Origin of the sequence: Streptomyces sp. BBFR25, assembly GCF_044590125.1 — a bacterium.
Classification (GTDB): domain Bacteria; phylum Actinomycetota; class Actinomycetes; order Streptomycetales; family Streptomycetaceae; genus Streptomyces; species Streptomyces canus_D.
This window is the reverse complement of sequence record NZ_CP172447.1, coordinates 2225069-2282739: the sequence shown is the minus strand read 5'-3', so window position 1 is coordinate 2282739 and position 57671 is coordinate 2225069. Positions and strand designations below refer to the sequence as shown.

Annotated in this window: 51 protein-coding genes (2 of these 51 running past the window's edge); 30 read left to right on the top strand and 21 right to left on the bottom strand. The window is 71.4% G+C overall.

Annotation, left to right across the window (positions count from 1 at the left end; all coding sequences use genetic code 11):
* Positions 1-373: the 5' portion of a DUF1772 domain-containing protein gene (locus ACGH52_RS10370; RefSeq protein ID WP_399938709.1), read on the bottom strand. Its footprint begins 107 nt before the window's first position; the window shows 373 of its 480 coding nt (coding positions 1-373); the start codon lies at positions 371-373; the stop codon falls past the left edge of the window.
* 245 nt (positions 374-618) lie between these two features.
* Between ACGH52_RS10370 and ACGH52_RS10365 the strand changes: the two genes are divergently transcribed.
* A complete protein-coding gene (locus ACGH52_RS10365) occupies positions 619-1251 on the top strand; it encodes a uridine kinase (RefSeq protein WP_210975567.1) in 633 nt (210 codons plus the stop codon).
* Between the two features lie 65 nt (positions 1252-1316).
* Here ACGH52_RS10365 and ACGH52_RS10360 read toward each other — a convergent pair whose 3' ends face one another.
* Positions 1317-2444 carry a magnesium and cobalt transport protein CorA gene (locus ACGH52_RS10360; protein WP_399938707.1) on the bottom strand — a complete coding sequence of 376 codons (1128 nt, stop codon included), beginning with the start codon at positions 2442-2444 and terminating at the stop codon, positions 1317-1319.
* 244 nt (positions 2445-2688) lie between these two features.
* On the opposite strand from ACGH52_RS10360, the gene ACGH52_RS10355 reads away from it, so the two are divergent.
* The gene (locus ACGH52_RS10355; RefSeq protein WP_210975569.1) at positions 2689-3483 is read left to right on the top strand and encodes a methyltransferase domain-containing protein; all 795 of its coding nucleotides are present in this window, start codon (positions 2689-2691) and stop codon (positions 3481-3483) included.
* A 6-nt stretch (positions 3484-3489) separates the two neighbouring features.
* Here ACGH52_RS10355 and ACGH52_RS10350 read toward each other — a convergent pair whose 3' ends face one another.
* Both ACGH52_RS10350 and ACGH52_RS10345 read right to left on the bottom strand, forming a co-directional pair.
* The gene (locus ACGH52_RS10350) at positions 3490-4425 is read right to left on the bottom strand and encodes a carbohydrate kinase family protein (RefSeq protein WP_121700744.1); all 936 of its coding nucleotides are present in this window, start codon (positions 4423-4425) and stop codon (positions 3490-3492) included.
* Complete coding sequence (locus tag ACGH52_RS10345) at positions 4422-5327, bottom strand: pseudouridine-5'-phosphate glycosidase (RefSeq protein WP_399946701.1); 906 nt, start codon at positions 5325-5327, stop codon at positions 4422-4424. The genes ACGH52_RS10350 and ACGH52_RS10345 overlap by 4 nt, the downstream gene beginning before the upstream one ends.
* A 139-nt stretch (positions 5328-5466) precedes the next feature.
* On the opposite strand from ACGH52_RS10345, the gene ACGH52_RS10340 reads away from it, so the two are divergent.
* The gene (locus ACGH52_RS10340; protein ID WP_076973829.1) at positions 5467-5895 is read left to right on the top strand and encodes a VOC family protein; all 429 of its coding nucleotides are present in this window, start codon (positions 5467-5469) and stop codon (positions 5893-5895) included.
* Positions 5896-5919: 24 nt separating this feature from the next.
* Here ACGH52_RS10340 and ACGH52_RS10335 read toward each other — a convergent pair whose 3' ends face one another.
* Entirely contained in the window at positions 5920-6474 is a 555-nt protein-coding gene (locus tag ACGH52_RS10335; protein WP_076973828.1) for a methylated-DNA--[protein]-cysteine S-methyltransferase, read from the bottom strand.
* Positions 6475-6510: 36 nt separating this feature from the next.
* Complete coding sequence (locus ACGH52_RS10330; RefSeq protein WP_121700740.1) at positions 6511-7380, bottom strand: glycerophosphodiester phosphodiesterase family protein; 870 nt, start codon at positions 7378-7380, stop codon at positions 6511-6513.
* Between the two features lie 290 nt (positions 7381-7670).
* On the opposite strand from ACGH52_RS10330, the gene ACGH52_RS10325 reads away from it, so the two are divergent.
* The 7 genes from ACGH52_RS10325 (at position 7671) to aroQ (ending at position 16665) form a co-directional block, all read left to right on the top strand.
* Complete coding sequence (locus ACGH52_RS10325) at positions 7671-8549, top strand: MHYT domain-containing protein (protein ID WP_399938704.1); 879 nt, start codon at positions 7671-7673, stop codon at positions 8547-8549.
* A gap of 40 nt (positions 8550-8589) precedes the next feature.
* Complete coding sequence (gene uvrB, locus ACGH52_RS10320; RefSeq protein ID WP_121700588.1) at positions 8590-10728, top strand: excinuclease ABC subunit UvrB; 2139 nt, start codon at positions 8590-8592, stop codon at positions 10726-10728.
* A gap of 142 nt (positions 10729-10870) precedes the next feature.
* Positions 10871-11449, top strand: coding sequence for a TerD family protein (locus tag ACGH52_RS10315; protein WP_059300246.1), 579 nt, complete (start codon positions 10871-10873; stop codon positions 11447-11449).
* A gap of 131 nt (positions 11450-11580) precedes the next feature.
* Entirely contained in the window at positions 11581-13605 is a 2025-nt protein-coding gene (locus ACGH52_RS10310) for a TerD family protein (protein WP_399938702.1), read from the top strand.
* Between the two features lie 252 nt (positions 13606-13857).
* Positions 13858-14859 (top strand): TerC/Alx family metal homeostasis membrane protein, encoded by a 1002-nt coding sequence (locus tag ACGH52_RS10305; RefSeq protein ID WP_076973823.1) that lies wholly within the window; start codon positions 13858-13860, stop codon positions 14857-14859.
* 147 nt (positions 14860-15006) lie between these two features.
* Positions 15007-16107: a calcium:proton antiporter gene (locus ACGH52_RS10300; protein WP_121704171.1), complete on the top strand. Its 1101-nt coding sequence runs from the start codon at positions 15007-15009 to the stop codon at positions 16105-16107.
* 84 nt (positions 16108-16191) lie between these two features.
* Positions 16192-16665: a type II 3-dehydroquinate dehydratase gene (gene aroQ, locus ACGH52_RS10295; RefSeq protein WP_121704172.1), complete on the top strand. Its 474-nt coding sequence runs from the start codon at positions 16192-16194 to the stop codon at positions 16663-16665.
* 210 nt (positions 16666-16875) lie between these two features.
* On the opposite strand, the gene ACGH52_RS10290 is transcribed toward aroQ, so the two are convergent.
* Together ACGH52_RS10290 and ACGH52_RS10285 are read right to left on the bottom strand one after the other, a co-directional pair.
* Positions 16876-17532, bottom strand: a complete 657-nt coding sequence (locus tag ACGH52_RS10290) for an MBL fold metallo-hydrolase (RefSeq protein WP_059300241.1) — start codon at positions 17530-17532, stop codon at positions 16876-16878.
* A gap of 50 nt (positions 17533-17582) precedes the next feature.
* A complete protein-coding gene (locus tag ACGH52_RS10285; protein WP_399938699.1) occupies positions 17583-18269 on the bottom strand; it encodes a maleylpyruvate isomerase family mycothiol-dependent enzyme in 687 nt (228 codons plus the stop codon).
* 223 nt (positions 18270-18492) lie between these two features.
* Between ACGH52_RS10285 and uvrA the strand changes: the two genes are divergently transcribed.
* Positions 18493-21555, top strand: a complete 3063-nt coding sequence (gene uvrA, locus ACGH52_RS10280; RefSeq protein WP_399938697.1) for an excinuclease ABC subunit UvrA — start codon at positions 18493-18495, stop codon at positions 21553-21555.
* Positions 21556-21620: 65 nt separating this feature from the next.
* Here the strand turns inward: uvrA and ACGH52_RS10275 are convergent, their stop codons facing one another.
* Positions 21621-22181, bottom strand: coding sequence for a YceI family protein (locus ACGH52_RS10275; protein WP_399938696.1), 561 nt, complete (start codon positions 22179-22181; stop codon positions 21621-21623).
* A gap of 102 nt (positions 22182-22283) precedes the next feature.
* Here ACGH52_RS10275 and ACGH52_RS10270 point away from each other — a divergent pair, with 102 nt between their 5' ends.
* Positions 22284-23147 carry a helix-turn-helix domain-containing protein gene (locus ACGH52_RS10270; protein WP_399938694.1) on the top strand — a complete coding sequence of 288 codons (864 nt, stop codon included), beginning with the start codon at positions 22284-22286 and terminating at the stop codon, positions 23145-23147.
* A 61-nt stretch (positions 23148-23208) separates the two neighbouring features.
* Here the strand turns inward: ACGH52_RS10270 and ACGH52_RS10265 are convergent, their stop codons facing one another.
* Together ACGH52_RS10265 and ACGH52_RS10260 are read right to left on the bottom strand one after the other, a co-directional pair.
* Positions 23209-24117 carry a carbohydrate kinase gene (locus ACGH52_RS10265; RefSeq protein ID WP_121704176.1) on the bottom strand — a complete coding sequence of 303 codons (909 nt, stop codon included), beginning with the start codon at positions 24115-24117 and terminating at the stop codon, positions 23209-23211.
* Complete coding sequence (locus tag ACGH52_RS10260) at positions 24114-25202, bottom strand: LacI family DNA-binding transcriptional regulator (RefSeq protein ID WP_399938692.1); 1089 nt, start codon at positions 25200-25202, stop codon at positions 24114-24116. Before ACGH52_RS10260 ends, ACGH52_RS10265 begins: the two co-directional genes overlap by 4 nt.
* Positions 25203-25441: 239 nt before the next feature.
* On the opposite strand from ACGH52_RS10260, the gene ACGH52_RS10255 reads away from it, so the two are divergent.
* Complete coding sequence (locus ACGH52_RS10255; protein ID WP_399938690.1) at positions 25442-25867, top strand: Rieske 2Fe-2S domain-containing protein; 426 nt, start codon at positions 25442-25444, stop codon at positions 25865-25867.
* Between the two features lie 42 nt (positions 25868-25909).
* Here ACGH52_RS10255 and ACGH52_RS10250 read toward each other — a convergent pair whose 3' ends face one another.
* Positions 25910-26860, bottom strand: a complete 951-nt coding sequence (locus ACGH52_RS10250) for a hypothetical protein (RefSeq protein WP_059300234.1) — start codon at positions 26858-26860, stop codon at positions 25910-25912.
* 351 nt (positions 26861-27211) lie between these two features.
* Here ACGH52_RS10250 and uvrC point away from each other — a divergent pair, with 351 nt between their 5' ends.
* The 11 genes from uvrC to pgi all read left to right on the top strand — a co-directional run bounded on the left by uvrC (position 27212) and on the right by pgi (position 41650).
* Complete coding sequence (gene uvrC / locus ACGH52_RS10245) at positions 27212-29344, top strand: excinuclease ABC subunit UvrC (protein WP_399938688.1); 2133 nt, start codon at positions 27212-27214, stop codon at positions 29342-29344.
* Positions 29341-30369, top strand: a complete 1029-nt coding sequence (rapZ, locus tag ACGH52_RS10240) for an RNase adapter RapZ (RefSeq protein WP_210975579.1) — start codon at positions 29341-29343, stop codon at positions 30367-30369. The genes uvrC and rapZ overlap by 4 nt, the downstream gene beginning before the upstream one ends.
* A 7-nt stretch (positions 30370-30376) precedes the next feature.
* Positions 30377-31468, top strand: a complete 1092-nt coding sequence (yvcK, locus tag ACGH52_RS10235) for a uridine diphosphate-N-acetylglucosamine-binding protein YvcK (protein ID WP_059300231.1) — start codon at positions 30377-30379, stop codon at positions 31466-31468.
* Complete coding sequence (whiA, locus tag ACGH52_RS10230; RefSeq protein WP_399938686.1) at positions 31459-32451, top strand: DNA-binding protein WhiA; 993 nt, start codon at positions 31459-31461, stop codon at positions 32449-32451. The genes yvcK and whiA overlap by 10 nt, the downstream gene beginning before the upstream one ends.
* A gap of 175 nt (positions 32452-32626) precedes the next feature.
* On the top strand, positions 32627-35599 hold the full coding sequence (locus ACGH52_RS10225; RefSeq protein WP_399938684.1) for a M14 family zinc carboxypeptidase: 2973 nt from the start codon (positions 32627-32629) through the stop codon (positions 35597-35599).
* A gap of 227 nt (positions 35600-35826) precedes the next feature.
* Complete coding sequence (gene gap, locus ACGH52_RS10220; RefSeq protein WP_076973809.1) at positions 35827-36837, top strand: type I glyceraldehyde-3-phosphate dehydrogenase; 1011 nt, start codon at positions 35827-35829, stop codon at positions 36835-36837.
* A gap of 134 nt (positions 36838-36971) precedes the next feature.
* The gene (locus tag ACGH52_RS10215) at positions 36972-38183 is read left to right on the top strand and encodes a phosphoglycerate kinase (protein WP_076973808.1); all 1212 of its coding nucleotides are present in this window, start codon (positions 36972-36974) and stop codon (positions 38181-38183) included.
* A gap of 5 nt (positions 38184-38188) precedes the next feature.
* Positions 38189-38965: a triose-phosphate isomerase gene (gene tpiA / locus ACGH52_RS10210; protein ID WP_076973807.1), complete on the top strand. Its 777-nt coding sequence runs from the start codon at positions 38189-38191 to the stop codon at positions 38963-38965.
* Positions 38966-39100: 135 nt separating this feature from the next.
* The gene (secG, locus tag ACGH52_RS10205) at positions 39101-39337 is read left to right on the top strand and encodes a preprotein translocase subunit SecG (protein WP_016325957.1); all 237 of its coding nucleotides are present in this window, start codon (positions 39101-39103) and stop codon (positions 39335-39337) included.
* Between the two features lie 224 nt (positions 39338-39561).
* Positions 39562-39897 carry an RNA polymerase-binding protein RbpA gene (locus ACGH52_RS10200; RefSeq protein WP_003976875.1) on the top strand — a complete coding sequence of 112 codons (336 nt, stop codon included), beginning with the start codon at positions 39562-39564 and terminating at the stop codon, positions 39895-39897.
* A 100-nt stretch (positions 39898-39997) separates the two neighbouring features.
* The gene (gene pgi / locus ACGH52_RS10195) at positions 39998-41650 is read left to right on the top strand and encodes a glucose-6-phosphate isomerase (RefSeq protein ID WP_399938682.1); all 1653 of its coding nucleotides are present in this window, start codon (positions 39998-40000) and stop codon (positions 41648-41650) included.
* A gap of 129 nt (positions 41651-41779) precedes the next feature.
* Here pgi and pgl read toward each other — a convergent pair whose 3' ends face one another.
* Genes pgl through tkt form a run of 5 tightly spaced genes read right to left on the bottom strand, consistent with a single transcriptional unit; the run spans position 41780 to position 48396 of the window.
* Positions 41780-42565: a 6-phosphogluconolactonase gene (gene pgl / locus ACGH52_RS10190; RefSeq protein WP_076973805.1), complete on the bottom strand. Its 786-nt coding sequence runs from the start codon at positions 42563-42565 to the stop codon at positions 41780-41782.
* On the bottom strand, positions 42562-43617 hold the full coding sequence (opcA, locus tag ACGH52_RS10185; protein WP_076973804.1) for a glucose-6-phosphate dehydrogenase assembly protein OpcA: 1056 nt from the start codon (positions 43615-43617) through the stop codon (positions 42562-42564). Before opcA ends, pgl begins: the two co-directional genes overlap by 4 nt.
* Entirely contained in the window at positions 43614-45137 is a 1524-nt protein-coding gene (zwf, locus tag ACGH52_RS10180; RefSeq protein ID WP_059301786.1) for a glucose-6-phosphate dehydrogenase, read from the bottom strand. The genes opcA and zwf overlap by 4 nt, the downstream gene beginning before the upstream one ends.
* 3 nt (positions 45138-45140) lie before the next feature.
* On the bottom strand, positions 45141-46259 hold the full coding sequence (gene tal / locus ACGH52_RS10175) for a transaldolase (RefSeq protein ID WP_121704183.1): 1119 nt from the start codon (positions 46257-46259) through the stop codon (positions 45141-45143).
* Between the two features lie 34 nt (positions 46260-46293).
* Entirely contained in the window at positions 46294-48396 is a 2103-nt protein-coding gene (tkt, locus tag ACGH52_RS10170) for a transketolase (protein WP_361464323.1), read from the bottom strand.
* Positions 48397-48768: 372 nt separating this feature from the next.
* On the opposite strand from tkt, the gene ACGH52_RS10165 reads away from it, so the two are divergent.
* From ACGH52_RS10165 to ACGH52_RS10150, 4 genes are all read left to right on the top strand, one after another.
* Complete coding sequence (locus ACGH52_RS10165; RefSeq protein ID WP_193777861.1) at positions 48769-49722, top strand: heme o synthase; 954 nt, start codon at positions 48769-48771, stop codon at positions 49720-49722.
* An 86-nt stretch (positions 49723-49808) separates the two neighbouring features.
* Entirely contained in the window at positions 49809-50141 is a 333-nt protein-coding gene (locus ACGH52_RS10160) for a hypothetical protein (protein WP_059301790.1), read from the top strand.
* 66 nt (positions 50142-50207) lie between these two features.
* Positions 50208-51314 carry an amidohydrolase family protein gene (locus ACGH52_RS10155; protein WP_399938678.1) on the top strand — a complete coding sequence of 369 codons (1107 nt, stop codon included), beginning with the start codon at positions 50208-50210 and terminating at the stop codon, positions 51312-51314.
* Positions 51315-51353: 39 nt separating this feature from the next.
* Positions 51354-52097: a nucleotidyltransferase domain-containing protein gene (locus ACGH52_RS10150; protein ID WP_193777860.1), complete on the top strand. Its 744-nt coding sequence runs from the start codon at positions 51354-51356 to the stop codon at positions 52095-52097.
* Here ACGH52_RS10150 and ACGH52_RS10145 read toward each other — a convergent pair.
* From ACGH52_RS10145 to ACGH52_RS10130, 4 genes are all read right to left on the bottom strand, one after another.
* Positions 52052-53074, bottom strand: a complete 1023-nt coding sequence (locus ACGH52_RS10145; RefSeq protein ID WP_399938676.1) for a heme A synthase — start codon at positions 53072-53074, stop codon at positions 52052-52054. The two genes, ACGH52_RS10150 and ACGH52_RS10145, sit on opposite strands and share 46 nt — an antisense overlap.
* Positions 53075-53129: 55 nt before the next feature.
* Entirely contained in the window at positions 53130-53939 is an 810-nt protein-coding gene (locus tag ACGH52_RS10140; RefSeq protein ID WP_399938675.1) for an ABC transporter permease, read from the bottom strand.
* Positions 53936-54859, bottom strand: coding sequence for an ABC transporter ATP-binding protein (locus ACGH52_RS10135; RefSeq protein WP_076973795.1), 924 nt, complete (start codon positions 54857-54859; stop codon positions 53936-53938). Before ACGH52_RS10135 ends, ACGH52_RS10140 begins: the two co-directional genes overlap by 4 nt.
* A 76-nt stretch (positions 54860-54935) precedes the next feature.
* The gene (locus ACGH52_RS10130; protein ID WP_121704189.1) at positions 54936-55724 is read right to left on the bottom strand and encodes an aminoglycoside N(3)-acetyltransferase; all 789 of its coding nucleotides are present in this window, start codon (positions 55722-55724) and stop codon (positions 54936-54938) included.
* A gap of 171 nt (positions 55725-55895) precedes the next feature.
* Between ACGH52_RS10130 and ACGH52_RS10125 the strand changes: the two genes are divergently transcribed.
* Both ACGH52_RS10125 and sufB read left to right on the top strand, forming a co-directional pair.
* Positions 55896-56666, top strand: coding sequence for a metalloregulator ArsR/SmtB family transcription factor (locus ACGH52_RS10125; RefSeq protein ID WP_059301797.1), 771 nt, complete (start codon positions 55896-55898; stop codon positions 56664-56666).
* On the top strand, positions 56663-57671 hold the 5' portion of the coding sequence (sufB, locus tag ACGH52_RS10120; protein ID WP_003976894.1) for a Fe-S cluster assembly protein SufB. It continues 413 nt past the right edge of the window; 1009 of the gene's 1422 nt are visible here — the first part of the coding sequence; it begins with the start codon at positions 56663-56665; its stop codon lies beyond the right edge, outside the window. Before ACGH52_RS10125 ends, sufB begins: the two co-directional genes overlap by 4 nt.

Below are 57671 nucleotides of genomic sequence, written 5' to 3'. Positions count from 1 at the left end.
CCTCCGCGGAACCCGGCTCCAGCCGGAGCAGCGCGTCGTTGCGCGGCACGTTGGCCGCCGCTGTGACCCCGAACGATCCGACCAGGTACAGCCCGCTGCCCAGCAGCAGTTCCACCGCCGCGTCCTTCGGCCACACCGCCAACGTGACCGCGGCGATCACGACGGCCAGCAACGCCGTCCCGAGGAACACCGACATGAAGGCCGGGCCCACCGCGGCCCTGTTGATCGCGTTCATTGCGGCGACCCCCTGTGCGGGCGGCAGCGCGGCCAGCCCCCGCATGACGAAGGTGGAGAACGCGCAGAAGACACCGGCCATCACACCGGTCCCGAGCACCCCCAGCACCGCCAGGACGAAGTACGGTCCCTCGATCATGTTCTGTCAGCTCCCACCCGTCTCGACTCCCACCCGTCCCAGCCCCCACCCGTGGAGCAGCCCCCGGCCCGGTGCACGCCGTCCCGGCGCCACCGCCCGTCGGACACCCAAGTCAACCTCCGCGCCGGCACGGTGACCATGGCTGAGCCCCGCGGGTCCGTGCGCGAGCGTCCAGGAGGGCCTGGCGGCGAGCGGCGGGGCCGCCGCCGTGCCGACCGGCGCGGGAACTGACGCATCATGGGCGGGTGCGACTGGAAGCGATCACCTGGGACCGGCTCGGCGACCGGCTCGCCGAGCGACTGCTCGACCTGAAGCCCACCGACGGCGGCGCCTGGACGCGCGTCGCCCTCGACGGCGCCCCGGCGGCCCGCCCCGGCGACCTCGCCGAACGGGTCGGTGAGGCCCTGCGCGTCCGCGGCCGCCCCTCCCTCGTCGTCGGAACGGAGGGCTTCCTGCGACCCGCCTCGCTCCGCCTGGAGTACGGACACCAGGACGTCGAGACCTACTACAACGGCTGGTACGACACGGGCGCACTGTGGCGCGAGGTCTTCGACCCCCTCGGCCCCGGCGGCGACGGGCGGGTCCTGCCCGACCTGTGGGACCCGGTCACCGACCGGGCCACCCGCAGCCCCTACGTCCCGCTCCCTCCCGGCGGTGCGCTGCTGCTCCACGGTCCCTTTCTGCTCCGTCACTGGTTCCCCCTCGATCTGAGCGTCCATCTCGTCCTCACCCCGGGCGCCCTGCGTCGCCGCACCCCCGAGAGCGAGCAGTGGACCCTGCCCGCATTCGAACGCTACGACGAGGAGACCGACCCGTCGGGCACCGCCGACATCCTGGTGCGTGCCGACGACCCACGGCATCCCGCCTGGAGCGGCTGATCCGGAGAGCCGCTGACTCGGAGAGCCGCTGACCCGGAGCCGCCGACCCGGGACGCGGCCGGCTCTCAGAGCCAGCCGTTGCGCCTGAAGCCCCGGTGCAGCGCCAGGCAGGCGACGGCTATCACGCCTATGACCAGACCGTAGCCGTACCGCCAGCCCAGCTCCGGCATGTGGTCGAAATTCATGCCGTACACCCCGCAGACCATCGTGGGCACCGCGACGATGGCGGCCCATGCCGTGATCTTCCGCATGTCCTCGTTCTGCGCGACCGTCACCCGGGCGAGGTGTGCCTGGAGGATCGAGTTGAGGAGTTCGTCGAACGCCGCGATCTGTTCGGTGGCCCGCAGCAGGTGGTCGGCGACGTCGCGGAAGTAGGCCTGTATCTCCGGGTCGACCACACGGAACGGCCGCGTGGCCAGCTCCTCCAGCGGCCGGCCGAGCGGCACCACGGCCCGCCGCAGCTCCAGCAGTTCGCGCTTGAGCTGGTAGATGCGCCCCGGGTCCACCCGCGCGCCGTTCTCCGCGAAGACCTCCGTCTCGACGTGGTCGACGTCCTCCTGGACCGACTCGATGACGCTCAGGAAGTCGTCCACCACATGGTCCGCGACCGCGTGCAGCACCGCCGACGGTCCCTTGGCGAGCTGCGCCGGATCGGACTCCAGCCCTTCCCGCAACGGCCCCAGCGAGCCGTGCCGCCCGTGCCGCACGGTGATCACGAAGTCCTGCCCGGCGAACACCATGATCTCGCCGGTGCTCACCACCTCGCTGGTGGCGGTGAGCTCCTCGTGCTCCACGTAGCAGACCGTCTTGAACACGGCGAAGAGCGTCTCTCCGTACCGCTCCACCTTGGGCCGCTGGTGGGCCTCGATCGCGTCCTCGACCGCCAGCGGATGCAGCTCGAACAGCTCCGCGACCCCCGCGAACTCCTCGTCCGTAGGCTCGTGCAGGCCGAGCCAGACGAAGCCCGCCCCGCGTCTGCGCATCCGCGCCACGGCCTCGACCGGATCGCCGCCCTCGGGCGTGCGGACACCGTCCCGGTAGGTCACGCAGTTCACCACCGAGGAACCCAGCGGGGAACGGGCGTGGTGGCTCAGGTCCACCCGCGGCCGTCGGCGGGCCAGCCGTGCCACCTTCCGGAGGCCGCCGGTCCCTCCCAGCCCCGTGACCTTCCGCAGATTCCCCGCCATGGTCATCCGAATCTCCTCGCGTGGGTCCCCTCGCGCCGTGCTTCCCGCGCCTTGGCACGCCAGTCTGCCAGGCCGGCGGGTACGGCGAACGCGCCTGTGGAAACGGCGGGTTCCGCTTTGTTCCCGCCTGTGGACGGGCCGCGAGGGGGCTGCGCAGGCCCCGCCCCGGGGGCCCCGGCCGCCCGGAGGAGGCCCTGGTGCCGGAGCGTCGTCCCCTTCGCACAAGCGGGACAACTGGGATGATCGCCGCATGACGCGAACCGACGGATACCTCCTCGACAACGGCAGGTCCGAGGCGGCGGAGCGCTTCGACGCCTTCGCCACCCTCTTCGACCCCACGACGTTCCGGCACCTGGAGGCACTCGGCGTCGGCCCCGGCTGGCGCTGCTGGGAGGCCGGGGCCGGAGGCACCTCCGTGGTGTCGTGGCTGGCCAAGCGGGTCGGACCGACCGGCAGGGTCCTCGCGACGGACATCGACACCTCACGGGTCGTCCCGGCCGGCCGGCCGCCGGTCGAGGTGCGCGTGCACGACGTGGGCGCGGAGGAACCGCCGGGGGAGGGCTTCGACCTGGTGCACGCCCGGCTCGTCCTCGTCCATGTCCCCGACCGGGACCGGGCGTTGCGGTCGATGATCAGGGCCTTGCGCCCCGGTGGCCGCCTCCTCGTCGAGGACGCCGACCCGGCGCTCCAGCCCCTGCTCTGCCCCGACGAGCACGGACCCGAGCAGCAGCTGGCGAACAGGCTCCGCAACGGCTTCCGCCAACTGCTGTCCCACCGCGGTGCCGACCTCTCCTACGGCCGCCGGCTGCCCCGGCTGCTCCGGGAGGCGGGGCTGCGCCGAGTGGAGGCCGACGCCTACTTCCCGGTCACCTCTCCCGCGTGCGCCGCCCTGGAGTCCGCGACGGTACGACAGCTCCGCGACCAGCTGGTCGCCGCCGGGGTCGCCACCCACGACGACATCGACCGCCACCTCGCCAACGTCGCGTCCGGCGGGATGGACCTCGCGACCGCGCCGATGATCTCGGCGTGGGGGCGCAAGGCATAACCCCGGCTACCCGTCGGCCGCTCGCCGGTCGGCCGTTCGCGGCGGTCTCCCGCCCACTCGTTCGACCGCCCGTGCTCCGGCCCGGCACCCGGCGGCCGCCGCCTCCCCGGGCTCCGCGCCCCCGAGCAGCGCGGCGAGGAACGCGCCGGTGAAGGCGTCGCCGGCCCCCGTGCTGTCCCGGGGCGACGCCCTGACCGCGGCCACCCGTGCGCTCACGCTGCCGGACCGGGCCACCAGGGCACCTTCCGCGCCCTGCTTGACGATCACCAGCGGGACGTGCCGACTGAGCTTCGCGGCCGCGTCCCCCGCGTCGGGCAGGCCGGTGAGCAGACAGGCCTCGTCACGACTGGGCAGCAGCACGTCCACGCCCTCGACGAGGCCGAGGAAACGGTCGACGCCCAGCGCGGTGAGGAACCCGGCCGACGCCGGGTCCAGGCTGACCGGCACTCCACGCGCGCGGGCCGCCGACAGGGCGGCCGACACCAGCGCGCGGCTCGGCTCCGAGAACAGCAGGTAGCCCGAGAGGTGCAGCCGGTCCACGCCGTCGAGCAGCGCGTCCGACCAGTCGTCCGGCCCGAACCGCAGCGACGCCCCGCTGTCGGTGAGGAACGTCCGCTCGGCCGAGTCGGCGGTGTCGACCAGGCAGATCACCGTCCCCGTGGGCGCCGCCGCGTCGACGACGAGGAGCGGCCGCACCCCGCACGCCGCCAGCTCCCGTTCGTGCCATGCGCAGGCGTCGGCACCCACCCGGCCCAGCAGCCGTACCTCCGCGCACCCTTCGTGCGCGGCCCAGCAGGCCACGTTGGCACCCGCCCCGCCGGGCAGCCGCCGGACCGTGGCGGCGGTGTCCGTACCGGCGGCCAGTGGTCCCCGGTGCCGGGCGACGACGTCCGTGACCACGTCCCCGACGACCAGCAGCACACCGCCCGGCGCCACCGTCACGCCCCGGTCCAGGCCGCGGCGATCCGGGCCGCCAGCCGCACGTTCCCCCGTACCGCCGCCAGGTTGGCGCTCAGCGAGGCGCCGTCGGTGAGCCGTACCAGGCGCTCCAGGAGGAACGGCGTGACCGCCTGGCCCGTGACCCCCTCCGCCTCGCAGGCGTGCAGCGCGTCGGCGAGCACGCGCGCGTGGAGCGCCGGATCGAGCTGCTCCTCCTCGGGCACGGGGTTGGCGACCACGAGCGCGGACCGCGGCCCGCCCAGCGCGCCCTGCGCCCGCATGACCGCCGCCACCTGCTCCGGATCGTCCAGCGTCCAGTCCACCGGATGTCCCGAGTCGGACAGGTAGAAGCCGGGGAAGCGGTCCGTCCCGTACCCGGCCACGGCGACCCCCAGCGTCTCCAGCCGCTGCAGGGTCGCCGGTACGTCCAGGATGGACTTCACGCCCGCGCAGACCACCGTGATCCGGGTGCGGGCCAGCAGGCCCAGGTCGGCCGACTCGTCCTGCGTCACCGTCCACTCCCGGTGGACGCCGCCCAGCCCTCCGGTCGCGAACACCCGCACGCCCGCGAGAGCGGCGAGCAGGGCGGTCGCCGACACGGTGGTCGCCCCGCTCGCGCCGCAGGCCACCGCGAGCGGCAGGTCCCGGTGCCCCAGCTTGCGGATGCCGTCCTCGTTGGCGACCCGCTCCAGCTGCTCCTTGTCCAGACCGACGTGCGGCCGCCCGTCCAGGACGGCGATCGTCGCCGGTACGGCGCCCTCCTGCCGTACCGCCTCCTCCAGCTCCCGCGCCACCAGCAGATTGCGCGGGCGCGGCAAGCCGTGCGCGATGATCGTGGACTCCAGGGCCACCACGGGGCGACGGGTGTCCAACGCCTCCCGTACCTCTTGCGACACCACCAGCATCACGAGCCTGCCTCCTGCCGACGGTTCTCCCTCAGCTCCGGTCTCTCTCATCCCTGGCGGGCGCGGGACCGCGCCAAACCCCGCCAGTGCACCGACGGACCCCTTGCGGCGCCGGGGACCGGCCACGAGCCTGGGAGCCATGACGGACAACACGACACGCCTCGACCACGTCGTCCTCTGGGTGCGCGACCCGGTCGCCGCGGCCGCTTTCTACGAGAAGAACCTGGGCTTCGAACCGCTGCGGGTCACCGAGTACGCCGCGGGGACCGTGAGCTTCCCCTCCGTGCGTATCAACGACGAGACCATCCTCGACCTCGCACCGCACGCCATGGCGGAGCGCATGCGCGTGGTCCCCGGCGCCGACGCCGGCGCCGGGCACCCCGTCAACCACATCTGCGTGTCCCTGCCCGCACCCGACTTCGACGCCCTGCGCACCCGCCTGCAGGAGCAGTCCGTCCCCGTCTCGGACCTCTCGCACGACTCCTACGGCGCCCGCGGCATGGCCAGGCGAAGCTTCTACTTCGGCGACCCGGACGGCAACATCATCGAGGCCCGGCACTACGAGTAGCCCCACCCGGCCGCTGCCCGCCCTTCAGAACAACGGTTCGGGCAGCACGCCCTCCAGCGCGAGCAGCCGCCGCTTGGTGTCCACACCGCCGCCGAACCCGCCGATGCCGCCGTCGCTCTCCACGACCCGGTGGCACGGCACGACGACCGGCAGCGGATTGGCGCCCATGGCCATGCCCACCGCCTGCGCGGCGCCCGGCTGCCCCACCCGGCCGGCCAGGTCGCCGTACCCGACGACCTGGCCGTAGGGGACGCCGGACGCCAGCTCGCGCAGCACCTGCCGGTTGAAGCCCGAGATCAGCGACCAGTCCAACGGCACGTCGAAGTCACGCCTCCTGCCCGCGAAGTACGCCTCCACCTGGCGTATCGCCTCGGCCAGCAGCGGGGAACCGGGCGCCTCGACCGGCTCCGTGCCCAGCCGGGCCGCGAGCCTTTCGAGCGCCCGGTCGCGCGTGGCGTCGGTGGCGTGGAACACCACGTTGACCAGACCGTCGCGGGTGGCGGCCAGCAGCAGCGGACCGATGCCGGTCCCGACGACGGTCCACACGACCTGCTGTTCGTACTGCCCAGGGCTGTCCATGCGGCCACGGTACGGCCCGCCACTGACAACGCCGGGTCAGTCCACCGCGTCCCGCACCACGTCGGGCTTGTTGGTGATGATGCCGTCGACGTCGTACCCGGCGACCCGGCGCGCGGTGTCCGCGTCGTCCACCGTCCAGGTGAGTACCTCCAGCGGCCTGCCGTGCGGCCCGGTGAACGCGTGGACCGCTGACACGTAGCTCATGGAGAGCGAGCCGTGCGACGGGTTGATCTGGTCGGCGAACTCCGCGTACGCCGGCAGCTCCGAGACGGCCGGGGTGCCGAGGAACCCGGTCTTGACGGCGGGCTTGAGATCGTGGACCGTCCGGATGCTGTCGGCGTCGAAGCTCTGCACGACCAGCCGCCCGGCCACGTGCCGCCGGTCGAGCCAGCCCTCGTTGGCGAGGACCTTGAGGGTCTGCCGCTCGATGCCCGGGTACTGCCCGGGGCTCTTCAGCTCCAGCAGCAGCTTCTGGTGGTTGCGCTCCACCCGGTTCACGTACTGCTCCAGCGTCGGCACGCGCGCGCCCGCGTACGCGGGGCCGAACCAGCTCCCCGCGTCCAGCCGCGCGATCTCGGCGGCCGTGAAGTCCTTCACCTTCCAGGGCGACCGGTCGGGGAAGACCTCCTCCACGTCGGTCGTACGGGCCAGGCTCTCGTCGTGCAGGACGACGAGCTCGCCGTCGCGGGTGCGCTGGACGTCGTTCTCCACCCAGCGGATGCCCAGCTCGGCCGCCCGGTCGACGGCGGCCAGCGTGTTCTCCGGCGCGTACCCCGAAGCGCCCCGGTGGGCGACGACCGTGGGCCCGTCGTCGCCCGCCCCGTCGGTCCGGGCGTGCGAGAGGGGAGCCGTGAGGGCGACTCCAAGAAGGGCGGTGGTCGTGACGGCTACTGCGCGCACGTGCATGCGTACTCCTCGCGTCGAACGATCACGGACAGCACCACTGTGACACCAGAGCGTCAACCAAAGAGAGGTGCGGAGTGGCCACAGGCTGAATGGAGTTGCTCAACTACGCTCACGGGGACGGCACAACTGGGGCGAGGCCGTGATTCTTTGCCGGAGAACCGTTCGACCATTCCGGTGGGCGTCATACTCTCTGCCTCGACCCTGATCGTTCGCGCGGTTCTGGGAGGGGGCGCACATCGCAAGGAACCGGGACACCACCGGGGCGTAAGAAGGCGGAAAGGCAGCCGCACATGCACAGCACGGTCGACGGATTCAGCTACGGACTCGTCACACCGCTGGTGGCCTACCTCATGGCCTGCCTCGGCGGCGCGCTCGGCCTGCGCTGCACCGCCAGGGCCGTGCTGGTCACCCGTTCCTGGCGCCCGGGATGGCTCGCCCTCGGCTCGGCGGCGATCGGCTCCGGCATCTGGACCATGCACTTCGTCGCGATGATGGGCTTCACGATCGAACACACGCCGATCCGCTACGACTGGCTGATGACCTTCGCCAGCCTGGCCGTCGCCATCGTCATGGTGGGGGTCGGGATCTTCATCGTCGGCTACCGGGGCGCGAGCGGGACGGCGCTGTTCACCGGCGGCACCATCACCGGCCTGGGCATCGCCTCGATGCACTACCTGGGAATGGCCGGGATGCACCTGGACGGACAGCTGACGTACAACACGTTCACCGTCGCCGTGTCCGTCGTCATAGCCATGGCCGCCGCCACCGCCGCCCTGTGGGCGGCCGGACAGGTCCGGGGCTTCCTGTGGAGCGTGGGCGCCGCACTGATCATGGGACTGGCCGTCACCGGCATGCACTACACGGGGATGGCCGCCGTCGAGGTCCATGTCAGCGGCACGGCCGAACCCTCCACAGGCGGCTCGCCCGCAGAACTGCTCGCTCCCATGCTGATCGGCCCCCTCGCATTCCTCCTCCTCGCCGGCGCCGTCGTCGTGCTCGACCCGCTGATGGTCATGGGGAAGCCCGCGGCGGCCCCCGTCGAGCGGAAGCCGGGCATCCCCGCCCACGCCGACGCCGCGCGCACGATCCGTCACCCGGCGCACCACCCCGCGCGCCGCGCCCGCCGCCCCCTCGTCCACCGGCGCCCCCGCACCCCGCAGAACCGCTGACCGGGACCCGTTGTCAGTGCGGGGTCGTACGGTGGAACCCATGCGGCCCGTTTCCCAGATCGAACGCACGGTGGCGCCCTTCGAGGTCGTCAGTCCCTACCAGCCCAACGGCGACCAGCCGGCGGCCATCGCCGAGCTGGCCCGGCGCGTCCAGGCAGGCGAGAAGGACGTCGTCCTGCTCGGCGCGACCGGCACCGGCAAGTCCGCCACCACCGCGTGGATGATCGAGAAGCTCCAGCGCCCCACCCTGGTGATGGCGCCGAACAAGACCCTGGCCGCCCAGCTGGCGAACGAGTTCCGCGAGCTGCTCCCCAACAACGCCGTCGAGTACTTCGTCTCGTACTACGACTACTACCAGCCCGAGGCCTACGTCCCCCAGTCGGACACCTACATCGAGAAGGACTCCTCGGTCAACGAGGAGGTGGAGCGGCTGCGCCACTCCGCCACGAACTCGCTGCTCACCCGACGCGACGTCATCGTGGTCGCCTCCGTGTCCTGCATCTACGGCCTCGGCACTCCGCAGGAGTACGTCGACCGCATGGTCCCGCTGCGGGTCGGCGAGGAGCACGACCGGGACGAGCTGCTGCGCCGCTTCGTCGACATCCAGTACACGCGCAACGACATGGCCTTCGCCCGCGGCACCTTCCGGGTGCGCGGCGACACCATCGAGATCTTCCCGGTCTACGAGGAGCTGGCCGTCCGCATCGAGATGTTCGGCGACGAGATCGAGGCCCTGTCCACGCTCCACCCGGTCACCGGCGAGATCATCAGCGACGACCAGCAGCTGTACGTCTTCCCGGCCTCCCACTACGTCGCCGGTCCCGAGCGCCTGGAGCGGGCGGTCAACGACATCGAGAAGGAGCTGGCCGAGCGCCTGACCGAGCTGGAGAAGCAGGGCAAGCTCCTGGAGGCCCAGCGGCTGCGGATGCGCACCACCTACGACATCGAGATGCTCCGCCAGATCGGCTCCTGCTCCGGCGTGGAGAACTACTCGATGCACTTCGACGGCCGCTCGCCCGGCTCCCCTCCGAACACGCTGCTGGACTACTTCCCGGACGACTTCCTGCTCGTCATCGACGAGTCGCACGTCACCGTCCCGCAGATCGGCGCCATGTACGAGGGCGACGCCTCCCGCAAGCGGACCCTGGTCGACCACGGCTTCCGGCTGCCCTCCGCGCTCGACAACCGCCCGCTGAAGTGGGAGGAGTTCCAGGAGCGCATCGGCCAGACCGTGTACCTGTCGGCCACCCCGGGCGCCTACGAGCTCTCCCGCTCGGACGGCGCCGTCGAGCAGATCATCCGCCCCACCGGTCTGGTCGACCCCGAGGTCGTCGTCAAGCCCACCGAGGGCCAGATCGACGACCTGGTGCACGAGATCCGCAAGCGCACCGAGAAGGACGAGCGCGTCCTGGTCACCACCCTCACCAAGAAGATGGCCGAGGACCTCACCGACTACTTCCTGGAGCTCGGCATCCAGGTCCGCTACCTCCACAGCGACGTCGACACGCTGCGCCGCGTCGAGCTGCTGCGCGAGCTGCGCGCCGGCGAGTACGACGTCCTGGTCGGCATCAACCTGCTGCGTGAGGGCCTCGACCTGCCCGAGGTGTCCCTGGTGGCGATCCTCGACGCCGACAAGGAGGGCTTCCTGCGCTCCGGCACCTCCCTGATCCAGACCATCGGCCGCGCGGCGCGCAACGTCTCCGGCCAGGTCCACATGTACGCGGACAAGATCACGCCGGCGATGGAGAAGGCCATCGACGAGACCAACCGCCGGCGCGAGAAGCAGGTCGCCTTCAACAAGGCGAACGGCATCGACCCGCAGCCCCTCCGCAAGAAGATCAACGACATCGTCGCGCAGATCGCCCGCGAGGACGTCGACACCGAACAGCTCCTCGGCTCGGGCTACCGCCAGACGAAGGAGGGCAAGGGCGCCAAGGCCCCCGTGCCCGCGCTGGGCGGCCAGGCGACGGGCGGAGCCAAGGCGGCCAAGGGCAGGGCCAAGGAGACGCCGGTGACCGACCGCCCCGCGGCGGAGCTGGCCGAGCAGATCGAGGACCTCACCACCCGGATGCGGGCGGCCGCGGCCGACCTCCAGTTCGAGATCGCGGCCCGGCTGCGCGACGAGGTCTCCGAGATGAAGAAGGAACTGCGCCAGATGAAGGAGGCGGGCCTGGCCTGACGGCACGTCCGGGGCACGCGCTGTGTTGCAAGACCGACACAAAGCGCGGACCGGGGTGGGGCACTGTCAGTGCCCCTGCGTAGGGTTCTGGTCAACCGCGGAGACCGCGGCAACAGGGGACAGTTCGAGAGGGGATCAGCGCGTGACCGTCAACATGACCAAGGGTCAGGCCATCAGTCTGCAGAAGAGCGACGGCGGCAGCCTGACGTCGGTGCGCATGGGTCTCGGCTGGCAGGCGGCTCCCCGGCGCGGCCTGTTCGGTTCGCGCACCCGGGAGATCGACCTGGACGCCTCCGCGGTCCTCTTCGCGGACAAGCAGCCGGTCGACGTCGTCTTCTTCCGCCACCTGGTGAGCGACGACGGCTCGGTGCGCCACACCGGGGACAACCTCGTCGGCGGTGTCGGCCAGGGCGGCGACGACGAGGCGGTCCTCGTCGACCTGCAGCGCGTTCCGGTCCACATCGACCAGATCGTCTTCACGGTGAACTCCTTCACCGGCCAGACCTTCCAGGAGGTGCAGAACGCCTTCTGCCGCCTGGTCGACGAGACCAACGGCCAGGAACTCGCCCGCTACACGCTGGCGGGCGGCGGAGCGTTCACGGCCCAGATCATGGCCAAGGTGCACCGCGCGGGCCAGGGCTGGGCGATGACCGCCATCGGCACCCCGGCCAACGGCCGCACCTTCCAGGACCTGATGCCGGCGATCCTGCCGGTCCTGTAGCGGCCGAAGCAGCCGGCCTGCGGGAGTCCGGCCCGTAGCAGTCCGACATGAACGGCCGGTCCCGCTCGCGGGACCGGCCGGCCCGCATGACGTCTCGCGGGTGCCACACGAATGACACAGGGGGAAAGGCGATGACGGCCGAGCTGACGCGGGGACAGAACCACCCGCTGCCCCGGGCTCGTCTCGAGATCCGGGTCTCGGCCGGCACGCCGGTCGTGGCCGGGGCCACGCTCGGCGACGAGAACGGCACCATCCACGGCGTCGAACGGGTGGCCCACCCGGGCGCGCCCACCCTGCCGGGCCTCGAAGTCTCCCGGCAGGCCGCCGCCGACCACCGCCTCGCGGTGGACCTGGACGCCGTGTCCGACGCGGTGCACCGCGTCAGTGTGCTGCTCGCCCTGCCCGTCGGCGGGAACGGTCCGGCCCGGTTCGGTGCCGTCGCCGCCCCCTTCATCGCCGTCACGGACCTCGACGGCGGCGAGGTCGCCAGCTACACCGTCACCGGCCTGGAGGCCGAAACCGCCGTCGTCGCCCTGGAGCTCTACCGGCGCCAGGGCGCCTGGAAGGTCCGCGCCGTCGGCCAGGGCTACGCGGGCGGACTCGCCGAGCTTCTCGCCGACCAGAAGCTGTCCCAGGCCCACCAGCTCGCGGCGAGCATCCACGAGGCGGTATCGAGCGGGCTGGCCCGTTCGATACCGGCCCCTCCGGCCACCGCCCCGGCGCACCGCCCGGACCACGGGACCGCGCCCCGGACCGGCCCCGGCGCTCCCGTACCGCCGCCGACGTCTCCGTACGACCCCCAGGGCGCTTCCGCCCCCGGCCCGCAGACGCCCGGGGCGGCCGGACGGTCCGGGGCTCCGCAGCCGTACCCGGGCGGGCCGGGGGAGCCCGCCACCACCGGCCAGCCGTCCGCGTCCGCCCCCGCCGGAGGCGGGCCGATCGACTACAGCCACCCGCGTCGGCAGAACGCGGCGCCGCCCCCGCCCCCGCCGGCCGCGCCCCCTGCCGAACCCGGCCAGTCCGCCCGGCCCGTCGCGGGCGACGCCACCGGCTGGTCCATGGAGGAGCGGCTCTACAACCAGGTGTGGGGCATGTTCGAGGACCTGGCCCGCACCACGGCCGCCTACCGCAGCGCCGTCGACTTCGCCGAATCCCGCATGGAGAAGGAACTCGACCAGGTGCTGTCCGATCCCCGCAGCCGGATCGGCGGACAGGGTGACGCCGCCCGCGAGGCGGCCCGCTCGCGGCACGGCCAGCTGGTGTCCCAGGCCCGGGAGGTCCTGGACCGGGACGTCGCCCAGCTCGTCGCCGAGGCCGAGGTCGTCGAGCCCGCCCTGCCGGCGGCCTTCGCACGCTGGGACAACCCCGTCTGGCACGCCTACCGCGTCCCCATGGAGATCCCGATGGCCCTGAGGCTGGGCGATCTCCATCTGCCGGAGGCCGACCGGATACGCGTCCCGATGCTGATCCGGCTGCCGCTGGAGCGCGGCCTGTGGATCGACAGCGGACGCTCCCCTTCGCTCGACGGTTCGTTCGCCGACTCCCACGAGATGCGGCGCCTAGGCCTGGAGGCGGCCGTCGCCCACGCGGCCCGGCTGCTCGCCATCTACCCGGCGGGCGAGTTCACCGTGCACGTCATCGACCCGGCCGGATCCGGGGCGCAGGCACTGGCGCCGCTGGTGCAGAGCGGAGTGCTCGCCGCGCCGCCCGCCCAGGGAGCGGTGGGGACGGCGGACGTGCTGGCCCGTCTCACCCAGCGCGTCGACCTGGTCCAGATGGCGTTGCGCGCAGGTGCCCCGGACGCGCTCCCGCCCGGCCTCGACACCTCGCAGCAGCTGCTGATCGTCAACGACTTCCCGCACGGTTTCGACGACCGGGCCGTCAACCAGCTGCGCTACCTCGCCGACGAGGGTCCGGCCGTCGGCGTTCATCTGATGATGGTCGCCGACCGCGAGGAGTCCGCCGGGTTCGGACCGCTGCTCGACCCCCTGTGGCGCTCGCTGCTCCGGCTGACTCCGGTGGCCGACGACCACCTCGCCGACCCGTGGGTCGGGCATGCCTGGACCTACGAGCCCCCACTCGTGCCGCCCGGCAGCCAGGTGCTCCGACAGGTGCTCTCCCAGGTCGCCGCCGCCCGTCGGTCATGGGGCCGGTGACCACCTCCGAGCTGGGCTTTTGAGCTTTATTTGCAAATCTCTTTACCTTCCCTTGGGGATTGGGGTACTGTCGTCCGTACGGAGGGGAGTACTCCCTGTCTGTGCGGCGTACCCGTCAATACGGATCAGGCCAGATCCCGGGGCGTCGGCCCGTGGTTCCGGGCGCATCGCGCGTCCCGGACTCCTGGGTGGAAGAGACCTCCGGCAGCGACGACGCTGACATTTGCCGTGTGACGTACTGCCGGAGGCGTAGTGGAAGTTTCGGTGACCCTGTGGGTCCTGACCATCGTGGGCCTTGCCGCCCTCATCGCGGTCGATTTCTTCATCGGCCGCAAACCGCACGACGTATCGATCAAGGAAGCCGGTATCTGGACCGGCGTCTGGATCGCCTTGGCGGGCCTCTTCGGGCTCGGCCTGCTCCTCTTCGGAGGCGGTGAACCCGCCGGCGAGTTCTTCGCGGGCTTCATCACCGAGAAGTCGCTGAGCGTGGACAACCTCTTCGTCTTCGTCCTGATCATGGCGAAGTTCGCGGTTCCCTCGCAGTACCAGCAGCGGGTTCTGCTCATCGGTGTCCTCATAGCCCTGGTCCTGAGGGCCATCTTCATCGCCGCGGGCGCCGCGATCCTCGCCAGCTTCGCCTGGGTCTTCTACATCTTCGGTGCCTTCCTCATCTACACCGCCTGGAAGCTCATCCAGGAGGCCAGGGCCGACGAGGAGGACGAGGAGTTCGAGGAGAACAAGCTCCTCAAGGCCGCCGAGCGACGCTTCGGGGTCGCCGACCGGTACCACGGCACCAAGCTGTGGATCGAGGAGAACGGCAAGCGGATCATGACCCCGATGCTGGTCGTGATGCTCGCCATCGGCACCACCGACGTGCTCTTCGCGCTCGACTCCATCCCGGCGATCTTCGGTCTGACGCAGGACCCGTACATCGTGTTCACGGCCAACGCGTTCGCCCTCATGGGCCTGCGACAGCTGTACTTCCTCATCGGTGGTCTGCTGAAGAAGCTGGTCCACCTCTCGTACGGTCTGTCCGTGATCCTGGGCTTCATCGGCGTCAAGCTGGTGCTGCACGCCCTGCACGAGTCCGGTGTCCACGTCCCCGAGATCAGCATCCCGGTCTCGCTCGGCGTGATCTGCTCCGTCCTGATCGTCACCACGATCACCAGCCTCCGTGCCTCGAAGAAGCAGGCCGAGGCGGAAGCGGCGGCCGCCGGAAGCGGCGAAGCAACGAAGGACAGCATCGAGGCCTGATCGACCCGGGCCCGGGAGCGGCGAACGGCGGTAAGCCCTTCGCCGCTCCCCGCATGCTCGACGTGCTCGTCGGGCCCGCGTGCTCGGTGAGTGAGGGCGCCGGAGATCCGGAATGCGGCGCCCGTCGCCCTCTGCGACGATCACCGCATGGTCACCGGTCCCAGGGCGCTCCTCGCACAGTGGACGACCGTCACGCCCGTGATCGCGGTCGTATTGCTGGCTTTCACCTGGGGCCGCCCATTGCCCGGCGCGGTCGTCGCGCTGCTCACGATCGTCCTGGCGGCGTCCGTCCTGGCCGCCGTGCACCATGCCGAGGTGGTCGCCCACCGGGTCGGCGAGCCCTTCGGCTCCCTGGTCCTCGCCATCGCGGTCACGGTCATCGAGGTCGCGCTCATCGTGACCCTGATGGCGGACGGCGGCGACAAGAGCGCCTCCCTGGCCCGGGACACGGTCTTCGCGGCCGTCATGATCACCTGCAACGGGGTCGTCGGCCTCAGCCTCCTGGTCGCCTCGCTGCGACACGGGATCGCGGTGTTCAACCCGGAGGGCACCGGTGCCGCCCTCGCGACGGTGGCGACCCTGGCCACCCTCAGCCTGGTGCTGCCGACCTTCACCACCAGCGCGCCCGGGCCGGAGTTCTCCACCGTGCAGCTGACCTTCGCCGCGCTGTCCTCGCTCGTCCTCTACGGCTTGTTCATCGCGACCCTGACCGTGCGGCACCGCGACTACTTCTTGCCGATCACCCGGCAGGGCGAAGTGATCACGGCCGAGGAACACGCCCACGCACCGTCCGCGCGCACGGCCCTGCTCAGCCTGGGAATGCTGGGCCTGGCCCTGATCGGGGTCGTCGGCCTCGCCAAGGGAGTGTCGCCGACCATCGAGGACGGGGTGGCGGCCGCCGGGCTCCACCACGCCGTGGTCGGCGTCATCATCGCCTTGCTGGTCCTGCTCCCCGAAACCATCGCCGCGGTGCGTTCCGCGCGCCGGGACCGGGTGCAGACCAGCCTGAACCTGGCGCTCGGTTCGGCCATGGCCAGCATCGGCCTGACCATCCCCGCCGTCGCCCTGGCCTCCGTGTGGCTCAGCGGGCCGCTGGTGCTCGGCCTCAGCTCCATCCACATGGTGCTGCTCGCCCTGACCGTGGTGGTGGCCTCCCTGACGGTCGTGCCGGGCCGGGCCACGCCCTTGCAGGGCGGCGTCCACCTGGTGCTGTTCGCGGCCTACCTGGAACTGGCCGTCAACCCGTAGGCCGGGGACGGGCATTCGGTGCACCGTGATAGACCGGGGACCGAGCGGCGATCGCGCCGCACCCCCTCACGGACCGGAGGAACCGTGCCCCGCACCCTGGCCAACGCCCCGATCATGATCCTGAACGGGCCCAACCTGAACCTGCTCGGCCGGCGCCAGCCGGAGATCTACGGCTCCGAGACCCTCGGCGACGTCGAGGCGCTGTGCGTGAAGGCGGCGGCCGCGCACGGCGGCACGGTGGACTTCCGGCAGTCCAACCACGAGGGCGAACTGGTCGACTGGATCCACGAAGCCCGGCTGAACCACTGCGGGATCGTGATCAACCCCGCCGCCTACTCGCACACGTCCGTCGCCATCCTGGACGCGCTCAACGCGTGCGACGGGCTGCCGGTGGTGGAGGTCCACATCTCCAACATCCACCAGCGTGAGGCGTTCCGGCACCACTCCTACGTGTCGCAGCGCGCCGACGGAGTCGTCGCGGGGTGCGGGGTGCAGGGGTACGTCTTCGGTGTGGAGCGGATCGCGGCCCTGGCCGGGGCGGGCTCGGCCAGAGCCTGAGGTGCCGGGGCCGCCGGCCGGGGGGCGGGGATCGGGAGGCCGGCGGCCCGTGCCGCCCAGGAGCCGTCGTTCCCGTGCGGGGCTGCCACCAGTCGACCGCGTGGCACCGGTGCGCGGGAGCGCGCGCGGACCGCGGGTGTGTGCGAACGCTTCACACGGGGCGCGTACGGAGGCGCGAGAGCGCGGGCCCGGGGCCGACGCGCCCGGCCGTCACCAGCCGCGGGCCCGCCATTCCGGCAGGTGCGGCCGCTCCGCGCCGAGCGTCGTGTCGTTGCCGTGCCCGGGGTAGACCCACGTCTCGTCCGGGAGCGCGGCGAAGACCTTGGTCTCCACGTCGTGGAGGAGACTGGCGAACGCCTTCGGATCCTTGTGGGTGTTGCCCACACCGCCTGGGAAGAGACAGTCCCCGGTGAACACATGAGGATGCCCGTGCGGGTCGTCGTAGACGAGGACGATGGAGCCCGGTGTGTGTCCGACGAGGTGGCGTGCGGTCAGCTCCACCTGCCCCACCCGGATCGTGTCGCCGTCGTCGACCAGGACGTCGGTCGGCACCGGGATGCCCTCGGCGTCGTGCCGGCCGGCGTGGGTGCGGGCGCCGGTGGCCGCGACGACCTCGGCGAGGGCCTGCCAGTGGTCGCCGTGCCGGTGGGTGGTGACGACGGACGCGATGCCTCCGTCACCGATCGTGCCGAGCAGCGAGTGCGCGTCGTTGGCGGCGTCGATCAGCAGTTGCTCGTCGGTGGCCCGGCAGCGCAGCAGATAGGCGTTGTTGTCCATCGGGCCGACCGCGACCTTGGTGATCATCAGGTCCTTGAGCTCGTGCACGTCGGCGGGGCCGCCGACCCGCACCTCTCCGCTGTACGTCATGACCGCCAGCCTAGCGCCGGGAGACCCTCCGCAGGACGCCTCCCGCCCGCCTACAGGGGAGGCAGCGCCGGCAGCGGACCGCCCTCCACCCGGAGCGCCGAGCCCTCACGGCGACCGGCGAGCCAGCCGAGCAGATCGGCCGGGGGACCGGTGACGGTCACCTCGGTGGTACCCGCCTCCCGTCCCGTGCGCCACGCGCGCGTGCCGTCCGTGAGCCGGGTCGGCGGCACCTCGGGGTGACCGGCGAACCGGGCGGCGAGGAAGTCGGTCTCCCGCTCGGTGAACTCCGCCGGAAGATCTTCCAGCTCGTAGCCGATGCCCAGGTCCACATGGTGCAGTTCCACCTCGACCCACCGCCGGAACGGCACCCTGGAGGCCGAGTCCGTGACCCCGTTGCGCAGCTCCACGGTGCGCGACCAGTCCGCGGGGACGGCCGAGACGTCCTGGAACCGGGCCGCGCTCTCGCGCACGTCCGCGAGCTGCGCGTCCAGGGGGCGTGGGGCGTCCCGCTCGATGTCGGCGTCCCGGGCCTCGCCGGAGACGTACATGGGGCGTCCTTCGAGGACGTTCACGAGAGCGTCCGCGTTGCGGGCGAGGTGGGCCAGGACATGGCCGCGACTCCAGCCGGGAAGCCGTGACGACTCCGTCACGGACGCGTTGTCCAGTTTCCCGACCGCGGTGAGCAGCCGATCGGTCGCGTCACGTACAGACGCCAGGTCATGAGCGTGATCCATCATGCTGCTGACCTTAGACCGAGCCACACCTTCGGGTGAAGGTTGTGGACGACCACCGTAATTCGAATGCACGTGCTATAAGGTCGACTGCGGCGTCGGGCATGCTGGGAAGTCGGGGTTTGTTGACAACCGGTGAATCCGACCGGCGTTGTCAGTGGCTCCCCCTAGTCTGAGAAAGACGGGGGCCTCGCCCCTGTCACTTCTCTCAAGAAAGGTGCGGACCGGCGTGGCCGACCGTCTCATCGTCCGTGGCGCGCGCGAGCACAACCTGAAGAACGTCTCGCTCGACCTGCCTCGCGACTCGCTCATCGTTTTCACGGGCCTGTCCGGGTCGGGCAAGTCCTCCCTGGCCTTCGACACGATCTTCGCCGAGGGCCAGCGGCGCTACGTGGAGTCGCTCTCCTCCTACGCCCGGCAGTTCCTCGGCCAGATGGACAAGCCGGACGTCGACTTCATCGAGGGCCTCTCCCCGGCGGTCTCCATCGACCAGAAGTCGACCTCGCGCAACCCGCGCTCCACGGTCGGCACCATCACCGAGGTCTACGACTACCTGCGCCTGCTCTTCGCCCGCATCGGCAAGCCGCACTGCCCCCAGTGCGGCCGCCCGATCTCGCGCCAGTCGCCGCAGGCCATCGTGGACAAGGTCCTGGAGCTGCCGGAGGGCAGCCGCTTCCAGGTGCTGTCGCCGCTGGTGCGCGAGCGCAAGGGCGAGTTCGTCGACCTCTTCGCCGACCTCCAGACCAAGGGCTACTCCCGCGCGCGAGTGGACGGCGAGACCGTCCAGCTGTCCAACCCGCCCACGCTGAAGAAGCAGGAGAAGCACACCATCGAGGTGGTCGTCGACCGCCTCACGGTCAAGGACACCGCCAAGCGGCGCCTCACCGACTCCGTGGAGACCGCCCTCGGCCTCTCCGGCGGCATGGTCGTGCTCGACTTCGTCGACCTCCCCGAGGACGACCCCGAGCGCGAGCGCATGTACTCGGAGCACCTGTACTGCCCGTACGACGACCTGTCCTTCGAGGAGCTGGAGCCCCGCTCCTTCTCCTTCAACTCGCCCTTCGGCGCCTGCCCCGACTGCTCCGGCATCGGCACCCGCATGGAGGTCGACCCGGAGCTGATCGTCCCCGACGAGGACAAGTCCCTCGACGAGGGCGCCATCCACCCCTGGTCGCACGGGCACACCAAGGACTACTTCGGCCGCCTGATCGGCGCCCTCGCGGACGCGCTCGGCTTCCGTACGGACATCCCCTTCGCGGGGCTGCCGGTGCGCGCCCGCAAGGCCCTGCTGTACGGCCACAAGACCCAGGTCGAGGTCCGCTACCGCAACCGGTACGGCCGCGAGCGCCGGTACACCACGGCCTTCGAGGGCGCGATCCCCTTCGTCAAGCGCCGGCACAGCGAGGCGGAGAGCGACGCCAGCCGCGAGCGCTTCGAGGGCTACATGCGCGAGGTGCCCTGCCCCACCTGTGAGGGCACGCGCCTCAAGCCCCTCGTCCTCGCGGTCACCGTCATGGGCAAGTCGATCGCCGAGGTCTCGGCGATGTCCATCAGCGACTGCGCGGACTTCCTGGGCGAGCTGACGCTCAACGCGCGGGACAAGAAGATCGCCGAGCGCGTGCTGAAGGAGGTCAACGAACGACTGCGGTTCCTGGTCGACGTCGGCCTGGACTACCTCTCGCTGAACCGCGCGGCGGGCACCCTCTCCGGCGGCGAGGCCCAGCGCATCCGGCTGGCCACCCAGATCGGCTCCGGACTCGTCGGCGTTCTGTACGTCCTCGACGAGCCGTCCATCGGCCTGCACCAGCGCGACAACCACCGGCTGATCGAGACCCTCGTCCGGCTGCGCGACATGGGCAACACGCTCATCGTCGTCGAGCACGACGAGGACACCATCAAGGTCGCCGACTGGATCGTCGACATCGGCCCCGGCGCCGGCGAGCACGGCGGCAAGGTGGTGCACAGCGGCTCCGTCAAGGAGCTGCTCGACAACGCCGAGTCGCAGACCGGGCTGTACCTGTCCGGGCGCAAGGCCATCCCGCTGCCCGACATCAGGCGCCCGCAGGACCCCTCCCGGCGGCTGACCGTGCACGGCGCGCGGGAGAACAACCTCCAGGACATCGACGTGTCCTTCCCGCTGGGCGTGTTCACGGCCGTCACCGGCGTCTCGGGCTCCGGCAAGTCGACGCTGGTCAACGACATCCTGTACACCCACCTGGCCCGCGAACTGAACGGCGCGCGGAACGTCCCGGGCAGGCACACGCGCGTGGACGGCGACGACCTCGTGGACAAGGTCGTCCACGTCGACCAGTCGCCCATCGGCCGCACCCCGCGGTCGAACCCGGCGACGTACACCGGCGTCTTCGACCACATCCGCAAGCTGTTCGCCGAGACGACGGAGGCGAAGGTGCGGGGCTACCTGCCCGGCCGCTTCTCCTTCAACGTCAAGGGCGGCCGCTGCGAGAACTGCGCGGGCGACGGCACGATCAAGATCGAGATGAACTTCCTCCCGGACGTCTACGTCCCGTGCGAGGTCTGCCACGGCGCCCGGTACAACCGGGAGACCCTGGAGGTCCACTACAAGGGCAAGTCCATCGCCGACGTCCTGAACATGCCGATCGAGGAGGCGACCGACTTCTTCGAGGCGGTCCCCGCCATCTCCCGGCACATGAAGACCCTGAAGGACGTCGGCCTCGGCTACGTCCGGCTCGGCCAGTCCGCGACCACCCTGTCCGGCGGCGAGGCCCAGCGCGTCAAGCTCGCCAGCGAGCTGCAGCGCCGCTCCACCGGGCGCACGGTCTACGTCCTGGACGAGCCGACCACCGGTCTGCACTTCGAGGACATCAGCAAGCTGCTGACGGTCCTCGGCGGCCTGGTCGACAAGGGCAACACGGTCATCGTCATCGAGCACAACCTCGACGTGATCAAGACCGCCGACTGGGTGGTCGACATGGGCCCCGAGGGTGGCGCCGGTGGTGGCCTGGTGGTCGCCGAGGGCACACCCGAGCAGGTCGCGGGCGTGCCCGCCAGCCACACCGGCAAGTTCCTGCGGGACGTCCTCGGCGCCGACCGGGTCAGCGACGCGTCCGCGGTGACCAGGCCGCGCAAGGCGGCGAAGACGATCGCGACCAAGGCCACCGCCAAGAAGACCGCCACGAAGACGGTCACGGGCACGGCCGCCAAGAAGGCCTCCGCCGGCAAGACGGCCAAGTCGGCCACGACGGCCAAGACGACGGCCAAGAAGGCCGCCAAGCCCGCCGCGAAGAAGACCACGCGGGCGAGCAAGGCCTGAGTCCCGACGGCGCCGGGCCCCACGGATGATCCGCGGGGCCCGGCGCCGTTCGCACAGCCCGGCGCTCAGGCGGCGGCCGGTTCCACGAACTGCATGTCGAGCTGGATCTTCACGACCTCGCCGAGCAGCCCCGGCGCGAAGTCCAGGCCGTACTCGCTGCGCCGGATCTCACCCGTCGCCTCGAACCCGGCGTGCCGGCCGGCGCCCTCCATCGGGACGTCCACCAGCCCGCCGAACTCCACGGCCAGCGTCACCGGACGGGTCACGTCGCCGATCGTCAGCTCACCGTCCATGGTCCAGTCCTCGCCCGCGCCCGAAACCCGGGTCGAACGGAAGGCCATCGTCGGCCGCTTCTCCACGTCGAGCAGGTCGGAGGCGCGTACGTGTGCGTCCCGGTCGGCGTTCCCGGTGTCGATGGAGGCCAGGTCGATCGTCGCGGACACCCGGGTCTCCTCGACCGTCCGGCCGACGTGCAGCTCGGTGTCGAACCCGGTGAAACGGCCCCGGACCTTCGCGATGCCGAGGTGGCGGATGGTGAAGTTCACCGAGGAGTGGAAGGGGTCGAGGGCCCACGTACCGGGAGCGATGGGCAGGGGAACGGCGGGGGTACGGGTGTCGTTCGTCATGCCGTCCACCGTGCGCGCCGAGCGCCTGCCTAGGGAGACCGGCCCGAGCGTGGTAGTGACAGGGCCACCCTTTCGCGCGTGCGCGTTGGTACGTTCCCTGACGTGAGCGACAACGAGTTGGGCGCCTACCTGCGCGGGATGCGGGAGTCCGTCACCCCGGCCGAGGTGGGGCTCCCCGCCGGTACCCGCCGCCGTACCCCGGGCCTGCGCCGCGCCGAACTGGCCACCCTCGCGGGCGTCAGCGTCGAGTACCTCACCCGGCTGGAACAGGGGCGCGACCGCAATCCGTCCGTCCAGGTGCTCGGGGCTCTCGCCGACGCGCTGAAGCTGTCCCTGCGGGAGCGGATGCTGCTGCGCCGCCTGACCAAGGAGGCCGACGGCGGCGACCCGCTGCTCTGCGCCGCGGCCCCGTCGCGCGACGGGGGCGTGCGGCCCACCGTGCGGGCCGTACTGGACCGGATGGAGCCCGCCCCGGCCGTCGTCCTCGACTGGATCGGCGACGTCCTCGCCCACACCGGCGGCTACGCGCGGCTGACCGGTCCGATCGGACTGCTGGACGGCGAGCGGCCCAACCTGCTGCGGTACCTGTTCACCGACGCGCGGGCGCGCCTCGCCTACCCCGACTGGGACCGGGTGGCCGACGACCTGGTCGCCCAGCTCCGGCACGAGGCCCCGCTGCGGGACCCGAACGTCAACGACCTGGCCGAGGAGCTGGCGCTGACGGCCGGGGCGGCCTTCAGCGACCGGTTCTCCGACCTCGGAGCGACGGCCCGGCGGGTCGGCAACCAGCTCATGGAGCACCCCGAGGCCGGGCCGCTGCGGCTGCTGCGCGAGACGCTGTCGCTGCCCGAGGAAGGCCTGCGGATCGTCGTGCACCTGCCCGCGGACGACGCCACGGCTGCCGCCCTGGACCGTCTGAACGGCCGCCGCCCCGGCGCTCTGCGGGCCGTACGCCGGGCGGTCTGACCTCCGCGGACCGTAGCCGCGGCGGGTGCCGACACCGGCTCCCGCTCCGGCCCCGGCTCCGTCAGACGGCGACTTCGCGGGCGTACGGCGGTTCCGCACCCGCACGGGAACAGGTGACCGCCGCCGCGCGGGCGGCGAAGCCCAGCAGCCCCGCCCAGCCGTCCGGTCCCAGGGCGGCCACGGCCGCGTCGCCGAGGGCGTCCCGTGCCGCGAGGCCGTGCAGCAGCGCCGCGTTCACCGTGTCGCCCGCGCCGATCGTGTCCACCACCTCGACGCGCTCGCCCGGCACCGTGTACTCGCCCCCGTCACGGGTGAACGCCGTCAGGCCGTCGCCGCCCCGGGTGACCACGACCGCCGCCGGCCCCGCCGCGAGCCACTCACGGGGCGTGCCGCCGAGCCACTCGGCGTCCTCGGCGGACAGCTTCAGCAGCGACACCGACGGCAGCCAGCTCTTGAACCGGGCCCGGTAGGCGTCCGGGTCCGGGATCAGCCCGGCCCGGATGTTCGGGTCCAGCGCCGTGAACACGCCCCGCGCGGCCGTCTCGCGCAGCAGTTCCTCGTACGCGCTCGCGCCCGGCTCCAGCACCAGCGAACAGGTCCCGAAGGAGACGGCCCGGGTGCCGGGCGGCAGACCGGCGGGCAGCGTGAACAGCCGGTCGGCCGTCCCGTCCACGTAGAAGGTGTACGCGGCCGAGCCGTCCGCGTCGAGCGAGGCCACGGCGAGGGTCGTCGGCTCGGCCCCGCGCTGCACCGGCGAGACGTCCACGCCGGTCTCGCGCAGCCGGTCGAGCAACGCCTCGCCGAAGGCGTCGTACGACACCCGGGAGCAGAACGCGGCGGGCGAGCCGAGGCGGCCCAGCGCGACGGCCGTGTTGTACGGACCGCCGCCGAGCGCGGGCCGCAGCGCGGCGAGGGCGCCCGTGCCCTGCGGTACCAGGTCGATCAGTGCCTCACCGGCGACGACGATCACGGGAGTGTCCTTTCGTGGGCCTTGGCGGGGGCTTGTCCGGACGGCGGCCCGGAGAGCGGTGCGGGCCGCTCGGCGCAGCCGCAGGAGTCGCGGTGGACGAAGGTGCAGGGCAGCCGCAGGGTCCGCGCGGGCCGGTGCGGTGCGGCGAGGCGATCGAGGAGCAGCCGGACGGCCCGCGCCCCGATGTCCCTGCTGGGCTGGGCGACGGCGGTGAGCCGGGGCGAGAAGAGGTCCGCCCAGTCGAAGTCGTCGAAGCAGCACAGCGCGAGGTCGCCGGGCACGGACAGCCCTCGGTCCCGGAGGGCACGCAGGGCGCCGATGGTCATCGCGTTGTTGGCGGTGACCAGCGCGGTGGGCGGCACCGCCAGGGACAGCAGCTCCGCCGTGGCCCGTTCGCCGCCGGACGCCTCGGAGTCGCCGTGGACCAGCAGCCGCTCGTCGAACGGCAGCCCGGCGGCGGCGAGGCCGTGCCGGTACCCGGTGATCCGCTCGCGGGTCGTGCTGAGGCCCGGCCGGCCCGCGACCAGGCCGATCCGGCGGTGCCCCAGCGCCGCGAGATGGGAGACCAGCCGGGTCGTCGGCTCGGCGCTCTCGGCACAGACCTGGTCGAAGCGCGGGGCGCCCTCGCCCTCCGGCACGTCGACGATCCGGTCGAGGAACACGGCCGGGACCCGGTGGCGGATGAGGTAGGCGAGGAGATCCCGGGGCTCGGCGGAGGGCGCGACGATCATGCCGTCCACCCGCCGCTCGTGCAGCAGCCGGACCACCGTGCGCTCGTGCCCGGGGTCGTCGTGCGGATCGGCGATGAGCAGGCTGTATCCGTGCTCCAGGGCACTGGCCTCGACGCCCTGGAGGATCTCCGTGAAGTACGGGTTGCTGATCGCCGACACCGCGAGCCCGATGGAGCGGGTGCGGGAGGTCACCAGGGAACGGGCCAGGGTGTTCGTCGTGTAGCCCAGCTCCTCGACGGCGTCCAGCACCGCCTGGCGGGTGTGCGGCAGCACCGGGCGGGTGTCGTTGAGCACGTGCGAGACGGTCGCCACGGACACCCCGGCGCTCCGTGCGACATCGGCCATGGTCGCCACCGGTACCCCCTTCGCGTGCGGTCGCGCTGTGGCCGGACCGTATCCCATGTCCCCGGGGCGCGTAAACGCTTGCGCAAGCGTTTACGCGCCCCTTGCCGGAGGTCTCGCCGGACACCCACGCGCCCGGGCCGCCGGGTCCACGGGACCGCCCGCCCCGCGGGACCGCCCGGGCCGCCGGATATCGTCACCCTGCGCCTACGCACACCCGCCCCCCGCCCGTCCCGACCAGTGGAGATTCCATGTCCGGCCGTCCCGCCCCGAGCCGCCGTACCGTCCTGCGTTCGGCGGCCGCCGCGCCCGTCGTCGGCCTCGGCCTGGCCGCCTGCTCGCCGGGCGCCGACGGTGCCGCGCCGGCCAGGCCGACCGCGCCCGTGGATCTCGGCCCGGACGGGGAGGTCGGCAAGAGCGCGACCAAGCTCTTCCCGGACGGGAACGTGGTGGTCAGCCGGGCGGCGGACGGCTCCCTGAAGGCGTTCAGCACGGTGTGCACGCACGCGGGGTGTCCCATCAAGAAGCTGGAGGGGACGAAGCTCGTCTGCGACTGCCACGGCAGCGAGTTCGACGCCCGCACCGGTGAGGTGCTGCACGCCCCGGCGACCGTGCCGCTCGTCGAACTGCCCGTCGAGGTGAAGCAGGGCCGGATCGTCGCGAGCCCGGGAACCTGACCGACAGGGGCCGACGCCTTCCCGGGCACCCTTCCAGGCGTTCTACTCCCAGTCCCAGCCGATCCCCAGCATCCCCGACCTGACCCGCGGCTCCACGAGGTGCACCGAGTGGTGCCGTCCGCTGAGCACCAGCTCCTGCCGACCGCCGCGCGGTGCCGCCGGAGAGTGCTGCGTGAACCGGTGGCAGCGCGCCGGAAGGGCCGCGACGTCGAACCGCACCTGGAGTGCGTACTGCCCGCCCGCCGTGCCGAACCCGCGGACGTACTCGCGCGACACACCGGCGGTGCCGTCCTCGACGCCGTAGCGGAAGAGGTGGGTGTCGCCCGCCCGCAGCCGGGTGTCGAAGAGCAGCTCCGTCAGGAGGACACCGGTCTCGTGGTGGGTGCGGACGCGTCCCGTGCGGCAGTTCTCCAGCGCGTGGACGGTCATCCGCGCGGGGGCGCATCCCGGATCGCCGTAATGGACGGCGACGAAGCGGTCGACGCCGTCGCGGTGGGCGCGGACGATGAGGTGCGACTCGCGGCCCGCCAGCTCACGGCGGGGCCCGATGCGGATCCGTTCGTGGTGCCCGAGGGTGTGCACCCCGCCGTCCGGCGCCGGGTACCCGAGTTCGGCCAGCAGCCGGTCCAGGACCCCCGAGGCCGCCAGATGGGCGCGGTAGGAGCGGCCCGCGGGCCGTCGCTCCTCGGTCTCCGCGTCGGCCTCGGAGAGCAGGCGTATCAGCGACTCCTCGGGCAACTGGAGTATCTCCTCCAGGGCCCGCACGGCCCGCAGGGACTCCGGACGCTGCGGACGCCGGGCGCCCTGCTGCCAGTAGCTCAGGCTCGTGACGCCCACCTTCACCCCGTGGCGCGACAGGTGGTGCTGCACACGCTGCAGCGGCAGTCCGCGAGCGGCGATCGCCGCCCGCAGGGCGACGTGGAAGGGGCCACCACGCAGGGCCGAGTCGAGTTGCGCGGTGGCGACGTCCGCGTGCTGGGTGGCGTGCGGCATGCAGGGGCCCTTCTGTGAAGTTCACGACGGCTGGTCAGACCGTCGACACGGATCGGCCGGGGCCGCCCACCCCCGTCGCGGCGCAGAGGTCTTCACATCCGTACGCCGCGCTTCAGGGCCCCGAGTCCCCCCGCATTGAAGCGTGTTGGCCTGGTCCCGACAACACCTGGCGCCCGACCGTCGCGCGCTCCTGGCCGAGAACGCACGGGCCCGCCGTCCCGGAGGCCACCCGGCGTGACCGACCGGCCCCGCACCGTCTTCCCCGCCCTTCCTCGCGGGCTGTCCACAGGGGCCCGGCCCGTCGTCCACAGCCCCGCCGGAGTGTCGGTCCGCGCCAGTAGGGTGTGAGTCATGGCCGACCCCTCCAGCTACCGCCCCAGGCCGGGAGAGATCCCGGACTCCCCGGGGGTGTACAGGTTCCGTGACGAGCACCGCCGGGTGATCTACGTCGGAAAGGCGAAGAGCCTGCGCCAGCGCCTGGCGAACTACTTCCAGGACCTGGCGAACCTGCACCCGCGCACCCGCACCATGGTCACGACGGCCGCGTCCGTGGAATGGACGGTGGTGTCCACCGAGGTCGAGGCGCTGCAGCTGGAGTACTCCTGGATCAAGGAGTACGACCCCCGGTTCAACGTCAAGTACCGCGACGACAAGAGCTACCCGTACCTCGCGGTGACGATGAACGAGGAGTTCCCGCGCGTCCAGGTGATGCGCGGCCAGAAGAAGAAGGGCGTGCGCTACTTCGGGCCGTACGGGCACGCCTGGGCGATCCGCGACACGGTCGACCTCCTGCTGCGGGTCTTCCCGGTGCGTACCTGCTCCGCGGGCGTCTTCAAGAACGCCACCCGCACCGGCCGCCCCTGCCTGCTCGGCTACATCGGCAAGTGCTCGGCGCCCTGCGTCGGCCGCATCACCCCCGACGACCACTGGGACCTGGCCGACGAGTTCTGCGACTTCATGGCCGGCCGCACCGGCACGTACCTGCGGCGCCTGGAGCGGCAGATGGCCGAGGCGGCCGAGGACATGGAGTACGAGCGGGCGGCGCGCCTGCGGGACGACATCGGGGCCCTCAAGAAGGCCATGGAGAAGAGCGCCGTGGTGCTCGCCGACGCCACCGACGCCGACCTGATCGCCGTCGCCGAGGACGAGCTGGAGGCGGCCGTCCAGATCTTCCACGTGCGCGGCGGACGCGTGCGCGGTCAGCGCGGCTGGGTCACCGACAAGGTGGAGGAGATCACCACCGGCGCCCTCGTCGAGCACGCCCTCCAGCAGTTGTACGGCGAGGAGAGCGGCGACGCGGTCCCCAAGGAGGTCCTGGTCCCCGCGCTGCCCGACCCGGTGGAGCCCGTCCAGCAGTGGCTGACCGAGCGCCGCGGGTCGGGGGTGTCGCTGCGCATTCCGCAGCGCGGCGACAAGAAGGCGCTGATGGAGACCGTCCAGCGCAACGCCCAGCAGGCCCTCGTCCTGCACAAGACCAAGCGCGCCTCCGACCTGACGACGCGCTCGCGCGCGCTGGAGGAGATCGCCGAGGCCCTCGACCTGGACAGCGCCCCGCTGCGGATCGAGTGCTACGACATCTCGCACCTCCAGGGCGACGACGTCGTGGCCTCCATGGTCGTCTTCGAGGACGGGCTGGCCCGGAAGAGCGAATACCGGCGGTTCCAGATCAAGGGCTTCGAGGGACAGGACGACGTCCGTTCCATGCACGAGGTCATCACCCGCCGCTTCCGCCGCTACCTCGCCGAGAAGGAGAAGACCGGCGAGTGGGCGGACGGCGAGGGCCTGACCGACGGCGACCGCCAGACGGACGGCGCGGACGGTGCGAGCGGCGCAGGCACCGCCGACGACACCGCGGCACTCACGGACGGCCCCGCGCTCAAGGACGACGACGGCCGGCCCAAGCGCTTCGCCTACCCGCCGCAACTCGTCGTCGTCGACGGCGGGCAGCCGCAGGTCGCGGCCGCCCAGCGGGCGCTGGACGAGCTGGGCATCGACGACATCGCCGTGTGCGGACTCGCCAAGCGACTGGAGGAGGTCTGGCTGCCCCGCGAGGACGACCCGGTCGTCCTGCCCCGCACCAGCGAGGGCCTCTACCTGCTGCAGCGGGTCCGCGACGAGGCCCACCGCTTCGCGATCACCTACCAGCGCGCCAAGCGCGCCAAACGCTTCCGCTCCAGTCCGCTGGACGACGTGCCCGGTCTGGGGGAGACCCGCAAACAGGCGCTGATCAAGCACTTCGGTTCGGTGAAGAAGCTGCGGTCGGCGACGATCGACCAGATCTGCGAGGTGCCCGGCATAGGCCGCAAGACGGCCGAGACCGTCGCCGTGGCCCTCGCCCGGGCCACCCCGGCCGCACCCGCCGTGAACACGGCGACCGGAGAGATCATGGATGAGGACGACGGGGCACCCGAGACGACGGCGGATGCCCCGGGGGAGCCCGTGACCGCGGGCACCCCGGACGAACGACGGGGGCAGGAGAGATGACCGAGCACGAGGCACGGCCCGCAGCGGAGCGAGAACAGACCGAGCCCGCGACGGGACGAGAACCGACCGGACACACGGCCGAACGGGCGGCCGAACGGGAACAGACCCGCGACGACGGAGCACAGGTGAGTACGGGCAAGGAAACAGCCGGGGCGCACGAGGCGGCCATCCCCGAGCTGGTGATCATCTCCGGCATGTCCGGGGCGGGCCGCTCGACGGCCGCCAAGTGTCTGGAGGACCTGGGCTGGTTCGTCGTCGACAACCTGCCGCCCGCGCTGATCCCCACCATGGTGGAACTCGGTGCCCGCTCCCAGGGCAACGTGGCCCGCATCGCGGTCGTTGTCGACGTCCGCGGTCGGCGCTTCTTCGACAATCTGCGCGAGTCCCTGGCGGACCTCGACGCCCGCGGCGTCACCCGCCGGATCGTCTTCCTGGAGTCCTCGGACGACGCCCTGGTGCGCCGCTTCGAGTCGGTGCGCCGCCCGCACCCCCTCCAGGGCGACGGCCGGATCGTCGACGGCATCGCCGCCGAGCGCACGCTCCTGCGCGAGCTGCGCGGCGACGCCGACCTGGTGATCGACACCTCCAGCCTCAACGTCCACGAGCTGCGCGCCAAGATGGACGCCCAGTTCGCCGGCGAGGAGGAGCCCGAGCTGCGGGCCACGGTGATGTCCTTCGGCTTCAAGTACGGCCTCCCGGTCGACGCCGACCTCGTCGTCGACATGCGCTTCCTGCCCAACCCGCACTGGGTCCCGGAGCTGCGCCCCTTCACCGGCCTGAACGAGGAGGTGTCGAGCTACGTCCTCAACCAGCCGGGGGCCAAGGAGTTCCTCGACCGCTATGCCGAGCTGCTCCAGCTGATCGCCGCGGGCTACCGTCGGGAGGGCAAGCGCTATGTGACCGTCGCCGTCGGCTGCACCGGCGGCAAGCACCGGTCCGTGGCCATGTCGGAGAAGCTCGCCGCCCGGCTCGCCGCCGAGGGCGTGGAGACGGTGGTCGTCCACCGGGACATGGGACGGGAATGACAGGGGAATGACAGGACGTACTCCGCGGCTGAGCAGGCTGCGCCGGGTGGTGCCCGAGGGACGCGGCGGCAGACCCGCGGACGCCCGCGCCGCCCGGCCCGAACAGGCGCGCGGCGGCAAGCCGCGCCGCCGGGGCGCCCAGCCCAAGGTCGTCGCGCTCGGCGGCGGCATGGGCCTGTCCGCCTCGCTCGCCGCGCTGCGCCGGATCACCGGCGACCTCACCGCCGTCGTCACCGTCGCCGACGACGGCGGCTCCAGCGGGCGCCTGCGCGACGAGCTGGGCGTCCTGCCGCCCGGCGACCTGCGCAAGGCGCTCGCCGCGCTGTGCGGCGACGACGACTGGGGCCAGACCTGGGCCCGCGTCATCCAGCACCGTTTCCAGTCCCAGGGCGACCTGCACGAACACGCGGTCGGCAATCTGCTGATCGTCGCCCTGTGGGAGCAGCTCGGCGATCACGTCCAGGCGCTGGACCTGGTGGGCAAGCTGCTCGGCGCGCACGGGCGGGTGCTGCCCATGTCCGCCGTCCCGCTGGAGCTCCAGGCCCTGGTCAGGGGCCACGACCCGGAGCGGCCCGACGCGGTGGACACCGTACGGGGGCAGGCGACCGTGGCGCTCACGCCCGGCGAGGTGCAGTCCGTGCACCTGGTGCCCAGCGACCCGCCGGCCGTCCCCGAGGCGGTGGACGCCGTCCTGGACGCCGACTGGGTGGTGCTCGGCCCCGGCTCCTGGTTCTCCTCGGTCATCCCGCACCTGCTCGTGCCGGATCTGCTGGACGCGCTGGTCGAGACGAAGGCGCGCCGGGTGCTCTCGCTGAACCTCGCCCCGCAGCCCGGAGAAACTGAGGGCTTCTCCCCGCAGCGTCATTTGGAGGTTTTGGGACGACACGCCCCTAAACTCGCCCTGGACGTGGTGCTGGCCGACGAGGCCGCCGTGCCCGACCGTGACTCGCTCTCCGACGCCGCGAAACGGTTCGGCGCCGCGGTCGAGCTGGCTCCGGTCGCCCGGACCGACGGGACCCCGAGGCACGACCCGGAGCTGCTGGCCGCCGCGTACGACCGTATTTTTCGGATGCATGGAAGGATCGGCCCATGGCGATGACGGCAGCGGTGAAGAGCGAGATCTCCCAGCTCCCCGTCACCCGGACCTGCTGCAGAAAGGCGGAGGTCTCCGCCGTCCTGCGGTTCGCCGGCGGCCTCCACCTGGTGAGCGGACGCATCGTGATCGAGGCGGAGCTGGACACCGGGAACGCGGCGCGACGGCTCAAGCGGGACATCCTGGAGATCTTCGGGCACAGCTCGGAGCTGATCGTGATGGCTCCGGGCGGGCTGCGCCGCGGTTCGCGCTTCGTCGTCCGGGTGGTCGCGGGCGGTGACCAGCTGGCCCGGCAGACCGGCCTGGTGGACGGCCGGGGCCGCCCGATCCGGGGCCTGCCGCCGCAGGTGGTCTCGGGGGCCACCTGCGACGCCGAGGCCGCCTGGCGCGGGGCCTTCCTGGCGCACGGCTCGCTGACCGAGCCCGGCCGCTCCTCCTCCCTGGAGGTGACCTGCCCGGGCCCCGAGGCGGCGCTCGCCCTGGTCGGCGCCGCCCGCCGGCTGTCGATCCCCGCCAAGGCCCGCGAGGTGCGCGGCGTGGACCGGGTCGTGGTCCGCGACGGGGACGCGATCGGCGCCCTGCTCACCCGGCTCGGCGCCCACGACTCGGTGCTGGCCTGGGAGGAGCGCAGGCTGCGGCGCGAGGTCCGCGCCACCGCCAACCGGCTCGCCAACTTCGACGACGCCAATCTGCGCCGCTCCGCCCGCGCGGCCGTCGCCGCGGGTGCCCGGGTGCAGCGCGCCCTGGAGATCCTCGCCGACGAGGTGCCCGAGCACCTCGCCGCGGCGGGGCGCCTGCGCATGGAGCACAAGCAGGCGTCCCTGGAGGAGCTGGGCGCCCTCGCCGACCCGCCGCTGACCAAGGACGCCGTCGCCGGACGCATCCGCCGCCTGCTGGCCATGGCCGACAAGCGGGCCTCGGACCTCGGCATCGCCGGTACGGACGCCAACCTCGGCGAGGAGGAGATGGCCGACAACCTCGTCGGCTGACCGGACCGGCAGGGCCGTCAACGAGCCGGTGCCGACGCCCACTTGGGTGACCGGCACCGGCTTTCGCGTGTCCTTGCCGCGCTCTTGACTCGATCATGAGCTGTCATGAGCCTGGCATCTGTTCGCCGCTGTGGCGGACCCAGGCCTGTCGGACAGGCCCCATCCAGGGGGTTTCATGAGACGAAGAGCGAGATCGATCCTCGCCGTCGGCGCGCTCCTGATCGGCGGAGCGAGCTTCGCGCCCATCGCCCAGGCACGGCCCGCGGACCCGGGGACCCCGGACGCGAACGAAGTGAAGGTCTTCCGCGCCGACGTCACCCGGGAGCAAGTACCCCTGCTGCTGGCCGTCGGCCAGGACGGCCACGAACTCGGCGAGCAGGTACCCGCCCGGGGTACGGCCGCCGTCGAGCTGTACCTCACCGAGAAGCAGGCCGGCACGCTGGAGAAGCAGGGCGTCGACCTCACCGAGCACACCCTGTCCACCCAGGCCGAGAAGCGGGTCGAGAGCGCCGCCGACGGCGTCTTCCGCCCCTACAGCGGCAGCGGCGGACTGCGCGAGGAGATCCTGCGGACCGCCCAGGAGAACCCCGGCCTGACCAAGGTCGTCTCCATCGGCAAGACCGTGAACGGCCAGGACATCCTGGCGCTCAAGCTCACCAAGCACGCGAAGAAGTCGAAGGACGGCGCCAAGCCGTCCGTCCTCTACATGTCCAACCAGCACGCCCGCGAGTGGATCACCCCGGAGATGACCCGGCGGCTGATGCACCACTACCTGGACAACTACAAGAAGGACCGGCGGATCAGGCAGGTCGTCGACTCCACCGAGCTGTGGTTCGTCCTGTCGGCCAACCCCGACGGCTACGACTACACCTTCGAGAACACCGACAACCGCCTCTGGCGCAAGAACCTGCGCGACGTCAACGGCGACGGCACCATCAGCACCGGCGACGGCGTCGACCTCAACCGCAACTTCTCCTACAAGTGGGGCTACGACGACGAGGGCTCGTCCCCCAACCCCACCAGCGAGACCTACCGCGGCGCGAGCCCCGGTTCCGAGCCCGAGACCAAGGCACTCGACGCCTTCCAGAAGCGGATCGGCTTCACGTACGGGATCAACTACCACTCCGCCGCCGAACTCCTCCTCTACGGCGTCGGCTGGCAGGTGGCCACCAACACCCCGGACGACGTCCTCTACAAGGCGCTCGCCGGCACCCCCGACAACTCCGCGATCCCCGGCTACCACCCGCAGGTCTCCTCGGAGCTGTACACCACCAACGGCGAGGCCGACGGACACGCGGCCAACGTCAACGGCATGGCGATGTTCACCCCGGAGATGTCGACCTGCCAGACGGTCTCCGACGCAGACCCCGGCGACCAGTGGAACGCGCGCGACTGCCGGTCGGGCTTCAACTTCCCCGACGACGAGAAACTGATCCAGCAGGAGTTCGCCAAGAACATCCCGTTCGCGCTCTCCGTCGCCGAGAGCGCCGCCCACCCCGACCGGCCGTCGTCCTCCGTCGGCCTGGAGGCCGCCGACTTCACCCCGGCCCCCTTCACCACCTCCTACGCGCGCGGCGACGACCAGGAGGTCTCCGTCGTCGTCCGCAAGTCCGTGGGCGACAAGGAGCTGAAGTACCGCGTCAACGGCGGACGCACGCACGAGGCGGCGCTGCGGCCCTGGCGGGGCGGCGAGACGTACGGCGGCGAGGACAACCTGTACTTCGACGAGTACCGGGCCGACGTCAGGGGCGCCGACCCCGGCGACCGCGTCGAGGTCTGGTTCTCCGGCGAGACGCCGCGCAGCGGCCACGACCGGCACGGCAAGCGCACCGAGAGCGAGCACTTCACGTACACGGTCGCCGAGCGGCCCCGCGCCGACGTCCTCGTCGTCGCCGAGGAGGGCGCGAAGGCGACACAGACGCAGACCTACGTGGACGCCCTCAAGGCCAACGGCCGGCGCGCGGCCGTCTGGGACGTCGCCGCACAGGGCACCCCCGACGCGCTCGGCGTCCTCGGCCACTTTGGCACGGTCGTCCACTACACGGGCGCCGCGGTGCCCGGCAACGCCACCCAGCTCCAGCTCCGGGCCTTCCTCAACGAGGGCGGCAAGCTGATCGAGGCCGGGGAGCAGGCGGGCGGCGACGTCGACCTCGGCGGCGGCACCCTCTCCGACGACTTCAGCCAGTACTACCTGGGCGCCTACACCCGCACCTCGACCTCCGGCGCCACCGGGTTCACCGGCTCCGGCAGGCTGGACAAGGCGGGCGGCACCCTCGGCGACGCCCTGGGCAACCCGCTGGACGCCGCCGGAACCTACAGCGTGACCTCCGACGAGCTGGACCCGGACACCTACCCGCAGTTCGCGAGCGAGGGCGCCGGGAAGTTCGCCGGGACGGTCAACCCGTACGGGCCCTACGCGGGGGAGTGGATGGCCGCCGCCGTCCACACCGACGACTCCTACAAGCGCCTGACCCGCACCGTCGACCTCACCGGTGTCACCGCCGCCGACCGCCCCACACTCCGCACCCAGCTGCTGTGGGACACCGAGCGCGGCTACGACCACGCCCTGGTCGAGGCGCACACCACCGGCGCCGACGACTGGACCACGCTCCCCGAGGCGAACGGCGCCACCGGCACGGCCGTGCCCGCCGAGTGCGCGGCCGGGTTCTACATGGCCGGGCACCCCTGGCTCGCGCACTACCTGACCCTGTCCGACGAGGGCTGCACCGCGACCGGCACCACCGGGCAGTGGAACAGCCTCACCGGCACTTCCGGCGGCTGGAAGCAGGTCGAGTTCGACCTGAGCGCCTACGCCGGGAAGTCCGTCGAACTGTCGATCGCCTACGTCACCGACCCCGGCAGCGGCGGCCGCGGCGTCCTCGCCGACGAGGCCTCCCTGGTCGTCGGCGGCACGGCGACGCAGACCGAGGGCTTCGAGACCTCGCTGGGCGCCTGGCGGGTCTCCGGACCGCCCGCGGGCAGCCCCGCCGTCCTGAAGGACTGGACCCGCACCGGGACGCTGTTCCAGACCTACGGCGCCGTCACCACGGACGACACCGTGCTGCTGGGCTTCGGCCTGGAGCACCTCGCCGAACCGGCCGCCCGCGCGGCACTGGTCCGGCAGGCGCTGCGTGCCCTGGACGAGTGAATTCCGGTGTGCGGGGGACTGACCCGGTGTAGCGAAATCGGGTGATCGGTCCCCGCCGCCCAGGGCGGTCCGTACCCCTACTGGCGGGTACGGACCGCCCTGCCGGGTATGGGCCGTCTCGATGTCACCCCCGACGCCGTAGGGAGGTAGGGTCGGAGGTGGTCGGGGACATCCCAAATACAGCTCGCCGGCACATCGGGCCGGCGTACCAACGAGGAGATCGGTTCGTGACGATCCGCGTAGGCATCAACGGCTTTGGCCGCATCGGTCGCAACTACTTCCGCGCGCTGCTGGAGCAGGGTGCGGACATCGAGATCGTGGCTGTCAACGACCTGGGTGACACCGCGACCACCGCCCACCTGCTGAAGTACGACACCATCCTCGGGCGCCTCAAGGCGGAGGTCTCGCACACCGAGGACACCATCACCGTCGACGGCAAGACCATCAAGGTCCTGTCCGAGCGCAACCCGGCCGACATCCCGTGGGGCGAGCTGGGCGTCGACATCGTCATCGAGTCGACCGGCATCTTCACGAAGAAGGCGGACGCCGAGAAGCACATCGCCGGTGGCGCGAAGAAGGTCCTCATCTCGGCTCCGGCCAAGGACGAGGACATCACCATCGTGATGGGTGTCAACCAGGACAAGTACGACCCGGCGAACCACCACGTCATCTCCAACGCCTCCTGCACCACCAACTGTGTGGCGCCGATGGCCAAGGTCCTCGACGAGAACTTCGGCATCGTCAAGGGCCTGATGACGACGGTGCACGCGTACACGAACGACCAGCGCATCCTGGACTTCCCGCACAAGGACCTGCGCCGCGCCCGTGCCGCCGCGGAGAACATCATCCCGACCACCACCGGTGCCGCCAAGGCCACCGCGCTGGTGCTGCCGCAGCTCAAGGGCAAGCTCGACGGCATCGCGATGCGCGTCCCGGTTCCGACCGGCTCGGCCACCGACCTGGTCGTGGAGCTGCAGCGCGAGGTCACCAAGGACGAGGTCAACGCCGCGTTCAAGAAGGCCGCCGACGACGGCGACCTCAAGGGCATCCTGTTCTACACCGAGGACGCGATCGTCTCCTCGGACATCGTCGGCGACCCGGCCTCCTGCACCTTCGACTCGTCCCTGACCATGGTCCAGGACGGCAAGTCGGTGAAGATCCTCGGCTGGTACGACAACGAGTGGGGCTACTCGAACCGCCTCGTCGACCTCACGGTCTTCGTCGGCAACCAGCTCTGATCGACTTCAGCAAGGCACCTCGATGCGGTAGCAGGGCTCGGACAGCGCAAGGTCGCGCTGCCCGGGCCCTGCGTCGCGTCCGCCGCCCCCAGCCCTCGTAGGATCACGAGCGATCCGAGAACCCAGGAGCCCTCTTGAAGACGATCGACGAACTGCTCTCCGAAGGCGTCGCGGGCAAGCGCGTCTTCGTCCGCGCCGACCTGAACGTCCCGCTGGACGGCACCACCATCACCGACGACGGCCGCATCCGCGCCGTGGTGCCCACCGTCAAGGCCCTGGCGGACGCCGGTGCCCGCGTGATCGTGGCCTCGCACCTGGGCCGCCCCAAGGGCGCCCCGGACCCCGCCTTCTCGCTCGCCCCGGCCGCCGCCCGCCTCGGTGAACTGCTCGGCGCCGACGTCGCCTTCGCCGAGGACACGGTCGGCACCTCCGCGGAGTCCACGGTCACCGGCCTCACCGACGGCGGCGTCGCCGTCATCGAGAACCTGCGCTTCAACGCGGGCGAGACCAGCAAGGACGACGCCGAGCGTGCCGCGTTCGCCGACCGGCTGGCCGGTCTCGCGGACGTCTACGTCGGCGACGGCTTCGGCGCGGTGCACCGCAAGCACGCGTCCGTCTTCGACCTGCCGAAGCGGCTGCCGCACTACGCCGGGTACCTCATCGCCACCGAGGTCGGCGTGCTCAAGAAGCTGACCGACGACGTCAAGCGCCCGTACGTGGTGGCCCTCGGCGGCGCCAAGGTCTCCGACAAGCTCGCCGTCATCGACCAGCTGCTCGGCAGGGCCGACCGGCTGCTCATCGGCGGCGGCATGGCGTACACCTTCCTCAAGGCCAAGGGGTACGAGGTCGGCATCTCCCTGCTCCAGGAGGACCAGATCCCGGCGGTCAAGGAGTACATCGAGCGTGCCGAGAAGAACGGCGTCGAGCTGGTCCTGCCCGTCGACGTCCTGGTCGCGCCCGAGTTCCCCGACCTCAAGACGAAGGCCCCGGCCAACCCCACCACCGTCGCCGCGGACGCCATCCCGGCCGACCAGGAGGGTCTGGACATCGGTCCCGAGACCCGCAAGCTGTACGCATCGAAGCTCGCCGACGCCGCCACCGTCTTCTGGAACGGACCCATGGGCGTCTTCGAGCACCCCGACTACGCCGAGGGCACCAAAGCGGTCGCCCAGGCCCTCGTCGACGCCCCGGGCTTCACCGTGGTCGGCGGCGGCGACTCCGCCGCGGCCGTGCGCACGCTGGGCTTCGACGAGAACGCATTCGGCCACATCTCGACCGGCGGCGGCGCCTCCCTCGAATACCTCGAGGGCAAGACGCTCCCCGGCCTCGCCGCACTGGAGGACTGACCCCGATGACCACCCGCACGCCGCTGATGGCGGGCAACTGGAAGATGAACCTCAACCACCTCGAGGCCATCGCCCACGTCCAGAAGCTCGCCTTCGCCCTCGCGGACAAGGACTACGACGCCGTCGAGGTCGCCGTCCTCGCCCCCTTCACCGACCTGCGCTCCGTGCAGACCCTGGTCGACGGGGACAAGCTGAAGATCAAGTACGGCGCCCAGGACATCTCCGCACACGACGGCGGCGCCTACACCGGCGAGATCTCCGGCCCCATGCTGGCCAAGCTGAAGTGCACGTACGTGGCCGTCGGCCACTCCGAGCGCCGGCAGTACCACGCCGAGACCGACGAGATCGTGAACGCCAAGGTCAAGGCCGCCTACAAGCACGGCCTGACCCCGATCCTGTGCGTCGGCGAGGAGCTGGACGTCCGCGAGGCGGGCAACCACGTCGCCCACACCCTCGCCCAGGTCGAAGGCGGTCTGAAGGACCTCACCGCCGACCAGGCCGAGACGATCGTGATCGCCTACGAGCCGGTGTGGGCCATCGGCACCGGCAAGGTCTGCGGCGCCGACGACGCCCAGGAGGTCTGCGCGGCGATCCGCGGCAAGCTCGCCGAGCTGTACTCCGAGGAGCTGGCCGACAAGGTCCGCATCCAGTACGGCGGCTCCGTCAAGTCCGGCAACGTCGCCGAGATCATGGCGAAGCCCGACATCGACGGCGCCCTGGTCGGCGGCGCCTCGCTGGACTCGGACGAGTTCGTCAAGATCGTCCGCTTCCGCGACCAGTAGCAGGCGCCCGGTCGACAGGCACATCGACCGGCGAGTATGCGCCGGCGGCGATACGTCGTACCCTTGCGGGGGCATGGTGGCCTGCTGTCACCGTGCCCCCGTCGTTCATCCGAATCCGAGGAAGTTGGTCCAGCCGTGGTTTTGGGGTTCTCGATCGCCCTGATCGTCTTCAGCCTGCTGCTGATGCTGCTGGTGCTGATGCACAAGGGGAAGGGCGGCGGCCTCTCCGACATGTTCGGTGGCGGCATGCAGTCGTCCGTCGGCGGCTCCTCGGTCGCCGAGCGCAACCTCGACCGGATCACCGTGGTGGTCGGTCTGGCCTGGTTCGCCTGCATCATGGTGCTCGGCCTGCTCATGAAGGCCAACAACTGACGCGTCCCGTCGACCGTCGCGCCGACCCGTCGGCACTTGTACACGTAAAGCCCCATGTCCGGTACGCGCCTCACCGCGCGGCCTATCATGGGGCTTGCGTCTGCGCACTGGAGCTTGTAACTCCAATCACTGGACGCGCGTTGGGCCTTACGTAGACTGAGGCGCTCGCAGTGAAGCGAAACGCCGACTCGCTTCGCGGCACCATCACGCAGGGAGTTACGACCGTGGCAAGTGGCAACGCGATCCGGGGAAGCCGGGTCGGGGCGGGGCCGATGGGCGAGGCCGAGCGCGGCGAGTCCGCGCCGCGTCTGCGCATCTCCTTCTGGTGCTCCAACGGACACGAGACTCAGCCGAGCTTCGCGAGCGACGCCCAGGTCCCGGAGACCTGGGACTGCCCGCGCTGCGGCTTCCCCGCCGGACAGGACCGGGACAACCCGCCGGACCCGCCGCGCACCGAGCCCTACAAGACCCACCTCGCGTACGTGCGTGAGCGCCGCAGCGACGCGGACGGCGAGGCGATCCTCGCCGAGGCACTCGCGAAACTGCGCGGCGAGATCTAGTTCCGCCTCCGCCGGACGCCTTCGTTCCTGATCATCTAGGTTGGAACAGCTGTACAGCCGGGACAGCTGGGACACCCGAGGAAGAAGGCTGACGTCCGACATGAACGCAGACGGTCGTACCAGGCTCCACCAGACGCCCGAGTGGGCCGCGCTGGCCAAGCACCGCGAGCAGCTCGGCGAGGTGCGGCTGCGCGAGCTGTTCGCCGCCGACCCGGGGCGCGGGACCGGCTGGACGCTCCGCGTGGGAGACCTGTACGTCGACCACTCCAAGCACCTCGCCACCGACGAGACCCTGCGGCTGCTGCGCGAACTGGCCGCCGCCACCGACGTGTTCGGCCTGCGCGACGCGATGTTCCGCGGTGAGCGCATCAACATCACCGAGGACCGGGCCGTGCTGCACACCGCGCTGCGGGCCCCGCGGGACGCGGTGATCGAGGTCGACGGCGAGAACGTGGTCCCCAAGGTGCACGCCGTGCTCGACAAGATGGCCGGTTTCGCCGACCGGGTCCGGGGCGGCGAGTGGACCGGTCACACCGGCAGGCGCATCCGGAACGTCGTCAACATCGGCATCGGCGGCTCGGACCTCGGTCCGGCGATGGCCTACGAGGCGCTGCGGGCCTTCACCGACCGCTCGCTCACCTTCCGCTTCGTCTCCAACGTGGACGGCGCCGACCTGCACGAGGCGGTCCGGGACCTGGACCCGGCCGAGACGCTCTTCATCGTGGCGTCCAAGACGTTCACCACCATCGAGACGGTCACCAACGCCACCTCCGCGCGGACCTGGCTGCTGGACGCGCTGGGTGACGACGCCGCGGTGGCCAAGCACTTCGTGGCGCTGTCGACCAACGCCGAGAAGGTCGCGGACTTCGGCATCGACACGGCCAACATGTTCGAGTTCTGGGACTGGGTCGGCGGCCGGTACTCGTACGACTCGGCGATCGGGCTCTCCCTGATGATCGCCATCGGCCCGGACCGCTTCCGCGAGATGCTCGACGGCTTCCACCTCGTCGACGAACACTTCCGCACCGCTCCCGCCGAGGCCAACGTGCCCTTGCTGATGGGCCTGTTGGGCGTCTGGTACGGCAGCTTCCTGGGCGCGCAGACGCACGCGGTGCTGCCGTACAGCCATTACCTGTCGAAGTTCACCGCGTATCTCCAGCAGTTGGACATGGAGTCCAACGGCAAGTCCGTCGACCGGGACGGGAACCCGGTGGAGTGGCAGACGGGGCCGGTGGTGTGGGGCACGCCGGGCACCAACGGGCAGCACGCGTACTACCAGCTGATCCACCAGGGCACCAAGCTGATCCCGGCGGACTTCATCGGCTTCGCGCGGCCCGTGGGCGAGCTGGGCGACGGGCTGAAGGCCCAGCACGACCTGCTGATGGCCAACTTCTTCGCGCAGACACAGGCGCTCGCCTTCGGCAAGACCCCGGACGAGGTACGCGCCGAGGGGGTGCCCGAGGAACTGGTCCCGCACAAGACCTTCCGCGGCGACCACCCGACGACCACGATCCTCGCACCCGAGCTGACTCCCTCGGTGCTGGGGCAGCTCGTCGCGCTCTACGAGCACAAGGTGTTCGTGCAGGGTGCGGTCTGGAACGTCGATTCGTTCGACCAGTGGGGTGTGGAACTGGGCAAGGTGCTGGCCAAGCGGGTGGAGCCTGCGCTGGGCGAGGGCGCGGAGGTGCCGGGGCTGGATGCCTCCACGGCCGCGCTGGTGGCCGCCTACCGGGAGCTGCGCGGGCGGGTGTGAACGTGCCGAAGGGGCGGCGGGAGGTTTTCGCCCCCGCCGCCCCTTCCCGTTCTCGTCCCCGGGGGCTGCGCCCCCAGACCCCCGCTTCCGGCCTGGACGGCCTCGTCCTCAAGCGCCGGACGGGCTGAGTTATGCCGACGCCGGTGGGTAGAGGGATCTCGGCAATTGGGACGCCGCTGCCGAGTCCAGTAGCCACAGGGTGCGGGCGCGGCCCCGGGCGCCTGCGGCCGGGGCCTGGATCTCGCCCGCGCCCGACAGCGCCATCGCCACCGCGTTCGCCTTGTCCTCGCCCGCCGCCAGCAGCCACACCTCACGGGCGGCGCGGATCGCGGGCAGGGTCAGGGAGATGCGGAGGGGCGGCGGCTTGGGGGAGCCGTGGACGCCGATCACCGTGCGCTCCGTCTCCCGGACCCCGGGGTGCTCCGGGAAGAGCGACGCCACGTGGGTGTCCGGGCCGACGCCGAGGAGCAGGACGTCGAAGGACGGCACCGCGGCGTGGTTCTCGGGGACGGACGCCGTGGCCAGCTCCTGCGCGTAGGCGGCGGCCGCCGCCTCCACGTCCGAGCCGTAGGGGCCGTCGGAGGCCGCCATGGCGTGCACCCGCTTCGGGTCCAGCGGCACCGCGTCGAGCAGAGCCTGGTGCGCCTGGGTGACGTTGCGCTCCGGGTCGCCCTCCGGCAGGAAGCGCTCGTCGCCCCACCACAGGTCGAGCCGGCCCCAGTCGATTGCGTCCCGGGCCGGGGAGCCCGCCAGGGCCGCGAGCAGGCCGTTGCCGTTTCGGCCGCCGGTGAGGACCACGGACGCGCTGCCCCGGGAGGCCTGCGCGTCCACGATCTTCGTGATGAGGCGGGCCGCCGCGGCCTCGGCCATCAGCTCCTTGTCACGGTGCACGACCAGCTGCGGGGTGTCGCTCATTTCGCCGCCGCCTTCCTCACCGGTGTCTTCTCCTGCGCCGCGTCCTTCGCGGGAGCCTTCGCGACCGACCCGACGGGAACGGCGACCGCGCGGGCGCCTCCGTCGTCGCCCGCGTCCCCTTTGGCCGGGGCGTTCAGCCGGTCCACCCCGTACCGCAGCGCCGAGGCGTACGTGTCGTCCGGGTCCAGGCGCCGCAGCTCCTCCGCGATCAGCTCGGCCGTGTCACGGCGCTTGAGCGCGACCGCGCGGGCCGGCTGGCCCTGGATGGAGAGGTTCGCCAGCGAGCCGTCGGCCCGGTCCAGGACGACCGGACCGCAGTCGGTGTCCATGCGGACCGCGGTGAGCCCCGGCCCGTTCGACACCGTGCGCTTCACCGGCACGTCCAGCCGGTCGGCGAGCCACATCGCGAGCAGCTCACAGCTCGGGTTGAACTCCTCGCCCTCCACCTCGACCGACTGCACCCGGCAGTCGACCTGGTCGAGGGCCGCCGCCAGCATCGAGCGCCACGGCGTGATGCGGGTCCACGACAGGTCCGTGTCGCCCGGCGCGTAGGCGTCGGCACGGGCCACCAGCTCCCGTATCGGCTCCTCGCAGGCGTAGGTGTCGGTGACCCGGCGCTGGGCGAGGGCGCCCAGAGGGTCCTTCGCCGGGTCCAGCGGCGCGTTCACCGGCCACCAGACCACGACCGGCGCGTCCGGCAGCAGCAGCGGCAGGACCACCGACTGGGCGTGGTCGACGACGTCGCCGTACAGCCGCAGCACGATCGTCTCGCCGGTGCCCGCGTCGGCACCGAGGCGCACCTCGGCGTCCAGCCGGGACTGGGTGCGGTCCCGGGGCGAGCGCGAGACCCGCTTGATGACCAGGAGCGTGCGCGAGGGGTGCTCGTGCGCGGCGTCGCTCGCGGCCTTCAGCGCGTCGTAGGCGTTCTCCTCGTCGGTGACGATGACCAGGGTGAGCACCATGCCGATGGCCGGGGTGCCGATGGCCCGGCGGCCGAGGACCAGCGCCTTGTTGATCTTGCTGGCGGTGGTGTCCGTGAGGTCCGTCTTCATGGGCGGCGCCAGCTCCGTCCGTCTCGTTCCAGCATGTCGTCCGCCTCGACGGGCCCCCAGGTGCCGGCCGGGTACTGCGCCGGGGTGCCGTGGGCGTCCCAGTACTCCTCGATCGGGTCGAGGATCTTCCAGGACAGCTCGACCTCCTCCGTGCGCGGGAAGAGGTTGGCGTCGCCCAGGAGGACGTCCAGGATCAGGCGTTCGTACGCCTCCGGGCTGGACTCGGTGAAGGACTCGCCGTAGGCGAAGTCCATCGACACGTCCCGGATCTCCATCGAGGTGCCCGGCACCTTGGAACCGAAGCGGACGGTGACGCCCTCGTCGGGCTGGACGCGGATGACGATCGCGTTCGAGCCGAGTTCCTCGGTGGCCGTCGTGTCGAAGGGGGAGTGCGGGGCCCGCTGGAAGACGACCGCGATCTCGGTGACCCGGCGGCCGAGGCGCTTGCCGGTGCGCAGGTAGAAGGGGACGCCCGCCCAGCGGCGGTTGTCGATGCCGACCTTGATCGCGGCGTAGGTGTCGGTCTTCGACTTGGGGTCGATTCCCTCCTCCTCCAGGTAGCCGACGGCCTTGGCGCCGCCCTGCCACCCGGCCGCGTACTGGCCGCGCACGGTGTCCCGGCCCAGGTCCTTGGGGAGGCGGACCGCGCCGAGCACCTTGGTCTTCTCCGCCGCCAGCGCGTCCGCGTCGAAGGAGGCGGGCTCCTCCATGGCGGTCAGCGCGAGCAGCTGGAGCAGGTGGTTCTGGATGACGTCGCGGGCGGCGCCGATGCCGTCGTAGTAGCCGGCCCGGCCGCCGATGCCGATGTCCTCGGCCATGGTGATCTGGATGTGGTCCACATAGGACCGGTTCCAGATCGGCTCGAACATCGTGTTGGCGAAGCGCAGCGCCAGGATGTTCTGGACGGTCTCCTTGCCCAGGTAGTGGTCGATGCGGAAGACCTGGTCGGAGCCGAAGACCTCGTGGACGATCGCGTTCAGTTCCTCGGCCGACTTCAGGTCGTGGCCGAACGGCTTCTCGATCACCGCGCGCCGCCAGGAACCGCTCGACTGGTCGGCGAGACCGTGCTTCTTCAGCTGCTGGATGACCACCGGGAAGGACTTCGGCGGCACCGACAGGTAGAAGGCGAAGTTGCCGCCCGTGCCCTGTGCCTTGTCCAGCTCCTCGATGGTGCCGCGCAGGCGCTCGAAGGCGTCGTCGTCGTCGAAGGTGCCCTGGACGAAGCGCATCCCCTGGATGAGCTGCTGCCAGACCTCCTCGCGGAACGGCGTGCGGGAGTGCTCCTTGACGGCGTCGTGCACGACCTGGGCGAAGTCCTCGTGCTCCCAGTCGCGGCGGGCGAACCCGACGAGCGAGAAGCCCGGCGGCAGCAGGCCCCGGTTGGCGAGGTCGTACACGGCGGGCATGAGCTTCTTGCGGGACAGATCGCCGGTGACGCCGAAAATGACCAGACCCGACGGCCCCGCGATGCGCGGGAGCCGTCGGTCTGCGGGGTCACGCAGCGGATTGCTGCTTGACAATTGTCAGCCCTTCGAGGGAGCGAGGCGCTTGAGCTCCGCCTCCGTGGACTTCAACAGGTCGTTCCAGGCGTCCTCGAACTTGTCGACGCCTTCCTTCTCCAGGAGCTGGACCACCTCGTCGTAGGAGATCCCGAGCTTCTCGACCGCGTCGAGGTCGGCACGGGCCTGCTCGTACGTCCCGGAGACGGCGTCCCCGGTGATCTCGCCGTGGTCCTCGGTGGCCAGCAGCGTGGCCTCCGGCATGGTGTTGACCGTGTTCGGCGCGACCAGGTCGGTGACGTACATGGTGTCGCTGTACGCCTTGTCCTTGACACCGGTCGACGCCCACAGCGGACGCTGCTTGTTGGCGCCGGCCTTCTCCAGGGCGGCCCAGCGGTCGGTGCCGAAGACCTCCTCGTACGCCTGGTAGGCGAGGCGCGCGTTGGCGACGGCGGCCTTGCCGCGCAGCGCCTTGGCCTCGTCGGTGCCGAGCGCGTCGATCCGCTTGTCGATCTCGGTGTCCACGCGGGACACGAAGAAGGACGCCACGGAGTGGATCTCGGAGAGGTCCAGGCCGCGCTCCTTGGCCTTCTCCAGGCCGGTCAGGAAGGCGTCCATGACCTTGCGGTAGCGCTCCAGCGAGAAGATCAGCGTGACGTTGACGCTGATGCCCAGGCCGATGGTCTCGGCGATGGCCGGCAGGCCCGCCTCGGTGGCCGGGATCTTGATGAAGGTGTTGGGCCGGTCCACCAGCCACGCCAGCTGCTTGGCCTCGGCCACCGTGGCGTGGGTGTTGTGCGCCAGGCGCGGGTCCACCTCGATGGAGACCCGGCCGTCCTTGCCGCCGGTGTTGTCGAAGACCGGGCGCAGGATGTCGGCGGCGTCGCGGACGTCCGCCGTGGTGATCATGCGGATGGCCTCTTCGACCGTGACCCCGCGGACGGCGAGGTCGGCGAGCTGCTGGTCGTAGCCGTCGCCCTGCGAGATCGCCTTCTGGAAGATCGACGGGTTGGTGGTGACGCCCACGACGTGCTGCTGGTCGATCAGCTCGGCGAGGTTGCCGGACGTGATCCGCTTGCGCGACAGGTCGTCCAGCCAGATCGCGACGCCTTCATCGGAGAGGCGCTTGAGTGCGTCTGTCATGGAAAATGCATCTCCTACGTGTCGTGTATGGGCGTCAGCGCTGGGCAGCGGCGAGGGATTCCCGCGCGGCGGAGGCCACGTTCTCGGCGGTGAAACCGAACTCCTTGAAGAGCACCTTGGCGTCCGCCGAAGCACCGAAGTGCTCCAGGGAGACGATCCGGCCGGCGTCCCCCACGTACTTGTGCCAGGTCAGTCCGATCCCGGCCTCGACCGCGACACGGGCCCTCACGGACGGGGGCAGGACGCTGTCCCGGTACCCCTGGTCCTGCTGCTCGAACCACTCCACGGACGGCATGGACACCACTCGGGTCGGCACACCGTCGGCCTGGAGCTGCTCGCGCGCCTCGACGGCGACGTGCACCTCGGAACCGGTCGCGATGAGGACGACCTGCGCCTCGGTGCTCTGCCCTTCGGGCCCTTCCGCCTCGAACAGCACGTAGCCGCCCTTGGCCGCGTCCTCGTTGGGCTCGTACGTCGGCACACCCTGGCGGGTCAGCGCCAGACCGTGCGGCTGGCCCTTGCCGAACTCCTTCGTCCAGCGGCGCAGGATCTCCCGCCAGGCGATCGCCGTCTCGTTGGCGTCGGCGGGACGCACCACGTTCAGGCCCGGGATGGCGCGCAGCGAGGCCAGGTGCTCGACCGGCTGGTGGGTCGGGCCGTCCTCGCCCAGACCGATGGAGTCGTGCGTCCACACGTACGTCACCGGCAGGTGCATCAGCGCGGACAGACGGACGGCGTTGCGCATGTAGTCCGAGAAGACCAGGAACGTTCCGCCGTAGATACGGGTGTTCCCGTGCAGCGCGATGCCGTTCATCTCCGCGGCCATCGCGTGCTCGCGGATGCCGAAGTGGATGGTGCGGCCGTACGGGTCCGCCTCCGGCAGCGGGTTGCCCGCCGGGAGGAAGGACGACGTCTTGTCGATCGTCGTGTTGTTCGAGCCCGCGAGGTCGGCCGAGCCGCCCCACAGCTCCGGGACCACCGCGCCGAGCGCCTGGAGCACCTTGCCGGACGCGGCGCGGGTCGCGAGGCCCTTGCCCGCCTCGAAGACCGGGATCTTCTCCTCCCAGCCCTTGGGCAGCTCGCCCTTGGCCACGCGGTCGTACTCGGCGGCGCGCTCCGGGTTGTTGTCCCGCCACTGCTGGAAGGACTTCTCCCACACCGCGCGGGCCGCCTGGCCCTTCTCCAGTGCCTTGCGGGTGTGCTCGATGACCTCGTCGGAGACCTCGAACGACTTCTCCGGGTCGAAGCCCAGGACCCGCTTGGTCGCCGCGACCTCGTCGTCGCCGAGCGCCGAGCCGTGCGCGGCCTCGGTGTTCTGCGCGTTCGGGGCGGGCCAGGCGATGATCGAGCGCATCGCGATGAAGGAGGGGCGGTCGGTGACCTTCTTCGCCGCCTCGATCGCGTCGTAGATCGCGTTCGGGTCCAGGTCGCCGTCCGGCTTCGGGGCGACGCGCTGGACGTGCCAGCCGTACGCCTCGTACCGCTTGCAGGTGTCCTCGGAGACCGCGGTCTCGGTGTCGCCCTCGATGGAGATGTGGTTGTCGTCCCACAAAAGCACCAGGTTGCCGAGCTTCTGGTGCCCGGCCGTGGAGGACGCCTCGGCGGAGATGCCCTCCTGGAGGCAGCCGTCACCGGCGATGCAGAAGACGAAGTGGTCGAACGGGGAGGTGCCCTCGGGGGCCTCCGGGTCGAACAGGCCGCGCTCGTAACGGGCGGCCATCGCCATGCCCACCGCGTTGGCCACACCCTGGCCCAGCGGACCGGTCGTGGTCTCGACGCCGGTGGTGTGGCCGTACTCCGGGTGACCGGGGGTCTTGGAGCCCCAGGTGCGGAAGGACTCGAGGTCCGCCAGCTCCAGGCCGAAGCCGGCCAGGTACAGCTGGGTGTAGAGGGTCAGGGACGAGTGGCCCGCGGACAGCACGAAACGGTCGCGCCCGACCCAGTTCGCGTCGGCGGGGTCGTGCCGCATCACCTTCTGGAAGAGGGTGTAGGCGGCGGGCGCCAGGCTCATCGCCGTACCCGGATGGCCGTTGCCAACCTTCTGTACGGCATCGGCGGCCAGGACGCGGGCGGTGTCCACGGCCCGCTGGTCCAGTTCGGTCCACTCGAGGTCTGTGGTGGTCGGCTTGGTGCTCACCCTGAGTCAGGGCTCCTCTCCACATGTCGGTTGCCGGTGCACGAGTGCACGGGCTGCCGGCGCGTCCGTGAGTCGGCCGGCCATTGCCGAGCCTACCCCCGTAAGTACGTGCGTTTTTCCGCTGGAAACCAGACTGCCGGGACTCTTCCCGATCCGCCTGTCGACTGGGTGAAACCGCATTCGGCAAGTGAATACGGAGCCGCTCATCTGACCGCTCAATCGACTCTCCGAACGCACGTCGGAGCGCCCTCGCCAACACGAGCCCACCCCCGCGAAGGCCGAGGTATGGGCAACGTCTAAAGTGGCGTGGTACGCGCGAGCCTTTACCGCCACTTCACACGGGGGAGGCTCGCTGGGATGTCTCTGTCAGGGGTGTGCGTGACGGCCGTTGAATCCCGTCCTGCGGGGGTAATCGGGACGAGCCAGAGCCCGAGTCACCGGCCGTTCGGGGCCCGTGTCAAGGCGTTCGTGGCGCTGACCAAGCCGCGGATCATCGAGCTTCTGCTGATCACCACCGTTCCGGTGATGTTCCTGGCCGAACAGGGTGTTCCGAATCTGAAGCTGGTGCTGCTGACCTGTGTCGGCGGCTACCTGTCGGCCGGTGGCGCCAACGCGCTGAACATGTACATCGACCGCGACATCGACGCGCTGATGGACCGGACCTCGCAGCGCCCGCTGGTGACCGGCATGGTCAGCCCGGTCGAATGCCTCGTCTTCGGCATCACCCTGGCGATCGTCTCGACGCTGATGTTCGGGTTCACCGTCAACTGGCTGTCGGCGTGGCTCTCGCTCGGCGCGCTCCTCTTCTACGTCGTCGTCTACACGATGATCCTCAAGCGCCGCACCTCCCAGAACATCGTCTGGGGCGGCATCGCCGGCTGCCTGCCGGTGCTCATCGGCTGGTCGGCCGTGACCAACTCGATGTCCTGGGCGCCGATCATCCTCTTCGGGGTGATGTTCTTCTGGACGCCGCCGCACTACTGGCCGCTGTCCATGAAGGTCAAGGAGGACTACGCGCGCGTGGGCGTGCCGATGCTCCCGGTGATCGCCTCCAACAAGGTGGTCGCCCGGCAGATCGTCATCTACAGCTGGGTGATGGTCGTCGTGTCGCTGCTGCTGACGCCGCTCGGCTACACCGGCTGGTTCTACACGGCGGTCGCCGTGGCGGCCGGCGGCATGTGGCTGTGGGAGGCGCACGGGCTGCAGAACCGCGCCAAGGCCGAGGTGACCGGCGGCAAGCTCAAGGAGATGCGGCTGTTCCACTGGTCCATCACCTACGTGTCGGTGCTGTTCCTCGCCATCGCGGTGGACCCCTTCCTGCGCTGAAACCTTCGGAAACGGGCGGGGTGCGTGGTCAAGGCCACGCACCCCGCCCGTCGCCGTTGGATCTACCCGTCGGTAGCATCCTGGTCATGGCAGACACGCAGCAGGCTGACGCGAAGGCCGAGCGCGAGACGACGCGCCTCGCCCGGCGGATCGACTCCTTCTCCAAGGCGCACGGCGGTGCCGAGGGCCAGGTGGCCCACCTCGGTGAACGCGGCGCCCGGATCGTGCTGGTCGGCGAGGACGGCGCCTGGGGCGACCTGGTCGCCCGCTCCCACGAGACGGCGCTGAAGGCCGTGGAGAAGTCCGGGATCACCCTCCACGAGGACTTCGACGGCGAGTTCGCCGCCAAGGTGAGGACCGGCCCCTACGAGTGGTCCCGCATGGCGGGCATCCAGGTCGGCGGGCCCAGCAACACCTGAGGCCGGGTTCACCCGTTAGGACCGTAGGAAGCCGCAAGGCGCACGGTCCCAGCACGGGGAGCCCGGATGATCGAAACGCCGACCCTGGTGGACCAGTACTGCCACGGCGTCATGAGAACGGAGCTGGGCCTCGGCACCTTCGAGGCCCAGCTGGCCCGCACCGAGGGTCCGCCCGCACCGGGCACCACCCTCTTCGACACCCAGACCGGCTTCGCGGTACGCCGCTGGTGCCCGCCGTTGCTCGGCCTGGAACCGCACTGCCCGCCCGCCCGCTACCTGGCCCGGCGCCGTGAACTGGGCGTCATGGAGGCCGACCGCCGGCTGCTGCGCGGCAGCGGCATCACCACCTACCTGATCGACGCGGGACTGCCCGGCGACCTCACCGGGCCCGCCGAGATGGCCTCCGCCGCGGACGCGGACACCCGCGAGATCGTGCGTCTGGAACTCCTCGCCGAACAGGTCGCCGACACCTCCGGCACCGTCGAGTCCTTCCTCGCCAACCTCGCCGAGGCCGTGCACGGCGCCGCCGCGAACGCGGTCGCCTTCACCTCCGTCGCCGGGGTACGGCACGGCCTGGCGCTCGCCCCGGAGCCGCCGTGCCCCGGCGAGGTGCGCGGGGCCGCCGCCCGCTGGCTCACCGGGCGCGAGGTCGGCGGGGAGCTGAGCGACCCGGTGCTGCTGCGCCACCTGCTGTGGATCGCCGTCGCCTCGGGCCTGCCGCTCCAGCTGCACGCGGGCCTCGGCGAGCCGGGCCTGCGCATCGACCGCACCGATCCGGTCCTGCTCACCGACTTCGTACGGGCCACCGCCGGACTCGGCACCGACCTGGTCCTGCTGCACGGCTACCCCTACCACCGCCACGCCGCCCACCTGGCCGGTGTCTTCCCGCACGTCTACGCCGACTCCGGCGCCGCCCTGGTGCGCACCGGCGCCCGCGCGGCGACGGTCCTCGCGGAGATCCTGGAGCTGGCCCCCTTCGGCAAGATCCTGTTCTCCAGCGGCGCCCAGGGACTGCCGGAGCTGCACGTGGTCGCGGCCCGGCTCTTCCGCGAGGCCCTCGGCCGGGTGCTGGGCACCTGGGTGGCCGAGGGGGCCTGGTCGCTCGGGGACGCGCAACGGGTGGCGGGGATGATCGCCTCGGGGAACGCCGGGCGGGTGTACGGACTGGAGTGACGGGTGTACACGCCGGAGTCGGTCGTCGAGACTGGGCGCATGCCGACCGACGCCTTGCTCGACCGCTTCCTCACCGCCCTCACGCCCCTCGACCCCGTCGCCGTCTGGGCGCACGGTTCACTGGGCGCGGGGGACTACCAGGAGGGCCGCAGCGACCTGGACCTGATCGCGGTCCTGCCCCGGCCGGCCACCGCCCGCACCGCCTGGCGGCTCGGGCTGCTCCACGCCCGCCTGCGCGCCGAACCCCTGGCCGGACTGCTGCACTGCACGTACCTGTCGCCGGACACGGTCGCCGACCCCGACCAGCGGCATCTGACCTGGGCCCACCAACAGCTCTTCAAGCGGACGGTCACCCCGGTCACCCGGCGTGAACTCCACAGCTTCGGCCGGGTCCTGCACGGCGAGTCGCCGGAGCGGCTGCTGCCGCCGGTGGCGGACCCGGAACTGTCCGGGTTCGTCGTCCGCGACCAGCGGGACTTCTGGCGGCCGCACGTGCGCCGGGCGGAGCTGTGGCGGGAGGCCGTCTGGGTCGACCTGGGCCTGCTCACCTTCGCCCGCGCCACCGTCACGCTGCGCGAGGGCCGCCTGATCACCAAGCGGGAGGCGCTGGACGAGCTGCCCGCCCTCGGCGCTCCGGGCGAGGTCGTCGAGGACATCACCGAACGGCGGTACGGGAAGGGCACCCGGCCCGCGGCCACGGCGGAGTGGACCGCCCGCCGCGCCGAGCTGACCCGGAGCTACCTGGGACCGGCCATCGACACGCTGGTGGCTTCGTACTCCTGAGCGGGCAGCCCCGGCACCGTTTCCTCCGGCCGCTCGCGCAGCGCCAGCAGCACCCGCAGCACCGCGATCCACACCAGGCACGAGCCGAGCATGTGCAGGCCGACGAGGACCTCGGGCAGGTCGGTGAAGTACTGGACGTACCCGATGACCCCCTGCGCCAGCAGCACCAGGAACAGGTCGCGGGTGCGGGCCAGCGGGCCCTTGGGCGCGTCGACCGCCTTCAGCACGAACCAGAGGGCGAACGTCAGCGTCACCACGATCCACGCCAGGACGGCGTGCACCTTGCTGATCATCTCCCAGTCGAGCGGCATCCGCGGGACGTCGCTGGAGTCACCCGCGTGGGGCCCCGCGCCGGTCACCACGGTGCCGACCGCGATCAGCAGGACCGAGACGGCGGTCAGCACCCACATCAGCTGCTGGACCGCCTTGCCGACCAGGGGGCGCGGTGCCGCGTCGCCCTCCCGGGTGCGCTGCCACATCACGGTCGCCACGGCGATCAGGGCCGTGGAGAGCAGGAAGTGGGCCGCGACGGTGTACGGGTTGAGGCCGACCAGGACCACGATGCCACCGAGGACGGCGTTGCCCATCACGATCCAGAACTGGAGCCAGCCCAGCCGGGTCACACTGCGCCGGTACGGCTTCTGCGACCGTGCGGCGATGATCGCCCAGCCGACCGCGGCGCACAGCACGTAGGTCAGCATGCGGTTGCCGAACTCGATGATGCCGTGGAAGCCCATCGCGCTCGTGGTGGTGAGCGAATCGTCGGTGCACTTCGGCCAGGTCGGGCAGCCGAGGCCCGAGCCGGTGAGGCGTACGGCACCGCCGGTGACGACGATGACCACCGCCATGGCGAGCGCGATGAGGGCCGCCCGCTGGACCGTCCGGGGATGCGGGGTCCAGCGCGCGGCGATGAAGGCGAGCGGGTTGCGCACGGCGGCTGCGGCGTCGGCGCGGGTCACGTTTGGCACGCCGTCCATCGTAGGGGCCCTGCTTGTGCACGCTTTCACGAGGGTCGGTCCCGGGCATGTGTTCTTACTCCCAGCGGAAGAACTTCCCGGCGGCCGCGAGCCCCACGACCGCCCACACGGCGAGGACGCCCAGGTCGCCCCAGGGCATCGAGGCCCCGTGCTGGAGGACGTCCCGCAGCCCGTCCGACAGGGCGGAGATCGGCAGCAGCCCCAGCACGTCCTGCGCCGCGTCCGGGAACTTGTCCAGCGGCACGATCACCCCGCCGCCCACCAGGAGCAGCAGGAAGACCAGGTTGGCGGCGGCCAGCGTGGCCTCCGCCTTCAGCGTGCCGGCCATGAGCAGACCGAGCCCGGAGAAGGCGGCGGTGCCGAGGACCAGGAGCAGCAGCACGGCCGCCGGGTTGCCGTGCGGCGACCAGCCCAGCGCGAAGGCGATCAAAGTGAGCAGCACGATCTGGAGCACCTCGGTGACCAGGACCGACGCCGTCTTCGCGGTCATCAGGGCCCAGCGCGGCAGCGGGGAGGCCGCCAGCCGCTTCAGCACCCCGTACCGGCGCTCGAAGCCGGTGGCGATGGCCTGCCCGGTGAACGCCGTCGACATCACGGCCAGCGCGAGGATGCCGGGGGCGAGGAAGTCGACCGCCTCTCCGGCTCCGGTGTCGATGATGTCCACGGAGCTGAACAGGACGAGCAGCAGCGTCGGGATGATCACCGTCAGCAGCAGCTGCTCGCCGTTGCGCAGCAGCATCTTCGTCTCGAGCACGGCCTGCGCCGCGATCATCCGCCCGAGGGGTGCGGCGCCGGGCCTGGGCGCGTACGTCCCGGAGGCCCCGGGTGTTCCCGTGCCCCCCGGTGTCCCTGTGGTCGTGGTCACCCGCGCAGCTCCTTGCCGGTCAGCTCCAGAAAGACGTCCTCCAGCGTGTGCCGCTCCACCGAGATCCGGTCCGGCATCACCCCGTGCTGGGCGCACCAGGAGGTCACCGTCGCGAGCAGCTGCGGGTCGACCTCGCCGTTCACCCGGTAGGAGCCCGGGGTCAGCTCGGCGGCCGCGGAGTCGGGGGGCAGCGCCTTGAGCAGGGACGCGACGTCCAGTCCCGGGCGGCCCGTGAACCGCAGGGTGTTCTCGGCGCCGCCGCGGCACAGCTGCTCGGGGGAGCCCTGGGCGACGACCCGGCCGGTGTCGACGATGGCCACGTCGTCGGCCAGCTGCTCGGCCTCGTCCATGTGGTGCGTGGTGAGGATCACCGAGACGCCGTCGCCGCGCAGGTCCCGCACGAGGTCCCAGGTGGCGCGGCGGGCCTGCGGGTCGAGACCGGCGGTCGGTTCGTCCAGGAACACCAGCTCCGGGCGCCCGACCACGGCCATCGCGAGGGCGAGCCGCTGCTGCTGCCCGCCGGAGAGCCTGCGGTACGTGGTGCGGCCGCACGAGCCGAGACCGAGGCGCTCGATCAGCGCGTCCACGTCCAGCGGATGGGCGTGCAGCTTCGCCACGTGGCGCAGCATCTCGTCGGCGCGGGCGCCGGAGTAGACGCCGCCGGACTGGAGCATGACGCCGATCCGGGGCCGCAGCTCGGAGCCCTGTCTCACCGGGTCGAGGCCCAGCACGCGCACCGTGCCGGAGTCCGGCCTCCGATACCCCTCGCAGGTCTCGACCGTGGTCGTCTTGCCCGCCCCGTTGGGGCCGAGGACGGCGGTGACGCCCGGGCGGGCCACCAGGTCGAGGCCGTTCACCGCGGTCTTCGTGCCGTACCGCTTCACCAGGGCCTGGACCTGGACCACGGGCTCACTTCGCATGGGTCACGAGTCTAGGTAGGCGGACGACCGGCCGGGCGCGGGGGTGTGGAAAACCTCCTGGAACCCGGGACGGGACTCACTCGCGGGGGCGGTGCACGGGCAGCCACCGTTCGGCGTAGGCGACCGCGTCCGGCAGCGGGAACAGGCGTACGTCGGCCGCGCCGACCCTGCCGCGCACGACGGGCCGGTCCCGCTCGAAGTCGTGGCCCAGTTCGTCGAAGCGCTCCGAGGTGATCGACACCTCGGTCACCCGCTCCCAGCCCACCGGCCCCGGGCGTCCCACCTCCACCAGCGGGGCGGGGATCCGGTACTCGGCGAGGTGGAAGGCGGTGCACGCGTGGTAGCCCGCGCCGAGCAGCAGGACCCGGGCGTCCAGCCGTTCCAGCGTGGCCAGCGGGCTGCGCTCGCCCAGCCGACAGTCCCTCGCGTGGCCCGCGACCACCTCGTCGGCGCGGGCGCCGAGGGCCGCGAAGGACGTCTGCGGATGGGCGCTGCGCCGGGCGCCGGGCCAGGTGCGCACCGTCTCCGGGACCACCCCGACACCGCGCGAGGGCGAGATCCGGGGGTCGTAGGCGGGCGTCGCCGCGCGCACGGCCTCCCACCACTCCTCGGGCACCGGCGGGCTGGTCCACAGGGCCGGGTCGGAGAGGTCTCCGGTCTGGGTCGGGACCACCAGGGTGCCGCTGGGACCGAGTACGTCGAGCAGCGCCTGGACCACCGCGACGGGGCCCCCGCAGACCCAGCCGAGCGCGCTGAGGGAGGAGTGCACGAGGAGGGTGTCGCCGGTCCGCACACCCAGTTCGCGCAGTGCGGCGGCGATCGTGCCGCGGGTGACGAGTGGGCCGGTCGGAGGGGGTGTGGGCATGCGGGGGAGTGTTCCGGAAGCCGCTCGCGGACGCCAGTGGATCGCCCCGCCGCTGATCGATCAAAGATCGTTTCCGCAGGTCACCTTAGGTATGCCTAAGTGACGCAGGGCACCGTTCGATGATCCGGACGCGGCTTGCCCACCCCGGAGGAATTACGCAACAATGGCGTTGTGAAAAACGTCGGTGAGGCTCCGCAGGAGGAACTCGCGACCGGTGAGCGGTCCACCCGCAACCGGGTCGCGCGCTCCATCCTGGACCACGGGCCGTCCACCGTCGCCGAGCTGGCCGGACGCCTGGGCCTGACCCAGGCCGCCGTCCGGCGCCACCTCGACGCCCTGGTCGCCGACGACGTGGTCGAGCCCCGCGAGCAGCGGGTCTACGGCACGCGCACGCGCGGGCGGCCCGCCAAGGTCTTCGCGCTCACCGACTGCGGCCGGGACGCCTTCGACCAGTCGTACGACAAGCTGGCCGCCGACGCCCTGCGCTGGATCGCCGAGCAGGAGGGCGGGGAGCAGGCGATCGCCGCCTTCGCCCGCGCCCGGATCGCCGCCCAGTCGGGCGCGTACCGCGCGGCCGTCGAATCCGCCCCCGCCGACAAGCGCACCGAAGCGCTGGCCAAGGCCCTGAGCGAGGACGGGTACGCTGCTACCGCGCGGAGCGCACCCCACCCCCAGCAGGGCGAGCAGTTGTGCCAGCACCACTGCCCGGTCGCCCACGTCGCGGAGCAGTTCCCCCAGCTGTGCGAGGCGGAGACGGAATTTTTCGCCGAGCTGCTCGGTACGCATGTACAGCGCCTCGCGACCATCGCGCACGGCGACGGGGTCTGCACCACGTTCATTCCGAAGACTTCGAAGCCCCCCGAAACGTCCGAGACGGCTTCCGAGACGCTTTCCAAGACCCACAACGCATCTGCAAGCACGGCCGGGAGGAACCCCGCATGACTCTCCCCACGGAGACTGCTCACCCTGAGCTCGAGGGCCTGGGCAAGTACGAATACGGCTGGGCCGACTCCGACACGGCCGGCGCCTCTGCCAAGCGCGGCATCAACGAGGACGTCGTCCGCGACATCTCCGCGAAGAAGAACGAGCCGGAGTGGATGACCAAGCTCCGTCTCAAGGGCCTGCGCCTCTTCGAGAAGAAGCCCATGCCGAACTGGGGCTCGGACCTGTCGGGGATCGACTTCGACAACATCAAGTACTTCGTGCGCTCCACGGAGAAGCAGGCGGAGTCCTGGGAGGACCTGCCCGAGGACATCAAGAACACGTACGACAAGCTCGGCATCCCCGAGGCGGAGAAGCAGCGCCTCGTCGCCGGTGTCGCCGCGCAGTACGAGTCCGAGGTCGTCTACCACCAGATCCGCGAGGACCTGGAGGAGCAGGGCGTCATCTTCCTGGACACCGACACGGCGCTCAAGGAGCACCCGGAGCTGTTCAAGGAGTACTTCGGCACCGTCATCCCCGTCGGTGACAACAAGTTCGCCTCGCTGAACAGCGCCGTGTGGTCCGGCGGCTCCTTCATCTACGTGCCGAAGGGCGTGCACGTCGAGATCCCGCTCCAGGCCTACTTCCGGATCAACACGGAGAACATGGGCCAGTTCGAGCGGACCCTGATCATCGTCGACGAGGGTGCCTACGTGCACTACGTCGAGGGCTGCACCGCGCCGATCTACAAGTCGGACTCGCTGCACTCCGCGGTCGTCGAGATCATCGTCAAGAAGAACGCCCGCTGCCGCTACACGACCATCCAGAACTGGTCGAACAACGTCTACAACCTGGTCACCAAGCGCGCCGTGGCGTACGAGGGCGCGACCATGGAGTGGATCGACGGCAACATCGGCTCCAAGGTGACGATGAAGTACCCGGCCGTCTACCTGATGGGCGAGCACGCCAAGGGCGAGACCCTGTCCATCGCCTTCGCGGGCGAGGGCCAGCACCAGGACGCCGGCT

What these genes read in the sequence shown, in the direction of transcription:
- ACGH52_RS10285 (WP_399938699.1), bottom strand. Translation starts at nt 18,269, where the DNA reads ATGATGGATCACGCTCATGACCTGGCGTCTGTACGTGACGCGACCGAT.
- ACGH52_RS10135 (WP_076973795.1), bottom strand. Translation starts at nt 54,859, where the DNA reads ATGCGAAGTGAGCCCGTGGTCCAGGTCCAGGCCCTGGTGAAGCGGTAC.
- pgl (WP_076973805.1), bottom strand. Translation starts at nt 42,565, where the DNA reads ATGAGCGACACCCCGCAGCTGGTCGTGCACCGTGACAAGGAGCTGATG.
- ACGH52_RS10150 (WP_193777860.1), top strand. Translation starts at nt 51,354, where the DNA reads ATGCCGACCGACGCCTTGCTCGACCGCTTCCTCACCGCCCTCACGCCC.
- ACGH52_RS10250 (WP_059300234.1), bottom strand. Translation starts at nt 26,860, where the DNA reads ATGCCGCACGCCACCCAGCACGCGGACGTCGCCACCGCGCAACTCGAC.
- ACGH52_RS10130 (WP_121704189.1), bottom strand. Translation starts at nt 55,724, where the DNA reads ATGCCCACACCCCCTCCGACCGGCCCACTCGTCACCCGCGGCACGATC.
- opcA (WP_076973804.1), bottom strand. Translation starts at nt 43,617, where the DNA reads ATGAAGACGGACCTCACGGACACCACCGCCAGCAAGATCAACAAGGCG.
- ACGH52_RS10290 (WP_059300241.1), bottom strand. Translation starts at nt 17,532, where the DNA reads ATGACGTACAGCGGAGAGGTGCGGGTCGGCGGCCCCGCCGACGTGCAC.
- uvrB (WP_121700588.1), top strand. Translation starts at nt 8,590, where the DNA reads ATGCGGCCCGTTTCCCAGATCGAACGCACGGTGGCGCCCTTCGAGGTC.
- ACGH52_RS10255 (WP_399938690.1), top strand. Translation starts at nt 25,442, where the DNA reads ATGTCCGGCCGTCCCGCCCCGAGCCGCCGTACCGTCCTGCGTTCGGCG.
- ACGH52_RS10145 (WP_399938676.1), bottom strand. Translation starts at nt 53,074, where the DNA reads ATGGACGGCGTGCCAAACGTGACCCGCGCCGACGCCGCAGCCGCCGTG.
- whiA (WP_399938686.1), top strand. Translation starts at nt 31,459, where the DNA reads ATGGCGATGACGGCAGCGGTGAAGAGCGAGATCTCCCAGCTCCCCGTC.
- ACGH52_RS10225 (WP_399938684.1), top strand. Translation starts at nt 32,627, where the DNA reads ATGAGACGAAGAGCGAGATCGATCCTCGCCGTCGGCGCGCTCCTGATC.
- ACGH52_RS10355 (WP_210975569.1), top strand. Translation starts at nt 2,689, where the DNA reads ATGACGCGAACCGACGGATACCTCCTCGACAACGGCAGGTCCGAGGCG.
- yvcK (WP_059300231.1), top strand. Translation starts at nt 30,377, where the DNA reads ATGACAGGACGTACTCCGCGGCTGAGCAGGCTGCGCCGGGTGGTGCCC.
- ACGH52_RS10160 (WP_059301790.1), top strand. Translation starts at nt 49,809, where the DNA reads ATGGCAGACACGCAGCAGGCTGACGCGAAGGCCGAGCGCGAGACGACG.
- ACGH52_RS10345 (WP_399946701.1), bottom strand. Translation starts at nt 5,327, where the DNA reads ATGCTGGTGGTGTCGCAAGAGGTACGGGAGGCGTTGGACACCCGTCGC.
- tpiA (WP_076973807.1), top strand. Translation starts at nt 38,189, where the DNA reads ATGACCACCCGCACGCCGCTGATGGCGGGCAACTGGAAGATGAACCTC.
- rapZ (WP_210975579.1), top strand. Translation starts at nt 29,341, where the DNA reads ATGACCGAGCACGAGGCACGGCCCGCAGCGGAGCGAGAACAGACCGAG.
- ACGH52_RS10335 (WP_076973828.1), bottom strand. Translation starts at nt 6,474, where the DNA reads ATGGACAGCCCTGGGCAGTACGAACAGCAGGTCGTGTGGACCGTCGTC.
- ACGH52_RS10275 (WP_399938696.1), bottom strand. Translation starts at nt 22,181, where the DNA reads ATGACGAACGACACCCGTACCCCCGCCGTTCCCCTGCCCATCGCTCCC.
- ACGH52_RS10360 (WP_399938707.1), bottom strand. Translation starts at nt 2,444, where the DNA reads ATGACCATGGCGGGGAATCTGCGGAAGGTCACGGGGCTGGGAGGGACC.
- ACGH52_RS10300 (WP_121704171.1), top strand. Translation starts at nt 15,007, where the DNA reads ATGGTCACCGGTCCCAGGGCGCTCCTCGCACAGTGGACGACCGTCACG.
- pgi (WP_399938682.1), top strand. Translation starts at nt 39,998, where the DNA reads ATGAACGCAGACGGTCGTACCAGGCTCCACCAGACGCCCGAGTGGGCC.
- ACGH52_RS10310 (WP_399938702.1), top strand. Translation starts at nt 11,581, where the DNA reads ATGACGGCCGAGCTGACGCGGGGACAGAACCACCCGCTGCCCCGGGCT.
- ACGH52_RS10325 (WP_399938704.1), top strand. Translation starts at nt 7,671, where the DNA reads ATGCACAGCACGGTCGACGGATTCAGCTACGGACTCGTCACACCGCTG.
- ACGH52_RS10155 (WP_399938678.1), top strand. Translation starts at nt 50,208, where the DNA reads ATGATCGAAACGCCGACCCTGGTGGACCAGTACTGCCACGGCGTCATG.
- ACGH52_RS10330 (WP_121700740.1), bottom strand. Translation starts at nt 7,380, where the DNA reads ATGCACGTGCGCGCAGTAGCCGTCACGACCACCGCCCTTCTTGGAGTC.
- uvrC (WP_399938688.1), top strand. Translation starts at nt 27,212, where the DNA reads ATGGCCGACCCCTCCAGCTACCGCCCCAGGCCGGGAGAGATCCCGGAC.
- ACGH52_RS10340 (WP_076973829.1), top strand. Translation starts at nt 5,467, where the DNA reads ATGACGGACAACACGACACGCCTCGACCACGTCGTCCTCTGGGTGCGC.
- tal (WP_121704183.1), bottom strand. Translation starts at nt 46,259, where the DNA reads ATGACAGACGCACTCAAGCGCCTCTCCGATGAAGGCGTCGCGATCTGG.